Below are 40,920 nucleotides of genomic sequence, written 5' to 3'. Positions count from 1 at the left end.
TGCGCCGGATGTACATGCCCACACGCTAGCCCATGCGCTGCCGGCTGCCTAGTGGCAGGCCGAAATAATATGGCACTACTTTTCACGGCGAGGTTGCCGTGTACATATGAATCAATGGTATGGGCAGCCTGCGGACAGGAAATCGGACCCGACCGTGTTAAAGATGGGTTACGGGTGCATAGAGATGACCCAATCATTCTGGCAGCACCACGTTAAGCGTTGCCGTATCCACAATAGCAAGGCGACAGCAAGCCTCGTGCGGACGATCCGTGAATACCATGCGCTGGGTCGCTTTTCGCCGAACCTATGGCGGTTTCGGGCAGGTCGTCCCCTGCGCGGTTACTTGTTTCGCAAACGCCGGTCCCGGACACCCGCACCCAGGGGCCGCCGCTTAGATCAGGCATTCAAGTCGGCGGGTCCTTGACCAGACGCCGGTCCAGGACCAAGCTTTTCGGCTCGCCGATCACCACGGCCTCGGCGAAGCCGGGATGGGCGGGATTCAGGATCAGGTTGCGCTCGCCGGGCGTCACGGCGCTGGGCACCGTCAGCCCCACCGAGACGCCTGATGCGGCCCAGGCGTCGCCGATCGATCGCGTCGATGCCGAAGCCGGCCAGGTGGCGTAATCGGCGGGCAGCTCGGCCACGAACTCGCAAGCCAAGACGGCCTCGGGCACCACCTCGAGTTCAATGTATTGCCAGTGTCCCCGCAGGACGTCTTCAGCCTCCAGGTTGACGAGCAGCTCGAGCTGCGCAAGCGACAGCGACTGGGCCGCATACACCATCGAAACACCGGGTGAATTCCAACGCCCGCCGAAGAGCCTCGCACCTTCGCCGGTGAAGGCCGTTTCCAGATAGGCCTCGTCAAGCAAACGAAACCATCTCAAGAAAAAACCCCATGGCGTAATCGGCCGATCAGTTGCTCGACCTCACGCGCACCGATTTCCGTGTCGGCGTAGTCGAGCGGACGCAAACCCGCGAGCGCGGTCTTCGGCGACTTGAGCCAGTCCCGGGCGCGCTCGACGTCGCGCAGCATCTCGGTTGCCAGGGCCAAGAGTCGCTCGATACGCAGCACGCGCTCGGACTCGGCCGGGTCCAGACGACCGGCTTGACGGCGCCGCACCAGGGTGCGGCTCGGAATGCCGGCATAGGCGGCCAGCTCCTGCAGCGACAGGCCCAAGGGTTCGCGCAGGGCCTCCAGCTCGGTGAAGGGCAGGCCACGGCGCACCCGCTCGACCAGCTGGGGTGCCGGAGTCTGCAAGACCTTCAAGAGATCGGCTGCTTGGGGATGGTTTGGGATCGTGATCCCGGTCGCCGTGTTCGTCATGACCATCTACTCCATCAATATCGCCAGCTGGCGTCACTTTATGCGCCATTTGCCATAACGACAAGAGTGCGTTCTCGACGCAACACCAAGACTCAGCCACTGGAGAGACGCGCCGCAGTCGCCATGAGCATGGCGATCACCCGACCGACGTCCTTGGCTGGATCCTGTCCGAGGCGGCGCCGACATCGAAGAGCTTCCTGCACCGGTGATGCCTATTCGTCCATCGCGGGTTCTTGCTTTCCGATCGGTCTTGATGGCCCCGACGAAAGTGCGGGAGGTCGTCAAGGTAGGGGTCGGGAAATCGTGCAGAACGCACCATTAGGATTTGCACGTCCCATGAAACAAGCGCCGGCATGTTGCATTGACGTCCTTTGCGACTTGCGACCTTTGCGGCTTTAACCGACGGCGCCGTCCGACTTCAACGGCTCCATGGCCTGGAGCTGCCCCACCAACCGCTTGACGTCCTCCAGCGTCGTCTCCGGGTTCATGAAGACCAGCCGTAGCCAGCGCCGACCTTGGAATTCGGTGGAGGTGATGTAGAAGTCCCCGTGGTCGAGGATCCCGTCGCGCAGGGTGAGCTGGCGGGCGTCCGTTCCCGGCAGGCGCAGGCAGAGGATGTTCGACTCCGGCGTGACGGCGACCTCGATCCCGTCGATGCCGTTCAGATAGTCATGGACTTGCTCGGCGAGGCGATACTGGTGCTCGACGTAGCGCGCAAGACCCTGCTCGCCAAGCGCGGCGAGCACCATGAAGAACCGCAGCCCCATGGCGCTCTTGGTGCATTCGACGGACCGATGCAGAAAATCGAAACCCGGCTGCTCCTTGTCGTGGAAAAGGTAGCTCGCCTGCTGCGAGAAGGCGCTGTCGATGGTGCGATGATCACGTACCAGCAGCGCCGCGCAGACCGATGGGGTTCGCATCATCTTGTGTGCGTCCCAGGTCAGCGAGCTGGCCAGCTCCACGCCGTCCAGCCGATGGCGGTATTCGGTCGACAGCAACGCCGAGGCGCCGTGGGCGCCGTCGACGTGGAACCAGATGCCGAGCTCGCGACAGAGCTCGCCGATCGGCCGCAGCGGGTCATAGACGCCGACCGCGGTGCTGCAGGCATTGGCGACGAGGGCCAACGGCGTGCGAGCGTCGGCGCGGATGCGCGCCAGGATCTGCGGCAGGGTTTCCGGCCGCATGGCGCCGCGGGAATCGCAGGGGACCCGGTAGATATTGCGGGTGCCGATCCCGAGGATCCCGACGGCGCGGTCAATGCTGTAGTGGTTGCTCTCCGGGGCAATGACAGCGAGGTCGCCTTGGTCTCCCCGACACCAGGCATCGGGGCGAAGGGCGCTGCGCGCGGCGATCAGGGCCGTCAGATTTGCCAGCGAGCCGCCGTGGGTCAGTACACCGCCGCCAAAGGTTCTATCGGCACGTTGCCCTGACTCGGCGGGCGCCGGTGTCCAACCCACCTTTTCGAGCATCCAATTGATGACGAACCATTCGATGGCCGCGGCGCCGGGTCCCATCTCGTAGATGGCCATCGGGTTGTTCGTCAGTCCGTCGATCAGTGCGCCGAGTGATGCAGCGGGGTGAGGCACCGCCACCTGATGGCCCATGTAGCCGGGCTGGTGCAGATTGATGATGCTATCCAAGTAAGCGTCGGTGAACCGCTGCAGAGCCTCGCCCGTGAGCCCGCCCTCGCGGGCAAGACGGACGAGATGGAGGTCTTCGATCAGATCGAGCAGCGGGCGTTGCGCCAACACCGGCGTGCGACGCCCGCGCGCGGCCGCAACCTGACTCTCCAGCGCCGCGGCGACGATCTCGAGGTCTGCGCGGAAGGTCATGGTCTGCACTCAATCCGGTTCATCGAAGCGGAACCTGGTCGAAGCGTGTGGCCCGCCGGTGGGCCGCGGCCGGCCCCGCGAGTCCCTCGCGTACCATCCAGACCGTCTGCCACCCCGCCTCCCGGGCGGCGTCGAGCTCTTCGCGCACGTCCGACAGGAACAGGATGCGCCGGGGAGTCACGCCGATGGCCTCGGCGATGCGCCGGTAGGAGCCAACCTCGCGTTTGGGTCCCGTTCGGGTGTCGAAATAGCCGGACAACAGCGGCGTCAGGTCCCCGGCGTCGGTGTGGCCGTAGATCTGCTGCTGGGCCTGGACCGATCCCGATGAGTAGATGTAGAGCCGTAGCCCCAGCGCGTGCCAGTCCCGCAGTGCCGGGGCCACGTCCGGATAAAGCGGTGTCACCAGCTCGCCGTTGCGGTATCCCTCCTCCCAGATGAGCCCCTGCAGGGCCTTCAGCGGCGTGACCTTCTGGTCCCGCTCCATCCAGTGGCACATGCGCACCACCACCGCCTCGTCGTTCCACACGCCGCCCGCCTCCCGCGCCTCGTCCATGATCGCCGCAACCTCGGGCTCGTTGCGGTGCCGACGGACGTAGTTCGGCAGGCGTTCGCGGGCGTAGGGGTACAAGACGCCGGTCGCGAACGCGACCGACGTGGTTGTGCCCTCGATATCCAGCACTATGGCCTCGACCGGCATCATGTCTGCTTTCATCCTGTCGGTGGAGATTCAAGTCGAAGTCCGGAGTGTAACGCCGGGTCATGCGTTGCGGGAAACGACTTCAGATCGGGCCGACAGGCCCGCGCCGGGGCATCGGTATCGGCGATCTTCCGCGGCTCCAGGGCAGGGTGCAAGGCCGCCGGAACGGCTGCGCTGTCGTGCGGCTCGTCGGCGCCGGCGTCGCCAAATGTGCTGTGCTAACTCGGTTTTTTTACCCTCGCGCCAGACACGGCGGTGACGCCGCTCGTTCCGTCTCGCGTGATCGGGTTCCCCGGGCTAAAGTGGCGTGTGCGGATTCGGCCGATGCCTGTCGGATCGATCGGTGTCGCGGGTGCATCGAATCGCGGATGGAGAGCCTTACGGCTCGACAGGTACGTCAACCGTTGTCGCAGTGTCGTCAAACTCAATCGCTATCGAGGCCCAATGTCCGCTGATAATGTTTTTTTTGTTCCCGTCAGGGACCTGTGTCAACGCGATGTCGTGACCTGCGAGCAGGATGAGTCGTTGGTTGCTGCCGTCGAGATGATGAGCGAGCGGAATATCTCGAGCATCGTCGTGTGCTCGGATCAGGTGCCGGTCGGCATGGTGACGGACCGCGATCTGCGCAACAAGGTCGTGGCGCGGGGGCGGGATCCCGGCGAGTTGCGCGTGAGCGACATCATGAACAGCCCGTTGGTGACGATCGGCGAGAACGACTATCTCTTCGAGGCGCTCCATCTCATGAGTCGACGGCGTATCCACAGGCTGTGTGTCGTGGATGCGAGTGGTGCGCTTTGCGGGATCGTGACGGACTCCGACGCGTTGCGGCTGCAAAGTCGCTCGCCGCAGCAGTTGATGAAGGAGATCGAGGAGGCGGCTGACGTCGATGATCTGAAGGTTCTGCACGAGAAGTTGGAGAAGCTCGTCGTGCATTTGGCGGGCACGGGCGTGGCGACCAAGGATCTGGTGCAGACGGTGGCACATTTGAACGACCGCATCCTGGTGCGTTTGATCGAGCTGGTGCGCACCGCGCGCTACCCTGATCTCACCGACCGCTTTGCCTTCCTCGCGCTGGGGAGTGAAGGTCGGCAAGAGCAGACACTCTCCACGGATCAGGACAACGCGATCGTCTACGCAGACGATCTGACGGAGACAGAGCGCGAGCGCCTCGCCGCCTTCAGTGTCGACCTGATCGATCATCTCGTGGGGATCGGCGTCCCGCCTTGCCCGGGCGGCATTATGGCGAAGAACGAGGCGTGGCGGCGCAGTCTCTCCGACTGGAAGCGTGTCCTCGAGAGATGGCTGCGGACCCCGTCGCCCGAGAACATCCTCTCGGGCAGCATGTTTTTCGATCTTCGCACCCTTTACGGAGACGCGAGCTTCGAGGCCGACTTGAAGGCCCACATCACGGCGCAGTTGCGCGCCAATAACCTGTTTCTCGCGTACAGCGCCGCCAATGCGGTCGGGTTCAAGCCGCCGTTGGGTTTTTTCGGGGGGATTAAGCCGGAGCGGCACGGACCTCACCGCGGCAGCATCGAGTTGAAGAAGGCCGGCATCTTTCCGATCACGGAGGGTGTCAAGGCGATGGCCTTGCAGGCTGGCGTCGGCGACGGCGGTACCCGTGGTCGTGTGTTCGGGCTGGAGGGGGCAGGGATCCTGCGATCGGAGCAGGCGGAGAGCCTGATCGCGGCCCTGGACTTCCTGGTGACCCTGCGGCTTCGCGCACAGCTGCTCGCGCTCGAGGAGGACCGCGAGCCGAACAACTATCTACCGCTCGAGCGCCTGAATCGAATCGAAGAGGGGCGTCTGAAGCTCGCGCTCGAAGAGGTCGGACACTTCCAGGGGTTTTTGCGAAGCCGCTTTCATCTCAATCAGATGGGGCGCTGAGCCGGTCCTCCGAGCGCGCGTTCGTTGCCTTGGGGGATGGGCGGGGATTGCCGCGCTCGCGCATGGGCGCCGCATGAGGAGGCGACTCGAGTCGCGCCCCTACAATCCCCTTTGAGCCCCGACGGGCCGGAAGGGTCTCTTCCGGCGATCACCTTATGCCCTCGATCGTGATGTCGTCCGGCCGGGCTCAATCACAGTGCTGCCCGGGCGGCGCCTCCAGCTCCAGGATCTCCATCCGATAATTTCCGCAGGGGTTTTCAATGGTCGGGCCCTGGGTCAGCAAGACCAAGCCTTCGCGGATCCCGCGCTCGTAGAGCCAGTGCCGCACGAAGCTCGACCAGTCGGAGCGGTCGGACTCGACCTGAATCGGATGGATGCCGTAGGAGAACTGCAACGCCTGACAGGTGGCCGCATTCGGGCTGAAGGCGATGATCCAGACCGGGAGTCGGAAGCGCGCGACATTGCGTGGCGTGCTGCCGGTTTGAGTGGGGACGACGACCGCCTGCGGGGCGCTATCTTTGATGGTGTGGTAGACGCTGGCGGCGATGAGGTCCACAGCTCGCATCCGACCGGAGCCCTGGAATCCGTCCATGGCGCGCACGAAGGGCTGCTTGCTGCGCTCCGGCTCGACGTGAGTGGCGATGCTCGCCAGCATGGCGACGGACTCGATCGGGTAGCGCCCCATTGCCGACTCGGCGGAGAGCATGACGCAGTCGGTCCCGCCCAGGATCGCATTGGCGACATCGGTCGCCTCGGCGCGGGTCGGGCGGCGGAAGGTCACCATGGATTCGAGCATTTGGGTGGCCGTGATCACGGGTTTGCCGAAGCGATTGGCGAGCTCCGTGATCTGCTTCTGCACCACGGCGATCCGCTCGATGGGGATCTCCACGCCGAGATCGCCGCGCGCGACCATGATGCCGTCGGCGGCACGCAGGATGGCCTCGAGATTGTCGAGCGCATCGGCGCGCTCGATCTTGGCGATGATGAAGGGGGCATAGCCGATGGCGTCGGCCGCGCGGCGCACGGCAAGGATGTCGTCGTCCGTGGCCACGAAGGATTGACTCACCGCGTCCAGGCCGTGCTCGGCGGCGAAACGCAGCCAGCCGTGATCGTCCTCGGTGAAGGCACTGATGCCGAGATTGATGCCCGGAAAGTTCAATCCTTTGCGCGAGCGCAGCTCACCGCCGACGCGCACGCTGCAGCGGATCTCCGAGCCCTCGACCTCGAGGACCTTCAACAGGATGAATCCGTCGTTGAGAAAGAGTCTGTCACCCGGCTGCACCGCCGCCGGGAGGTCGAGAAAGCTCATGGAGACGCGCGACTTGTCGCCGACGATGTCCTCGGTCGTGAGGGTGAGGATATCGTCGCGCTGCAGCTCGACCGGCTCCTCGGCCAGATCGCCGATGCGCATCTTGGGGCCGGGTAGGTCGCCCATGATGGCGACGCGCCGCCCGGTGGCTGCCGCCGCCTCGCGGATGCGCCCGATCAGCGCCCCGTGATAGTGCGGATCACCGTGGGAGAAGTTCAATCGGGCTACGTTCATGCCGGCCTCGATCAAGGCCCGGAGCATCTCGGGCGAATCCGACGCCGGGCCGATCGTCGCGACGATCTTGGTCTTGTGGTTGGGAAGTTGCATGTTTGAGTCTCGTACTGCGGGAGGGTTTGGTGCTCGGGCGATTCGGTCGTGGTTTCGGGCGGAACCGAGCCGAGCGTGGCCGGTTGCCCGTCATCTAAGCATAACCCGCGCCAGATGTCAGATTTCGATCGGGCGCGAGTGCCTGCGGGGTCGCGGTTGCACGTCGGGTGTTTCCGATGGCACGCCCCACCGATCGCCCGGCGCCCGAAAACGCGCGGCGGCTGTCGTTATACCGACGCACTGTGATGTTTGTGTGTCGTCGAGTCGATGTGGGCCGGACTTCCGTCCGGCCGTGATGCAGCGGGAGGGCGTCGGACTGAAGTCCGACCCAGGGCGGAGCAGGTCGACTCTTGCGGCTTCACCTGACGGGGCCTGCTCGGAGCTGCTGCTGCATCGACATGCGGCGCAGGGCGCTGCAGGGTCGACGTGACCCCTCGGAGCGGGTGTTACGGCCGGCTTGAGGCTTGGGTGAGCAGCCGCATCGACGACGTCGCCTTACCCGTCATTACCAGATCGACGCCAGGCCAGGATCGCCGCTCGATCGGTCTCTTGATCTTTCGCGTAGAGGCGTTTCAGCTCGGCACGATCGGCCTCGGGTGCATCCCGCAGCAGAGCCGCGACCGTCAGGACCGGGCCGCGTCGCAACACCGCGCCTGCGGTCACCTCGGCCAGGTAGGTGGTGCGGTCGCCGATATCCATGCGCGCCTCGACCCGGCAGTCCATCCACGACATGGCCTCTTCGATCAAGGGCGAGCCCGCAGGTGTGTGGCGCCGGGGCCGGTCGGCAAACTTGTCGAGCTGGTGTCCCGAGGCGAGCCCGAAGCGCCGAACGCTGGCGATGTCGTCGGCTGCGATCAGATGCAGCGCGAAGGATCCGCTCGCCTCGATCAAGCCCCAGGTGTGATGGTGCTTGGCGACCGCGACGAGCATACGCGGGATCTCGTGGACGATGGATGCGCGCGTTGCGGCGGTCGCGATGAAGCCGCCGCGGCGCGCTCCGTCGCGCGCCGTGACGAGCCACAGCGGCGGGTCGTAGAGATGGAAGACGTCATTGATCGCGCCGATCGCCGCCGGGGTTTGGGCGTGCGTCCGGGATCTCATGTCACCTCGACCGGCCGCTCGGGGACGCGTGTCAGACCGAGGGGAGGCACGGAACCAGGCTGTCGAGCTTCTCGGTAATGCCCTGCTCGATCCGGTCTTTGAAGGGTCTGAGCAGGAATCCGAGCGAGACCTCGAGGATCAACAGGGTCTCGGTGACCTCGACACGTCCGCTTGCACCCGGCCGTGTGAAATCGAGCCGATTGCCGTTCCACGCACATCGGGCATCGAGCTCGTCGACGAGCAGACCCGCGAGGGTCGCGACCTGCTCGAGTGCTCGATCGAGTCCCAGTGTGTGCTCGCGTTCGATGAAGATATCGGCCATGCAGATATTGTTGGTCCGTGTCCGGGGGTCGGTCAAGCCACTTGCGACGCAGCGCGGGTCAGGTCGGCGGGTCGGGATCGATGTCCAGATAGGCCTCCGGTACGAAGCGCGGGGTACAGATGGCCAGGAAGACGAGGTCGCCGTCCCCCGTGTTGGCGATCCGTTGGCCCCGATCGGCGGGGATGTAGACCAGATCGCCCGGACCGACGGACTGCGGCGGAATGCCCTCCACCTCGACGCGGCCCGACCCCGAGAGGATCAGATAGCGCTCGGCGATCCCGGCCAGCTTATGCAAGCGGGTCGTGACGCCGCGCTCGACCCTCGCACGGGCAACGGACAGCGTCGGGTCGTCCGCGCGATTCCAGGTCTCGAGGATGAAGCAGCCTTCGTCCGTGAAGAACTCATCGGCCTCGCGGGGCGAGTGGATCAATCCGAGTGTCCGGCTCATGCGCGTCCCGCCGCGCGTCGATAGGCGGCGGAGCGTCGGTCCCCGCCGCGTTGCCGGGGCAGGGCGCGCCGGTTCAGTTTCGTCTCGATCGACTCGCAGAAGGTCTCGTCGCCGAGCACCCAGGCCTTGTTGGTGGCATCCCGAATCCGGGCCAGGAGCGTCTCCTCAAGCGGCTGCTCGGCCTGCGCGGCATACGCGGTGCGACGGGCCTTCGTGCTGCGTCCGAGTCGATCGTACTCCGCGTGCGGCGTCACCAAGGGGTCGTCCTCGCCGAGTGCGTTCGCGCCGTAGCTCGACCATCCGTAGTCGCCGACGCGCTTCACGAGTCCGGCCCGCACCGGATTGGCCTCCACGTAATGACTGACGGGGACCAAAAACTGTTTGGGGTCGAGCAGGGTCGCGCGATAGCGGCCTTCCCAGAGCGTGCCCGTGCGCTCGTAGCGGGCGTTGAAGTGCTGGACATAGTAGCGGCCGACATACTGCATCAGTTTGCCGACACCGTTCTCCAGGCGCGGCGTGAGCAGGAGATGGAAGTGATTCGGCATCAGCACGTAGGCATGCAGGTCGCATTGGAATTTCTCGGCGGCGGCGCCGATCTTCTCCCACATGAACCAGTAGTCTTCTTCCTCGTAGAGGATCCGCTCGTGATTGTTTCCGCGCTGGATGACATGCTGCGGATAGCCGGGCAGGACGAATCGGGGCAAGCGTGCCATGGTTAGGGTCGGAGCCGGTTGGTTGACCTATTCCTGAGTATAGAACCGATCGCGAAAGACGACAGGGGTCAGGTCGGGCAATGGCGTGCCCGGATCGACGCCGATTGCAACATCCGCACGCACTCGCTCCGGCGGCGTATACTTAACGATTTTTCCGGACGGATATCCCGATGCTCGACATCAACCCGATCGCCCACCAAATCAGTGACCTCAAGGGACGTGTCGAGTCCCTTAGGGGGTATCTTTGACTACCCCGAGCGCAAAGAGCGTTTGACCGAGGTCCTGCGCGAGCTGGAAGACCCGACGGTCTGGAACGATCCGGAACGTGCCCAGACCCTCGGGCGCGAGCGTGCCACGCTCGAAGCCATCGTGCTCACGATCGACGAGCTCACGACCGGGCTCGTCGATGCCGACGATCTGCTTGCGATGGCCGCCGAGGAGCAGGACGAGGAGACGCTCGACGCGGTTGCGAAGGACTTGGAGCAGCAAGAGTCCAAGGTCGCCGTGCTCGAGTTCCGCCGCATGTTCGCGGGCGAGATGGACGCGAAGAACGCCTATGTGGACATCCAAGCCGGCTCGGGCGGGACCGAGGCACAGGACTGGGCCGAGATGCTGTTGCGCATGTATCTGCGCTGGGGCGAGCGCCGCGGCTTCAAGACCGAGCTGCTCGAGGTCTCGCCCGGCGAGGTCGCGGGCATCAAGTCGGCGACCATCCAGTTCTCGGGCGACTACGCCTTCGGCTGGCTGCGCACCGAGACCGGCGTCCATCGCCTGGTGCGCAAGTCGCCGTTCGACTCGGGTAATCGCCGCCACACCTCGTTTGCCGCCGTCTTCGTCTCGCCCGAGGTCGACGACAGCGTCAACATCGAGATCAATCCCGCGGATCTGCGTATCGACGTCTACCGTGCGAGCGGCGCCGGCGGCCAGCACGTCAACCGGACCGAGTCCGCCGTGCGCATCACCCACAACCCGACCGGGATCGTGGTCCAGTGTCAGACCGATCGATCGCAGCACAAGAACAAAGACCACGCGATGAAGCAGCTCAAGGCCAAGCTCTACGAGCTCGAGATGCAGAACCGGCGCGCGAGTCAGCAAGCGATCGAAGACACCAAGTCGGACATTGGGTGGGGCAGCCAGATTCGCTCCTATGTCCTTGATCAATCAAGGATCAAGGATCTGCGGACAAACGTGGAGATCGCCAACACTCAGTCGGTGCTCGACGGGAATCTGGATCCCTTTATTGAGGCGAGTCTGAAGAGCGGTCTCTAAGATTGAACCGCGTCCGGGTGTGTTCCAAAGCCGGGGGTGCGGCTGCGGCGTCGCGGTCTCCAGGACGCTCCGAGCCGACGCGGTTCAAGATGTTAAACATTTCAATTCTTAAACCGCTTCTGCTCAGACGCACGTTGGCGTGCAGTTCACTCGACGAAGCGGCGACATGAGCGTGTTGCGACGGAAGCGGTTTAAGGGGGATCGATGAGCGAGCAAGACCAGAACACCAATACGACGGCCTCGCACGAGGACGCGGTCGACGAGCACAAGCTGATCGCGCAGCGGCGCGAGAAGCTGTCGCAGTTGCGCGCCCAAGGCCCTGCGTTTCCGAATGATTTTCGGCGTGACGTGGTCGCGGGAGAGCTGCTGGCCGAATACGGCGAGCGGGAGCCCGAGGCGATCGAGGCACTCGGGCTGCGCGTAAAGGTCGCCGGCCGGCTGATGAGCCGACGCGTCATGGGCAAGGCGAGCTTCGCGCATGTGCAGGACATGTCCGGGCGCATCCAGCTCTTCGTCCAGCGCGACCTGGTCGGCGAGGACGCCTATGCCGTCTTCAAGCGCGACTACGATTTGGGAGACATCCTCGGCGCCGAAGGTCTGCTGTTCAAGACCAAGACCGGCGAGCTGTCGATCAAGTGCGACAGCATTCGGCTGCTGACCAAGGCGTTACGGCCGCTTCCCGAGAAATTCCATGGTCTAACCGACATGGAGAGCCGCTACCGCCAGCGCTATCTCGATCTCATCATGAACGGCGGCACGCGCGACACCTTTCTCATCCGCACCCGCGTCATCCAGTTCATCCGCGACTATCTCAACGCCCGCGGTTATCTGGAGGTCGAGACCCCGATGATGCAGGTCATCCCGGGCGGTGCGGTCGCGCGCCCCTTCGTCACGCATCACAACGCATTGGACATGCAGCTTTTTCTGCGCATCGCGCCCGAGCTGTTTCTCAAGCGGTTGGTGGTCGGCGGTCTGGAGAAGGTCTACGAGATCAACCGCAACTTCCGCAACGAGGGGCTCTCCACGCGTCACAACCCCGAGTTCACCATGCTCGAGTTCTACGAGGCCTACGCGGACTATCGCGACCTGATGGACCTCACCGAGCAGATGCTGCGCGCCATGGCCGAGCAGGTCCTCGGCCGCACCCTGATCCACTATCAGGGCGAGGACTACGACTTCGGTCAACCGTTCGCGCGGATGACCGTCCGCGAGGCGATCCTGCACTTCAATCCGGATCTCGGACCGGGCGATGTCGACGACCTCGACGGCGCTCGCGCGGTCGCCGCCCGACTGGGGATCGCCCTCAAACCGGGCTGGGGTCTCGGCAAGGTCCAGATCGAGCTGTTCGAGCACACCGCCGAGCACCGTCTGATGGCCCCGACCTTCATTACCCAATACCCGACCGAGGTCTCTCCGCTGGCCCGTCGCAACGACGAGAACCCCTTCGTCACCGACCGTTTCGAGTTCTTCGTCGGCGGACGCGAGATCGCCAACGGCTTCTCGGAGCTCAACGACGCCGAAGACCAGGCGGAGCGCTTCCGCCAGCAGGTCGCCGAGAAGGACGCCGGCGATCTCGAGGCGATGTATTTCGATGCCGACTACATCCGCGCCCTTGAGCACGGCATGCCGCCGACGGCGGGCGAGGGCATCGGCATCGACCGCCTCGTGATGCTCTTCACCGACTCGCCGTCGATCCGCGACGTGCTGCTGTTTCCGCATATGCGCCCGGAGGCCGGCGGCTGAGCCGATCGGATAGATTCGGCTCGGCGCCTCCGACCCGGTCCGTCACAAGCTTGCCGGCGGGCCGGTTTCATCCGTTTCGGTCTACGCTGGCACGGACGCCGGCAGCGACGGTCAGGCTCTGGATTCGATCAAGCCGATGCCCCGCGCGGCATCGACAGGCGTCGCGCCCCTTTCGATCGATCAGGCCAGGGTGGATTGGAGGAACCCAATGAACAGGAAAGCAAGAACCGCTTGGCAGACGGCGCTGCCGATCGTCGCCGTCACATGGACGCCGCTCGCGAACGCCGACACCGAGATCTGGACGCCCATCCCCGGAACCGAGACACCGGACTACGGCGGTCCGCTCATGATCGAGCGCAACGGCATCGTCTACCCAGCGATCAAAGGCACCCGCACCCCGGCCTATGGCTCGAACGAGCGCCTGATCATCCGCGACGGCAAGCTCTACGACGCCATTCCCGGCACCAACACGCCCGACTACGGCTCGGAGCAACGCTTGCTCAGAACCCGCTGACCCGCGTCCGATCCGCACCTTCGCCATCGCATCCACAAGCGGAAAGCGGCCTTCCGATGAGGGGCGACCGAGGTTGCGCCCAGCAAGAGCTCCAGGCATGCGCAGCCTGGAGGCTTACGTCCGGAAATCGGCTAAGCGGACATGACCACGACACCCGAGACGACGCCGAGTATCTCGATGTCGCCGTCGTGCAGGATGAGCGGCTCGATGTCCGGATTGGCGGGCTGGAGGCGGATGCGGTCGTTCTCGGGGTAGAAGCGTTTGAGGGTGACACGCTCGCCGTCGATGCGTGCGACGACGGTCGTGCCGGTTTCGGCTGTCGGGCGGGGGTCGACGATGACGATGTCGCCGTTGTGTATGCCGTCTTCGACCATGGAGTCTCCGCGGACGCGCAAGGCGTAGGATCCGGCGCGCGTCATGTGCGTGGGGACGACGATGGTCTCGGGGTCTTCGAGATGCTCGATCGGGGACCCGGCGCTGACGGTGCCGAGCAGCGCGAGCTCGACGCCGGGGTCTTCGCTCGGGTTGCGCGGCTCGCACGCCGGGTTCCAGGTGCGGTGCCGGCGTTTGCGGTGTGGTGAGTCGGAATCATCCATCGAGGGTATCCCGGGGGCAGATCCTGTGGTTTGGCCGTCGTTCCGCCGTTTCAGACCCTTGCCTCGCGCGTTCCTCCGGCGAGGGCCTGGCGGATACGTTCGAAACGGCTGTCGAGGCCGCTGGAACGGGGCGCGGGACCGCAGAGATACCACTCTTTGAGGAGTCTGGCGCTGCCTTGCAGTGGATCCTCCTCGCCGTCGACCATGCGCTCGGTCAGGCGTGCGACCTGAAATTCCAGGCGCTGTTGGGCAAACTCGGGCGGGGTCTCGACGCCTGCGAGGATCTCGAGCTGCAGACAGAGCTGGATCAGGCGCGCGGCATTGGCATCGTAGCGACTGCGCAGCGCGGCGAGCTGCTCGGGTTCGCGGGCGGCGGCGAGTGCGGACGCGAAGCGCGCGGCGATGGCGTCTTGGATCTCGTTGTCTTGTTGCCGAGGTAGTTCCGCCCAGGCCTGCTCGGCCGCTTCCGGGGCGAGCGGCGGGTCGGTTTCTCCGAGGAGTCCGAGCTCGAGACGCTCGCAGAGCTCGGCTTGGCGTTGCAGCAGATCGAGTGCGCCTCGACGCTGTTGGTCCTCGCACTCGCGCTGGTGCTGCTTGAGCGCCTCGCGGGTCTCGCGCCAACGCTCGTTGAGCGGGCCGGCGCTCTGGCGCGGGACGGGCATGGACTGGGCGTCGTCCCAGCGGCGTTCGAGCTCGCGTAGCTCGGTGCGGAGCCGTTTCGGATCCTGCTCGGTTCGGGCGAGTGCGATGGCGTCGTTGCAGATGCTCTCGCGCGTGGCGAGATGCTCCTTCATCTCGTTGGCGTGTGCCTGGTGCAGCGCGGCGCGACGCTCGAAGATGGCGTCGCAGGCGCTGCGGAAGGTCTGCCAGAGCTTGTTCTCGTCCTTGTGGCGCGCCGGCACGGTGGTGTGCCATTCGCGCTGGAGTGCCTTGGTCTGCTCGATGGCGGCGTCCAGATCGGGCTCGTCCACCAAGGCTTCGATCTTGGCGATCAGCGCGTGTTTCATCGCCTGATTGTGTTTGCGCTCCGCATCCAGGCGGCGGTCGAGCTGCTTGAGTGCTTGGCGGAAGCGCCCTTCGAGCGGCTTGAAGTGGCGCGGGTCCACCGGTCCGATGGAGGCCCAGGTGTGGCGGGTTTCGCGCTCGGCGCGCAGGACGCGTTTCCAGTCGATGCGGTCCCAATCGACCTTGGAGAGGAAGTCTTCGATCTGGTCGCAGACGGACTCGCGCGCGGCGCGGTTGGCCTCGCGCTCCGCCGCTTGGGCCTCGAGGTAGGGGCGGCAGCGCTCTTGGACGGCCTCGCATGCCTTGTGGAAACGCTCGGCGACGGCGGGGTTGGCGCGCGGTCCGGCCTTCTCCAAACCTTTCCAATCCATGCGCATGGTCTGGAGTCGCTCGCTCAGGGCTTGCAGCGGCAGATCGGCGTCGATGAGCTGCTCCATCTCCTCGCAGAGACCGTCGCGATGCTGATCGGCACCCCAGCGGCGCCAGTGCTGAAGGTCGCGCAGACGCGGTGCGAGCACATGCAGGCGTGCAGCGATCTCCCGGGCGGCGTCCTTGGGCAGTGCGCTGGCCTCGACCAGATCCAGGCCGGCACGCAGGCTTTGGAAGAGCGGGTCGGCCTTCTTCAGCTCGCCGCCCTCGAGGTGTTTTTCCAGCTCGGCGAGTTTTTCGGGGAGCTGCTTGAGACGGTGCTCGGCGTTCTTGCGTTGGGTCTTGGTGCGCGATTCGAGGCGCTCGACGAGTGCGAGGAAGGCTTCGGTCTCGGCGGTTGCGGGGAGCTCGGCGGCGAGTGCGCGCGCCTGCTCGATGAAGGTCTTGGTCGCACGCAGATCGAGCGCCTTGGGCTCGTCGATGAGCTTTTGTGCCCGATTGCTCGACTTGTGCAGTTGGGAGAGGCGCTTGCGTTGATCGCCGAGCGCCGCACGTGCGGCGTCGACCGCGTCCATGAGCCTGCGGTAGCGTTGGTCGAGGGGCTGCTGGCGCTGCGGCGGAAGGGCGTCGAGGGCGTCCCAGGCGGTGGAGATCCGGTCGCACAGGGCGCGAATCTCTTGCTCCGTGGTCAGCGCCGGTGCCTCGGCGAGGGAGTCGAGCAAGGCGAGTCGTTCGGCCTGCAATGACTCGTGTGCCTCTTCGGCGGCGACCCGGGCGGCGGTCTCGCGCGCGTGGCCGCCGAAGGCCCGGATGAAGCGCTCCCGTGCGCTTTCGTAGCGCGTGCGCCAGTCCGGCTCGGCCTCGTCTCGGATCTCGGCCCATTGGCGGTCGAGCAGATCGAGGATGGCGCGATCCTGGTTCCACTGCTCGAGCCGCCCGAGACGCTCGGCCTTCTGGCAGAGCTCTTCGCAGAGTGCGCGCACGCGCAGCGGACGCTCTTCGCGCTCGGCGATCAGGCGAAGCTTCTCGCGCGCGCTGCGGTAGACGTTCTTGTCGCGTTTGCCGATCTGGCGCACGACCTGCTCGAGGGCGTCCTTGGTCGCGATGCGCTCCACCGCGGCGCCGCGGTTGGCCGCGAGGGGATCCTGAACCGCGCAGAGCGCAAGCACCTCGGCAGAGGCAAGTCGCTCGATCGCGGCGCGACGGACCTCGGGATCGAGGCCCTGGACGGCGACCTGCTCCAGGATGCGTGCATCCTCGACGTGCGACAGCTCCGCGACGCGCGCGGCAACGCCGATCGCCTCGGCGGCGAGCTCCGCCGGCTGGGTTCGGCACAGGAGATGGCGATAGCGGGCAGCGGCGATCTCGCGCACGCCGGCGTCGATGTCCTCGGCGAGGATCACCCGAAGATGGGGCAGGGCGACGAGCCGCCGCGTGGCCTCGCGCCGCACCGCAGGGTCTTCATGGTTGCGGGCGCGTTCGGCCAGAACCTCCTGGTCCTCGTCCTTGTGTGTCTCTTGTCGTTTTTTCTTGAGAAAGCGCTCGAATAGCATTTGATACCCGCCAACCGTTGCCCACGGACCGACCATTGTACTCAGAAACGCGGCCGAACGGCCCGACGACTGTAGACCTCGTCGAGCACGGCAGATGTGTCGAGCCCGTGCGTCGTCATTGTGGTTGTCGTCATCGTGGTCGTATCGATGGTTTAGGTCCGGCAATGCGCGGGCAGGATCTCGAGAAGCGGCGCGTCGGCGGCAGGCAGTGCGATCCCGGCGTCCTCGGCGATGAGTCGAAGGACCGGAATGAAGGGGTATCCCGCGCCGGTCTCGGCCTTGGTCTCGAAACAGGCCTCGTAGGCGTCCGCGACGCGCCGTACGAGGCGATGCGCCGTCTCTTCGATCGGATCCTCGGCCTGTGCGGCGGCCGCCGGTGCGGGCGTGGGGTCCGAGGAGGAGGCGGGCGGGGAGATGGACGACGCGGACGGCGTGTCGAGGGCCGCGGCGGCCTCGGCGATGCGCTCGACCTCGCGGCGGACCGCATCCAGATAGGCCTGGCCATGGGCACGGTCGAAAGGGTCGGAGTTGCGCAGGCGGTTGCCGATGGCCTCGCGGGACCGGTCGTCGAGCGCTCCGAGCCCTCGGACGAGCCGACGCGCGGTCTCTGCGAGCGCCGCGAGGGAGGCGCTTGGATTCGAGGTAGGCTCTGCGGCGGGGCTTGCCGACGGCCCGGCGGCCGGTTTCTCTGCCGGGCGGATCTTCTGCTCGGCCGCGATCGCAGGTTTCTCGTTGACGCGGGTCTTCGTCGAGGGCGCTCGACAGCTCGCGATGCCGTACTCGACGGCGGCGGCGAACAGCTCGCGACTCTCCGGATCACCGACCGCGTGATCGCCGAGGCACGCGAGCAGGGCCGCGCGAGCCGACTCGGAGAGTCGGTAGGGTTCGAGAAAGTGGGCCTTTTTGGTGCGTTTCAGTGCCGTTTGCGGCGGCGCGTCGGGCGACTCGGCTTGCGGGTTGCGCAATGGACGGTTGCGCGGCGGACTGCTCTTCCGGCCCGATGTCGGCGTGGAGATACCTGGTTTTCGCATGATGCCGCTCCTTCCGCGGGCCGCTGCCCGGTTGCGGACGTTGCTCGGCGAACGCGCCTATTCGCGAACGAAGGGGTTGGTGCGTCGTTCCTCGCCCAGGGTGGACATCGGGCCGTGTCCCGGGATGAAGCGCACATCGTCTCCGAGCGGAAACAGGCGCTCTCGGATCGAGTCCAGGAGCTGGCGATGGTTTCCGCGCGGAAAGTCCGTGCGTCCGATCGAGCCCTTGAAGAGGACGTCGCCGACCTGGGCCAGCCTGCTCTTTGCGTCGAAGAAGACCAGATGGCCCGGGGTATGACCGGGGCAATGCAGGACATCGAGGGCCTCATCGCCGAGGGTGATGCGATCGCCTGCTCGGAGCCAACGGTCGGGCTCGAAAGCGGTGACGGGCGGGAACCCGAACATCTCGCATTGCTCGGCCAGCGCATTGAGCCAGAAGGCGTCGTCGGGATGCGGGCCCCAGATCGGGATGCCGAGCGTGCGCGAGACCTCGGCGCTGGCGCCGACGTGGTCGAGGTGGCCGTGGGTGAGCAGGACGGATTCAGGCTCGAGCTCGAGCGCTGCCACTTGGGCGAGGATGCGCTCGGCCTCGCCGCCGGGGTCGACGATGACCGCCGCGCGAGTGCGTTCGCACCAGAGCAAGGTGGTGTTCTGCTGAAAGGGGGTCACGGGGATGATGCGAAATTGCACTGGGGTCTTGCTCACGCGGAAGGGTCTGGGTTTCCGCGCATGGTTTCATCTGGTGTCCGGGTTGTCCAGGACGCAATGAGGGGCCTGGACGGGATCCGATTCTCGCTGACCTGCACGATGGCCGGGGACAGCTGACGTGAGGGCGGAACGCCGTTCGTCCGATATCGAGGGCGCGTTACGGTCGGGTTGCCGGTGCCGGGCAGCCCGACTCGGGGACCGCGTTGTTCGGCAACCCGAATGCGCCGTCAGGAGCGCAGAATACCGTAGAGCGTGTCCTTCAGCACCAGGCGTTCCTTTTTGAGCTCCTCGATGGTCTCGTCGGCGACGGGCGTGCCGAGCTCTTCGAGGTCGCGTACCCGCGCGTCGAGTGCGTCGTAGTCATCCATGAGTCGCGCGAATTCGGCATTGTTGGAGCGCAGGGTCGCGATCTTCGTTTCGAGATCGGGGAACTCGTGAAGGAGGTCGTGTGATTCGCCAAGCATGATGTCCGTTCCTCAGAAGGGTGCAATAACCCGCGCAGTACTCGCGCCGGTGGTCGTGTGGTCGGGGCCGCTCCGGCCGCCGGATGCAAGCGCAGCGGCGATTTCGGCTGGGTGCCTGAAAATGATACCGCAGCGCAACGGGTCGGACATAGCCCGTTCATACCGAATGCTCCGGATGCCTGCCGATTTACTTGGTGTTCGCATCCAGGTGTTTGATGACCTCGGGGGTCAGGTCGAGCGTCTCGTCGATGTAGAGCAATCCGGTCATCCCGGGCTCGACGACCATGCCGATCTTCTTCTTCTTGGCGACGGCGGTGATGGAGTCCCGCGCCGGGCCGATGATCTCTCGGCTCTTGGTTTGCTGGACCTTCATGATCTCCTCCTGGATCGCGTTTGCCTTCTTCTGGAAGGTTTCGATGCGTTTTTGTACGTCGGCCTCCTGCTTACTGACCTGATCTGCGCTCATCAGCGGGGCATCGCGCTCGAGCGACTGTTGGAGCTTGCGAATTTCCTGCTCCTCGGCGGCCATCTCCTGGCCGCGCGGCTCGAACTTTTCACGCAATTGATCTTGCAGACGCTTGCCCAGCTTGCTCTCCTCGAGGACTTTCTGCATGTCGACGTATCCCAGCACGTCGGCGGCGAAGACATGGGTCGGCACGATGATCGACAGGGCAAGCGCGACAACGATTGAAAGACGGGGCATCAGCAGAACTCCGAGGGTCCATGAACGAGTGGGTGGGAGGATACGCGGTCCAAGAGCATACAGCGGCGAGGCCGATCGCGGAACGGTGCAACGGCGGCGCGCGGGATTCTAACCCCGGTGTTCGCCGGGGGGAACTTTCGGGCAGGCGCAAGGACGACGCATGCTTGCGTCGCGGGCGCGCCTGTCGGATCCTGTCGTCCGGCTCGGGCGTTCGGGTATCCGCCGCCGCCTCGCGGACGTGGGCGGACCGGGCGATCGTCGACATCTTTTTCGGAGATCCACACCGTGGGCAACTCGTTGCAGGACCAATTGCTCAAGGCCGGCTTGGTCGACGAGCAGAAGCTCAAGCAGGCCCGTTCCACCAAGCACAAGAAGACCAAGCAGCATGCCGGTCCGCGGAACGCGGCGGTCGACAACGAGGCCCGTCAGGCCGCCGAGCGTGCACGTCGCGAGAAGCTCGAGCGCGACCGCGAGCTCAATCTGCGTCGGCAGGAGGAGGCGGCGTTGCGTGCCGCCGAAAACGAGATTCGCCAACTCATTCACACCCACCGCGTGGTGCGCGATCGCAGCGATCTGGCCTTCAACTTTACCGACGGGACGAAGCTCAAACGCATCTACGTCGACAAGGAGCAGCACGCGAAGCTGGTCGCGGGAACCCTGGCCGTGGTGCGTCAGGATGCCTTCTACGAGGTGGTTCCCGCGGAGATCGCCGTTCGGGTGGCCGCGCGCGATGCAAGCCTGGTCCTGGTCCACAACAAGTCCGTCGAGGAGAAGGACGCGGACGATCCGTATGCCGACTACCAGGTCCCGGACGACTTGATCTGGTGACGACGGTCTGCGCCGCGTCTCGTCTACCCTCCTGACGAGCACGCTCCGAGTTGCTCGGAATCCACTGATTTCAAAGATCGATCGACAGGAAGACCGCGGATGTCGGATATCGCCAATCTCAAACTTGCCGTGCTCATCGATGCAGACAATGCACAAGCGAGCATCGTCGAGGGGCTTCTCGCCGAGGTCGCCAAATACGGCACGGCCCACGTCAAGCGTATCTACGGGGATTGGACCCTGCCCAATCTGGGGTCCTGGAAGGAGACGCTGCTGCGTCACTCGATCCAGCCCATGCAGCAGTTTCGCTATACCAAGGGCAAGAACGCCACGGACGGCGCCATGATGATCGACGCCATGGATCTGCTCTATTCGCGCAACTTCGACGGCTTCTGCATCGTTTCGAGCGACAGCGACTTTACCCGTCTGGCCTCGCGGCTGCGCGAATCGGGCATGACCGTCTACGGCTTCGGCGAGCAGAAGACACCCGAGCCCTTCGTCGCGGCCTGCGACAAGTTCGTCTACACCGAGGTGTTGCGCGAGGGCGCCGGCGGTGACTCGACCACGCGCAAGAGCGGCAAGGATCTGCAGCGCGATGCCAAGCTGGTCAACCTGCTGCGTGCGGCACTCGACAGCGCGGCGGACGACACCGGTTGGGCCGGGCTCGGGGCGGTCGGCTCGGCGATCGCCAAACGCAGCCCCGAGTTCGACTCGCGCAACTACGGCTATGCCAAGCTCAGCGGGCTGCTCAAGGCGATCCAGCTCTTCGAGATCGAGGAGCGGCAGGTCGGTCGCGGACCGCACAAGGCGTTGATGGTGCGCGATCAGCGCTCGGCGGCTTAAGCCGCGTCTGTCGCGGTATGGGCGGGTTTCGGGTGAATCCGGGTCGAGCGCATTCAGGGCGCCGGAGCGGACGCGGCTTAAGGTGATTTCGGGAAGAGGAGCGACCGGCCTGTAGGGTGAACGAGCGAGAGCGAAGGGCACCGAGCCCTGCGGCGGCGCTGATGGATTGCGCGTCGCTTGTTCAACCTACGCGCTTGCCCGCCCTGCGGCGCTTCTCGGTCCGGGAGGCGACTCATGATCGATACACACTGTCATCTGGATGTTGCCGAGTTCGATGCCGATCGGGATGCGGTGTTGGTCCGGGCGCGCTCGGCTGGCGTGGCCGCGATCGTGGTTCCGGCGATCCATGCGGCGGGTTGGGACGGTCTGCTCGCGCTCTGTGCCTCGGCGGACGATCTCTATCCGGCGCTGGGTCTGCATCCGCTCTTTCTCGACCGGCACCGTGACGCCGATCTCGATGCGCTGGAGCGTGCGATCGCCGAGCATCGGCTGCTCGCGCTCGGCGAGATCGGTCTGGACTATTTCCTGCCCGAGCTGGATCGGGCGGGTCAGCTGGCGCTGTTCGAGGCGCAGTTGTCGATTGCCAAATCCGCCGGTTTGCCGGTTCTCCTGCATGTGCGCAAGGCGCACGACGACGTCTTGACGGCCCTGAAGCGGATCGGTGTGCCGGGCGGTATCGCGCATGCCTTCAACGGCAGCATCCAGCAGGCACATCGGTATCTGGATCTGGGCTTCCGGCTCGGCTTCGGAGGGATGTTGACCTTCACCCGCTCCTCGCGTCTGCGCCGTCTGGCCGCCGAGCTGCCGGGCGAGTCGATCGTGCTCGAGACGGATGCGCCGGATATGACGGTGGCTGCGCACCGGGGGGAGCGCAACAGTCCCGAGTATTTACCCGATGTTTTGCAGGCACTGTCCGAGGTCAGGGGCGAGTCGCCCGATGTCTTGGCCGCCCTCACGACGGCCAATGCCCGCGCGGTCTTGCCGGGCCTCGGCGGGATCGAACCGTCCGGTTCGCGCCGGGTCAGCGCCCCGCCGCCTTGACGACCTCGTAGGCCGCCAGAGCCGCTTCCCGCGACGCCTTGAGATCCACGATCGGGGCCGGGTAATCGCGCCCGAGCCGGATGCCTGCGTGCTCGAGCAGTGCGCTCGGGGCGGTCCAGGGTTGATGGATGTACTTGTCCGGCAGCCGGGCCAGCTCCGGGCACCAGCGTCGGACGTAGGCTCCGCTCTTGTCGAAACGCTCGCCCTGCAGGACCGGATTGAAGATGCGGAAGTAGGGCGCGGCGTCCGCCCCGCAGCCGGCGCTCCATTGCCAGCCGAGGCTGTTGGCGGCGAGATCCGCGTCGACCAGCGTGTCCCAAAACCAGCGTGCGCCGGCCTGCCAGGGCAGGCGCAGGTTCTTGGTCAGGAAGGAGGCGACGACCATGCGCACCCGATTGTGCATCCAGCCGGTGTGCCAGAGCTGGCGCATGCCGGCATCGACCAGCGGGATGCCGGTCTCCCCGCGTTGCCAGGCCCGGAGCAACCGATCGGCATCCTCTTCGCGCCAAGGTAGAGCGGCGAAGCGGCGATCCAGCGGCTCGTCGGTGGTGTGCGGGTAGTGATAGATCAGATGGTGAGCGAATTCGCGCCAGCCGATCTCGCGCACGAAGGTCTCGACCGGATCCGCGGTCGGGTCGTCCCACTGCTCCCTGACCATGGCGAGGACCCGCCGCGGACCGATCTCGCCGAAGTGCAGGTGCGACGAGAGCGCGGATGTCCCGGCGAGGGCCGGCAGATCGCGCGCGCTCGCGTAGCCCTGGATTCGGCCCTGCACGAAGGCGCGGGCTTGCTCGAGCGCGGCGGTCTCGCCGGGCGTCCAGGTCTCGCGCAATCCAGTGTCCCAGGGGATGCGCGGCAGTAAGGCGAGGTTTTCGAGGGGGAGCGAATCGGGCGACTCGGGAGGCGGCGGCAAGGTCGTCGGGGCGGGCAGGGGGCCGACATCGGAAAGCCGAGCGCCGCAGCGGCGCCAGAAGGCGGTGAAGACCCGGTAGGGCTCGCCGGTGCCGGTGGCGATCTCCCAGGGCTCGAACAGAAGGGATGCGTTGTGGCTCTCCGCACGCAGGCCATCGGCCCGCAGGGCCTGTTTGATCCGCCCATCGCGATCACGCGTGGTCGGATCGTAGAGACGATTCCAGTGGATCCGGGTGGCGCCGGTCGCCGCGACGATGCGCCGCAGCTCGGCGAGGGCGTCCCCGCGTGCGATCAAGAGCCCAGTGCCGAACGTCTGCAGAGCCTGGTCCATGCTCGCCAGGCTGCCGTGCAGCCACCACCGGCTCGCCGCACCGGGCGCCCAAGGCGCCTCCGAGTCTGGATCGTGGACATAGACGGGTACGAGTCTGTCGCAGTCGATCAGGGCCGCTTGCAGCGCTGGATTGTCGTCGAGACGCAGATCGCGACGGAACCAGAGGATGACGGTGCTCGGCATTGAGGGATTCGGTCTCGGGTCGATTGGGATCGGGTTGTGGGGTGTTCGGGATCGAGCCGCCTGGTGTCACGCTTGCACTCGGAGCGACCGCCGGACGTGTCGGCCCCCGCCCTCGCGTTGCCCGGGCTTGCTCATACACCTGGCCAAGTCGCCAAGGGTGGACAAGCACAGCGCAGTCCACCAGCGCCGGCGCGAGACGCGGTGGACTTCGCTCTCGCTCGTCCACCCTACGCCGCTTGTCCACCCTACGGCCGGGATTTTGTAAGGGCGAGCATGTCCAGCCGAACGCGGTTCAGTCCGAGAAGACCTCGTCGAAGAATCCCTGCATCAATGTCCACGACCGCGCATCGGCCTTGGGATCGTAGGCGAGTGCGTCCATGCCGTAGGCGGCGGCGCCCGGGTTGGTGAAGCCGTGGCGTGCGCCCGAGTAGATGATCATCTGCCAATCGGCTCCGGCGGTGTCCAGTCCTTCCTTGAAAGCGGCGATACGCTCGGGCGGGACGAAGCTGTCGGCTTCGCCGTGGGCGATCAGGATGCTGGGCTTGATGGTGCCGGGCTCCAGGTTGCTTGCCGGGGGCAGGGATCCGTGAAAGCTCGCAACGCCGTCCAGATCGGCGCCGGCATAGGCCATCTGCATCACGGTGGCGCCGCCGAAGCAGTAGCCGATGGCGGCGAGCTTCTCGGTATCGACGCGCTCGCTGGCCTTGAGGGTGTCGAGTCCGGCCATGGCGCGTTGCTGCCAAGCCGACTGATTGGCGGTGATCTGCTCCATCCAGCCCTTGGCGTCCGGCGCATGGTCGGTCACCTTGTTGTCTCCGTACATGTCGGCGGCAAAGGCGACATAGCCGAGCTCGGCGAGCATCTCCGCGCGTTTCTTCGCGTAGTCGTTCAGGCCCCACCACTCATGGATGACGAGCACCCCGGGTCGTTTGCCCTCGATCGCATCGTCGTAGCTGAGGTACCCCGTCAGGACGGTGTCGCCGTCGCGATATTCGACGCGTTCGGTTTGGATGGCGGCGCCTGCAACGAGAGGTGCGCAGAGGAGCAACGCGGCCATGTGGGTCGATGTTCTTCTCATGAGTCTCTCCGATCCGGTGGTTGACTGAGCTTCGTGGCAGGTCGGGCTCCGCGGCGGGGCGCATCGAAAGGCGGCGCCCGTCGTGGTTTCGCAAAGGTCAGGCCGTTGGGTCCGGATGACAACCCCGGCGCCGTCTGTCCGGCGCGGGGCGCTGCAAGCATGATCGGCATCTGATGGATGCGTGATCGGCATTGCGGCACGGGCGGGACCTCTCTATCCTAATGCTGCAACGCAACAGGCTGTTGGGACGCCCCTCTCGACCCCGATCCGTATCGCCGCGATGGCATCATGCGTGCCCGATCAATTCATCGACATGGGCACTGACGCTGCGTCCGAGCGCGGACAGACTGTAGCCGCCTTCCAGGCAGGACACGACACGCTCTTGTGCATGCCGGCGTGCGAGCAGGTGGAGCTCGCGAGTGATCCAGGCATAATCGGGCTCGCGCAGATTGAAGTGCGCCATGTCGTCCTCGACATGCCCGTCGAACCCCGCCGAGATCATGATCAGCTCAGGCGCGAAGGCGTCGAGCTTGGGCAGCCATGCGGCCTCCACGGCGGCCCGGAAGGCGGCCCCGTCGGTCAGCTTGGGGAGTGGCAGGTTGAGGATGTTCGGCGCCTTGGTATCCGCGCCGCATCCGGGATAGAAGGGGTGCTGGAAGCTCGAGCAGAAGAGCACCCGCTCGTCGCCGCTGAAGATCTCCTCGGTTCCGTTGCCGTGATGGACGTCGAAATCGACGATGGCGATCCGCTTGATGCCGTGCTCGGCCATCGCATGTGCGGCGCCGACGGCGACGTTGTTGAAGAGACAGAATCCGCCCGCCGAGCGCCGTCCGGCATGATGGCCGGGCGGGCGCACGCAACAAAAGGCAGCGTGATGTTTTTCGCTCATCACCAGGTCGACCCCGAGGATGGCGCCGCCGGCCGAGCGCAGGGCAGCGGGCAGGGTGTGGCTGTTCATGGCGGTGTCGCCGTCGACCCAGACCAAGACGTCGTCGACCTCCGGGGCGGCGTCGATCAGTCCCTGGACATAGTCCGCATCGTGCACGCGGGTCAACTGCGCCACGCTCGCCTCGGGTGCGTCGTAGTGGGTGACCAACATCTCCATCCCCGAGGCGATCATGCGATCCTGGATGGCGTAGAGCCGCTCCGGACACTCGGGATGGTGCGCGCCCATCTTGTGCTGCTGACAGAATGGGTGAGAAACAAAGGCGAGGTTCATGCAAAGGTCCTCAAGGCATTGATCGCGCGCGGGACCCTAACGGCGCCCGGGCAATTCTCGTTGTCGTTCGGCGTGTCGAGGCGCCGGTGTCGAATCCCTGAATCCTATCGTTTCGTCTTCGAAACGCGTCGACGCCGATACCCGTGGATGCATCCGAGACCGAAGCCGATGCAGTACCTGCGCGTGTCGCGCCGGACGCGTTTCGAACGCGGTTTAGCTTAATCCTTTTTATTGCCCGGGAGGGCGATTCCATGCGCGTATCCGATATCGAACAACTCTTCACGCCGACCGCCGTGGCGGTCTTCGGCGCCAGCGACAGCGAGGGGTCCATCGGCGGCATGGTGTTTCGCAATCTGCTGGCCGGTGGATTCAAAGGCAATGCCTACGCGATCAATCCCAAGTACAAGGAGGTGGCCGGGGAGCCTTGCTATCGCGACCTCGCTCAGCTCGACAAACATGTGGACCTGGCGCTGATCGCCGCGCCCGCCGATCGCGTTCCGGCGATCCTCAATCAGTGCGGCGGCTACGGGGTCAAGGTGGCGGTGGTCCACTCGGCCGGTTTCGGCGAGTACGGCGAACGCGGGATCACGCTTCAGGAGCGGATGGTCGAAGCGGCCCGCAGCAACCGTATCCGCGTCCTCGGACCCAACTGCATCGGGGCGATGCGTCCGCAACACGGTTTGAACGCCAGCGTCGGACAAGATCTTCCACGCCGCGGCAATGTTGCCTTGGTGTCGCAATCCGGTGCGATCTGTACGGCGATGATCGATTGGTCGGAGCGCCGGCGTATCGGTTTTTCGGCGATGGTCTCGCTGGGTGCGGCGGCCGATGTCGACTTCGGCGACGTGCTCGACTATCTCGCCCTGGACAGCCAGACGCAATGCATCCTGCTTTACGTGGAGGGGATCCGCAACGCGCGCCATTTCATGAGCGGGCTGCGTGCGGCGGCGCGGTTGAAACCCGTCGTCGTGGTCAAGGCGGGGCGGCATCCGGCCGGGACCCGTGCGGTCAAGTCGCACACCGGTGCCTATGTGGGCTCCGCCGACGTCTTCCGCGCCGTCACCGAGCGCGCAGGCGTGGTGCAGGTCTCCAATCTGGATCAGCTGTTCGCGGCCGCACAGGTCTTCGGGACGCGTCGGCGTCTGGCGGGCGACCGCATCGCCGTGATCACCAACGGCGGCGGACCGGGTGTGCTGGCTGCCGATCGCATCATCGAGCTTGGGCTCTCGCTCGCCCAGATCAGCGATACGACGCGCCAGACGCTGGAGAAGGCGTTGCCGGACCATTGGTCGCACGGCAACCCGATCGATATCATCGGCGACGCCCCGCCGGAGCGCTATCGGCTTGCCTTGGACGCCTGTCTGGCGGACCCGGAGGTCGACGGTGTGCTCTGTATCCTGGCGCCCTTGGTGTTCGGAGACCCCGTTGCGACTGCCGAGCAGGTCATCGCGGCGACCAAGGACAGCCGCAAGCCGGTGCTCGCCTGTTGGATGGGTGGGAAGCGGGTCGCCGAGGCCCAGGAGCTCTTGGCCGAGCACGACGTGCCGCACTTCGACAGCCCGGAGGTGGCGATCGATGCCTTCTCCTTCCTCGCCACCCACCAGCGCAACCAGAAGCTACTGATGCAGTCGCCCGGCCCGCTCTCGCAGGAGGACGCGCCGGACGTGGAGGGCGCGCGCCTGATCATCGAGGGCGTGATGGCCGAGGGACGCAAGACCCTGGGCACGGTCGAGGCGAAGGCGATCCTCTCCGCGTTTCGCATCCCGACCATGCAGGCGGTGTTGACCCGCACGCCGAACGAGGCCCTGATGGCGGCACAAGCCCTGGGCTTTCCGGTGGTGATGAAGATCAACTCGCCGGATCTGGAGCACAAGTCCGATGTCGACGGCGTGCGTCTGAATATCGACGATGCCCAATCGGTGCGCCGGACCTTCACCGAGATCGTCGAGCGTGCCAAGCGGCTGCGTCCGGACGCCCGGATGGAAGGGATCACGGTCGAGCACATGGCCTCCACACGTGCGGCACGCGAGCTGATGATCGGCGTGACCCGGGACCGGATCTTCGGTCCCGTCATCAGTTTCGGTGCCGGCGGCACCAAGGTCGAGGTCCTCGAAGACCGCGCGCTCGGTCTGCCGCCGCTCAACGCCTTCATCATCCAGACCATGATCGACCACACCCGGATCGTGCGTCTTATGGGTGCCTTTCAGCATATGCCGCCGATGAATCGCGTGGCCTTGGCAAAGATTCTTCAACGGGTTTCTGAGATGGTCTGCGAGTTGCCCGAGATTATCTCGATGGACATCAACCCGCTGATCGGCAACGACAAGGATGTCGTCGCCGTGGATGCGCGCATCCAGGTCGATTATCGTCCGCCCCAGCAGACCACCTATGGGCACATGGCGATCCATCCCTATCCGAGTCACCTCATCGAGCGCGTCCAGCTGCCGGACGGCAAGGATCTGGTGATTCGACCGATTCGTCCGGAAGACGCCCAGATGGAGCAGGAGTTCGTTCGGGGGCTTTCCGAGCAGACCAAGTATTTCAGGTTCATGCAGGCGATCAAGGAGCTGACGCCCGAGATGCTGGTGCGCTTCACCCAGATCGACTACGACCGGGAGATGGCCCTGATCGGCGTGGTCGAGCACGACGGGGCCGATGTCCAGGTCGGTGTGGCCCGCTATATGGCACGACCGGGTGGGGAGGCCTGCGAGTTCGCGATCGTGGTCTCCGATACCTGGCGAAACCTCGGAATCGGCGCGAGATTGATGCGCTCTTTGATGCAGAACGCCCGCTCGCGCGGCTTTCGTGTCATGGACGGCGAGGTGCTCAGCGCCAACAGTCGGATGCTGGCCCTGGTCAAGTCGCTCGGGTTTCGCATCGAGAGCGACCCGCAGGACATGGCGGTCAAATGGGTGAGCAAGGTGCTTTAAACCGCGTCGGGCAGGGTATGCGTGGTTTTGAGAAGACAGCCCGTTGGTCTTTAATCTGCGAAGTCGGCGTCGACGTGGTTTAAGGTGATTTCCGGGAAAGAATCTCTCGACACGCCCCGGGATAGACGACTTGCAGTCGTCTTCTTCAGCCGATCCGACTGCCCGAGAGCGTCCGGTGGAGCGGGACCCCGCCGGCACCCGGGACGCTTCAAAGAGGACGACTACAACCGGAAAGCTACCCGGGCGGACTCTGCGGCCTTTCGCGGAGCTTGTGCCACAGAACGATGGAGGCGAGCGCCAAGGTGATGACGTTCGCGGTGATCACGGGCCAGGAGCCGATCATGAGACCGTAAAGTCCCCAGAGCGCGACGCCTGCGCTGAAGAGCGCATACATCCAAAGCGAGATGGCCCGCGTGTCGCGGGTGCGCAGGGTGTGCACCACCTGCGGCACGAAGGAGACTGTGGTGAGCGCCGCCGCAGCAAAGCCAATGCTCTCGACCCATAGCGTCACTGCGACGGACGCCCCGAAACAACAACACGCGGCCGGTAGCTGCTGGGTCCGCAAGCGGAAAGTCGAGCCCCATAGAGCCGACGAACTGCCGTAGGCTTGTTTTCCGGATCTTTGTTTTTAAACTTCATTTAAACCGCGTCGCGCCGACCGTCGTTGGTTCGCACCACGCCGGACTCGCTCAAATTCCGTTAATGTCCCTCTGAACGCGGTTTAAATGCTGACCTTGAGCTTCTGTCCCGGACGGATCTTGTTGTCGTCGGGCCGCATCTTATTGAGCTTGCGCAGCTCGGCGACCGTGATGCCGTTCTGAACCGCGACGCGATAGAGCGTCTCCTGCGGCTTCACGACATGGTAGCGCGCCGCGCTGGTCGATTTTTTCGACGTTTGAGCGGCGGATGACTTGGCGATCTGCTTGGCGGGCGCTTTCGCCGCGGGCTTCGCCGAGGCCGTCGACTTGGTTGTCGGTTTGGCGACGGGCCGATCGACCTTGGCAATGGCCTGACGAGCCACCGGCGATGCCTTGGGCTCGGCACGGGCGACCATCGTATTGGAGACCGGCGGCGGATGGCTGGCGACGCGCCGTTTGGTTCCGGCCGGGAGCCACACCGTGCTGCCGGGGGGCAGATACGCACGCCCGTCGCGTGCGGGGTCGCGCCAATGCATGTTTAGGTCGGCGAGGCGATACGGGGACACGCCGTAGTGTCCGGCGAGGTGCTCCACCGGCATGGCGTGTTGAAGGACCAGTCGCTCGTGGGGCCAAGGCTCCTCCGGGCGGACGCCCTCCGGGAAATACCGATCGGCGTTGCGCGTGACCTCGCGAGCGGCGATGAATTCGGCGTAGAAGTTTCGCGATGCGAAGCCGAAGTACTGACCTCGGTAGTTCTTCACGATGGCGCCGATGTCGTTGCCGTGTTGCGCCTTGGCGTTCGCCATACCGCCCTGGCCGTGGTTGTAGGAGGTGATGGCGAGCGGCCAGCTCCCGAGGCGGCGATGGGCCTGGGACAGATACTGCGCCGCGCCGTCCGCCGCAGTGATGGGATCGAGTCGCTCGTCGACGGTGCCGTCGACATTCATGTACATCCGCCCGGTTGCCGGCATGAACTGCCACACGCCCGCGGCGCCGACGCCGGATCGGGCATTGGTCTGAAACGAGGATTCGACGTGCGGGAGATAGGCGAGATCCTCCGGGACACCGTGACTGCGCATGATCTCCCGGAAGGCGGTGTCGTAGCGCCCGCTGATCTCCACGCCGCGGTGGAAACGTTCGCGCAGACCACGTTGGCTGCGCACGCGATCCGCAGACCCGTAGATCGCGCTCCGGCCTCCGCCGGACTGCTCGAATTTTGCCAGGAGCGCCTTGTCGCCGCTGCCGAGGCTCTGTCCGGTTCGCATGCGCTCTTCGAGCAGCCGGAGCTGGCCCTTGTAGGCGTCCGTCCGGGAGCGCACCAGCTCGCGCTGCGAGTCCGTGTAGCCTTCCTTGATGGGCGAGGGCAGTTTGACGACCTCGTAGATGACGTCCATGTACCGGTCGTCGTGTATCGCGACATCGCTGCGCCCCCAAATCCCGTAGACGTGACGCCAGAAGTCGACGTTGGGCTGGATCTCGGCCGGCACGGGGAAGGTCTCCGAGCCTGCAACCACCTCGCCTCGGGTCCAGCCCTCCACCCCGGCATCGCGCTGACCGCCGTCGCCGCCGCAGCCCCCCAAGGCAAGCAGAGCAATCGACAAGAGCAGGAATGACAGGCCTCTGTAACTGATCTGATAGGTCGGCATGGTCCGCATGTCCTCTCGAGCGTGATCCCGGCGCGCCTTGAACCCCGCGACGGCGGATGCTCCGAATGGGTGTGCCGGCTCGTTCGGGGCAGGTGCAATGCCATGCGAATGGGCAGCGGCACCGACGACTCGGTCAAGGCGTTCGATACAGTCTGTTCGGTGACGGTTTGATATTGGCTCACGATAGCCGTCTTTGCAATGGACGATTGCACGGCGAGCGCCTTCTTTCTTGATGCTGCTCGGCAGTCTCTTATTCTTGAAAACGCTTGAGCTTTCTCTATCGAATCTCATATATTTCAGTGTGATAGGCTAATTGATCACCGCGATTGCGCGCGAATGCGATGCGTGTGCAAAACGTTTGAATTCGACCCGGATCTGCGTCCTTGGCTAGGCGCTCAGCGGATGTATGCCTTTTGATTCGAGTAATGAGATCAAACGAATGAGCGGCAAGCCGATCAAGGTATTGGGGTCATCTCCTTCAAGGCGCTCGAACAACGCGATTCCCAATCCCTCCGACTTGAAGCTGCCGGCGCAATCGAAGGGTTGCTCACGATCGAGGTAGGCTTCGATCTGCCGCCGATCAAGCCGTCTGAAATGGACCCGATAGGGTTCGACGAGGGTTTGCGCGTGCCCGCTTGACGTGTCGAGCAGACATAAACCGGTCTGGAAGACGACCGTCCGCCCCGAGGCTCGCTCCAGTTGACCAACGGCAATGGCGCGGTCGCCCGGCTTTCCCAAGACGTCGTCCTCGATACAGGCGACTTGATCGGAGCCGATCACGAGCGCGTTCGGATGCGTCGGCGCGATCGCCCTCGCCTTGGCCTCGGCCAGGCGCAGGACCAGGACCTGCGGGGATTCGCCGGGACGACGTCGTTCGTCGATATCGGGAGCGGCGCTCGTAAACGGCAGGCCCAAACGCTCCAGGAGTTGGCGCCGATAGGGCGAAGTCGAGGCAAGGACGAGCGCGGGCGCAGGCACGTTGTCGGGATCCTGATGGGGTTTCCGGAGGGTGCCCCGAGGCCTTGTTGTCAAGGCCGGGGCGCTCGATCGATCGGGCTGAAGTATAAAACAAAAAAGCCCTCGCAATCGATTGCGAGGGCTTGATTTCGTGCGCCCGTCCGATGGGCGGGAGTGGGCCGTCGAGGGCCTTGATCAGACCCCGCCGACGGCACCGCCGACGACGGGCGGCTCTTTGCGCGGTGCACCTCCCTTCGGCAGGTCTCCGCCGGAGGTCGGTTTGGCGCTGTCGGCATCGTCGTCGGGCTCGCGCATCGGCCGGCCGGACATGATGTCGTCGATCTGATCCTTGCCGATCGTCTCGAACTTCAGCAGCGCGTCGGCCATCGTGTGCAGTTTTTCGAGGTTGTCCTCGAGCATCTGCTTGGCGCGCTTGTAGTTGCGATCGATGATCTGCCGTACCTCTTTGTCGATCGCCTGCGCGGTCTCCGGGGAGACCTGGCGCTGCTGCGTCACCGAGCGACCGAGGAAGACCTCGCCCTCGTCCTCGGCATAGGCCAGCGGACCGAGGTTGTCGGACAATCCGAAGCGCGTCACCATGTTGCGCGCGATATCGGTGGCGCGTTCGATATCGTTGGAGGCGCCGGTCGTCACATGCTCGGGCCCGAAGATCATCTCCTCGGCCAGGCGTCCGCCGAACAGGGTCGAGAGCTGGCTCTCGAGTTGGCGTTTGCTCATGCTGTAGCGATCGCGCTCGGGCAGGAACAGGGTGACGCCGAGCGCCCGTCCGCGCGGGATGATGCTGACCTTGTGGACAGGGTCGTGCTCGGGCACCAGACGGCCGACGATGGCGTGTCCGGCCTCGTGATAGGCGGTCAGCTTGCGCTCGGACTCGGACATCACGATGCTTCGGCGCTCCGCACCCATCATGATCTTGTCCTTGGCGCGCTCGAACATTTGCATCGAGACCTCGGTGTGGCCGGCGCGCGCCGCGAAGAGGGCAGCCTCGTTGACCAGGTTGGCCAGATCGGCACCCGAGAAGCCGGGCGTGCCGCGCGCGATGGTGCGCGCCTCCACGTCGTCCGCGATCGGCACCTTCCGCATGTGCACCTCGAGGATGGCCGCGCGGCCGGCGAGGTCGGGCAGCCCGACGACCACCTGGCGATCGAAGCGGCCCGGACGCAGGAGCGCCGGATCGAGCACGTCGGCTCGGTTGGTCGCCGCGATGACGATGATGCCCTCGTTCCCCGCGAAGCCGTCCATTTCCACCAGCAGCTGGTTCAAGGTCTGCTCGCGCTCGTCGTGGCCACCGCCGAGCCCGGCACCGCGCTTGCGCCCGACCGCGTCGATCTCGTCGATGAAGATGATGCAGGGCGCGGCCTTTTTGGCTTGCTCGAACAGGTCCCGAACGCGCGAGGCGCCGACGCCGACGAACATCTCCACGAAGTCCGAGCCGGAGATGCTGTAGAAGGGTACCTTCGCCTCGCCGGCGATCGCACGCGCCAGCAGCGTTTTGCCGGTGCCGGGAGGGCCGACCATCAGCACGCCGCGCGGGATGCGGCCGCCGAGGTTCGAAAATTTCTGCGGGTTACGCAGAAAATCCACCAGCTCGCCGACCTCTTCCTTGGCCTCTTCGACGCCGGCGACGTCGCGCAGGGTAACCTTGACCTCGCCCTCGGCGTGTTGGCGAGCACGGCTCTTGCCGAAATTGAAGATCCCGCCGCCGCCACCGCCGCCGCCCATGTTGCGGCGCATGAACCAGAACCAGACCCCGATCAGGAGCAGGAAGGGCAGCCAGGCGATCAGGATCTGAGCCAGCACGCTCGGGCGCTCGGGCGGCTCGGCGCGGATGCTCACGCCGTTCTCCAGAAGATCGCCGACGAGCGCGGGATCGCCCGGATCGAAGGTCTCGAAACGGGACCCGTCGGTCCTCAGACCCTTGATCTTTTCGTCCTGGATGGTGACCTCGCGGATCGAGCCGTCGGACAATTCCTGGAGGAACTGGCTGTAGCTGAGGTTTCGGGACTCGATCTGGTCGGAGGTCGTCATGCTGTTGAACATCATCACCAGCCAAATGGTGACGGCGACCCACAGCAGCAGATTCAAATTTTTGGCATTCATTCTCAGGCTGTCCTCGTTGACCATCGCTCGGCTGGAGCGCCACGCTCTGCCTTACGCCATTGGCGGGTACATCGGGGCATGGGTCCGAAAACCAACGGAAACGCTGCCGCGGTCGATGACCGACACGAGCTTACCAGTTTTGACGGTTCGATGATCAAGCGTACGCCCTTGTTCGGCGGCTCGATCCTCTCGGGAACGCGGCGGATCGGTTGCGGTCGCAGGCTCACGTCCAGACACCGGAGATCGATGCAATGCAATCAGCCGCTCGTCTTCTATCCGCCGGCTTCGCGTTCGGCGCTTTCTTCGGCGCCGTTGCCGTCGCCGGCTACATCGCCCTGAACGAACCCGCGCCGTCGGCGCGATCCGAGACCGACGCTTTCGTCGAGGAGCAGACGGACGAGCACATCCCGACCGCGCTCGGTGTGACCGAAGGCGCCGCCGCGCCCGCGGAGATGCCGCCGGACGTGCCGACGGTCTCCGCGGGCGATACGCCGACGCCGCAGGCGCTCAGGAGCCTGGAGTCGCAGATCACCGATCTGCGCGTTCGCCTGTCGAGCGTGGAGCAGAGCTTGACTCGCGTCCTGAGTGCCTCGGAGACGGCGGCGAAGGCCGCCGACGAGACACGGCCGCCGGCACCGCGGACCGCCGAGGAGCGGCGCGGTGCACTCGTGGCCGCGGGCGTGGATCCGGGCTTGGCCGAGGATCTGGTTCTGCGCGAGGCGCAGCGCTCGCTGGAACGACTCTCGTTGCGCGATCAGGCGATTCGGGAAGGTTGGCTCGGGAGCGCGGAGTATCGCGAGGAGCTGTCTCGGATCAACGCCGATGCGCGATCGCTTCGTGAAGAGATCGGCGACGAGATCTACGATCGCTACCTCTTTGCCACGGGGGAGGAGAACCGGGTGAAGATCGATTCCGTGATCCCCGGATCCGCCGCCGAGATCGCGGGTCTGCAACCGGGCGACCTGATCGAGGCTTACGCCGAGGAGCGGTTGTTCGACTTCTCGGAGCTGCGCAGGAAAACCACCGAGGGCGAGTACGGCGAGCAGGTTGCGGTGCGGGTCCGCCGCGGGGGGCGGGTCGTGGAGACCTGGATCCCCCGTGGGCCGCTCGGCGTGACCCTGAATTCCGCCCGGGTCGAGCCCGACCGTTGAGCCCGGGCAAGCCGAGCTTGCGGTTGCGTCGAGTCGTTCCGTAGTGGCGTCTCGGGAACGAGCGGTTCGCGAAACGTCCCGGCCCCTGCGCTAGCGAAGATCCTTCGCCACGTCCTGCATCAACACGCCCAAGGGGCCCGCGACGGCGGGTTGGCCCGGCGATACCCTGCAGTTGCTGCAAGAGGCAGTATAGACACGGTCCAGGCGTACACGGCCGGTGACGGTGTCGCTGGCGCGGATCCGCATGGCGATGGTCCCGCTGCGCTGATCCGGACGGGTCCAGGTCAATCCGGTCAGGGCCGGTTGGACGAGCACACCTCCCTCGTGGGCCTCGGAGGCATGCTCGAGCGCGATGACGCCGGCGAACATGTCGGTGCGGTCCAGGTCCTCCGCCATGATTTTCTGAATCCACCAGCGCGAGACCTCGGGAGAGGCCGCGGCGCGACCGTCGACGACCGGAGCGATCGCGAGCGCAGGGGGGCCGTCGTAGATCTCGCCGTCTGCCGTCGCACGGACTCTGGACGGCGCTCGTGCCGGGGCCGCTGCCGGCGCTCGCGCCCCGGAGGTGCCGATCCCGGTTGCGGTCTCGACAGGCGCGGAGGTTGGATTGGAGCCGCAGCTCGCCGTGAAGAGTGCATAGAGGACGACGAGCAGGTGCGGAAGGCGGCGGTACGACATAGACGAAGACCTCTACTGGGTTGGACGTCGGCTGGATTGGATAGGGGATGCGCGCGCAGTGGCCGGCAGGCGCCTGATGAACACCTGCCTCGAGGCCCTGCCGGCGCGTGGGGACGCTCGCTGGCGGGCACTATGATAGCGGTCCGGGGCCGGGCCGCGCAGCTCCGGCGCAATCGCCCTAGGAGCGAGGCTGTTGCTGTGTTACAACGGCCCCCGGTCGCGATGCCGGTATTGTCCGGGAACGGAGGTCTAGTCGATGTCTTTGGGTCCCGTCATGCTCGATGTCGGGGGAACGGCGCTCGATGCCGAGGACCGCGAGCTGTTGCGCCATCCCGCGGTCGGGGGGCTCATCCTCTTCGCGCGCAATTTCGTCTCGCCCGCGCAGCTCGCCGAGCTGACCGCCGAGATACACGGCCTGCGCGAGCCGCATCTCTTGGTTGCCGTCGATCAAGAAGGCGGGCGGGTGCAGCGCTTTCGCGAGGGGTTTACGCGGCTGCCGCCGGCGGGCCACTTTGCGGAGCTCTACGGTCGCCATCCCAGAGAGGCCCGCGCCAGTTGCGAGTCGGTGGCCTGGCTGATGGCCGCGGAGTTGCGCTCGGTCGGCGTGGACTTCAGCTTCGCGCCCGTGCTCGATTTGGATCGGGGGTTGAATCCGGTGGTCGGCGATCGCGCCTTCGGGAGCCGGGCGCGTGCGGTCGGCGATCTCGCGCTCGCCTGGCTCGACGGGGTGCGTCGCGCCGGCATGGCCGGCGTGGGCAAGCATTTTCCGGGGCACGGCGGTGTGAGCGTGGATTCGCACCTTGATCTCCCGGTCGATCCAAGGCCGTATACCGATTTGTTGATGAATGACTTGATCCCGTTCGAGCGTCTCATCGCGCACGCGCTCGAAGGGATCATGCCCGCGCACGTCCTGTACCCGGCCGTCGACGGTCGTCCGGCCGGCTTCTCGCCGATCTGGCTGCGCGACATCCTGCGCGGCCGGCTTGGTTTTCAGGGGGTCATCTTCAGCGACGACCTCAGCATGGGTGCTGCGGCGTCCGAGGGTGGCCCGGTCGAGCGCGCTCGCGCCGCCTCGCTTGCCGGTTGCGATATGCTGCTGGTCTGCAACAATCGCCCGGCGGCGCTCGAGGTCCTCGACGCGTTCGCCGATCACCACGACCCCGCGGCGGAGCTGCGTCTTCTCAGGATGCACGGCCGCGGTCAGCATGAGCGCGCGCGCCTGCACGAGCAGCCCGAGTGGCAGCGCGCAGTGCGGTGTGTGGCTCTTCTCGAGGGGCTCGAGACGCTCGATCTGGGGCTCCTTGACCCGACCGACCCGGAGGCAACTGGATGAAGCTCGACCCGAACGACTACGACGCCGTCGCTGCGCGCGCGCAACAACTGGTCACGCCGGAGGAGATCGATGCGGCGCTCGACCGGATGGCCGCGGCAATCACCGAGCGTCTCGCCGGAAAGGATCCGCTGGTGCTTTGCGTCATGACGGGAGCGGTCTTTGTCGCCGGTCTCTTGCTTCCTCGGCTGCGGTTTCAATTGCGCGTCGACTATGTCCACGCCAGTCGCTATCAAGGCCGAACCAGCGGCGGGGAGATCGTCTGGCGCTACCGTCCGTCGGATGCCATCCGCGGCGAGCATGTTCTGGTGCTCGACGACATCCTCGACGAGGGTATCACGCTGCATCGAATCGTCGAGGCATGCCATGAAGACGGGGCTGCGAGCGTGCATACCGCGGTGCTGGTGTCCAAGGAGCGCGAGCACGCCTGCGAGGCCGATGTCGTCGGTGTGCAGGTGGCGGACCGTTATCTCTACGGTTACGGGCTCGACTACAAGGACTACTTTCGAAACGCCGCCGGGATCTATGCGGTGGCGGACGAGGACGTCTAAACCGCGCCCCGCGCGATATGCGGTGTCTTTGGATGGGATCAGCCCCGGGAGATTTGACGACGTGTGGAGCTGGCGCGGTTTTAAAGTATTAAAAAATATTAAATTTTAAACCACGTCACCGCAACGCTCGGAAAAATCCTTGAGCCCGACACAAATTGAAAACGCCGCGTTTCACTCTGGACGCGGTTTATGCGCAGCGGCTTTATGGGTATTTGTTGAAACGGGAATATAAGTGCCCGCTTTTTGACACCTTTTGAGCTTTGGTATACATCCTGATCCGAGTGTTGCTTCAGCGTGATGCAGTCCTCCCCGGGGCGGCGGCGGTTTCGTCGTCCTGCGGGCCGCGACGACCGCACAACCCATAACAATCGGAGGATGCCGTATGCCGACCCTGGAAGACTACCGCCACACCCATGGCGAGCTGCGTCAGATGATCGAGGATCTCAGATCGCTTCTCACGCCCGAGCAGCTGCGCATTCGCCCGAATGCAAAAACCGCTTACGAGCTGTTGTGCGATTTGGGCACCAAGGTGCGCAGCCACCTCGCCGACGAGGATCGTAGCCTCTACCCGACCCTCCTCATCCATGAAGACCCTAAGGTCAAGTCGATCGCCTGGGGCTTCATCAGCGGGGAGAAGCCATTACGCAAGACCTTCGACGATTACCACAAGCACTGGCTGAAGAACTGCGATTTCAACTTCACGGAGGATTTTCTTGCCGAAACGCACGAGATCTTCGATATGGTCGACAAGCGCATCGATCGCGAAGAGCAGGTCCTCTTTCCGAAATTGATCGAGATCGGCATCTTCACCGATCGATCCCGAAAAGGTGACACGGGCTCGCTCAATCCGTCGGTCTAAGCCACCCGTCAGTCCGAGAGTCGGGCGTCAACGCGCTCGACGATCCCCGAAAAGGCGCCTTGCGGCGCCTTTTTTTGGCTTCTACGCCACCCTCCGCTAGACTGCGCGGCCATTTCGAGTCAACTCCTGACCTGGTAAACGCATGAGCCTTCTCGCCATCATCGGTGGATCCGGTTTTTCTGATTTTCCCGCCTTGGAGATCGAGGCGTCGCGGCGCGTCGAAACCCCTTTCGGGGAGACCTCCGCGCCGGTCGCGATCGGGCGCCTCGACGGCGCCGAGATCCTTTTTCTGCCGCGTCACGGCGCAGGCCATCGGCTGCCGCCTCATCGGATCAATTACCGCGCGAATCTATGGGCGCTGCGCGCCTTGGGCGCGGATCGCGTCGTCGGGCTGGCGGCGGTCGGCGGGATCGGTGCGCGCTTCGCTCCGCTGGCGCTTGCGGTCCCGCACGACCTCATCGATTACACCTACGGGCGCGAGCACAGCATCTACGACGGCGAGCAAGACGCGTTGGATCATGTCGACATGACCTCGCCCTACTGCGAAGAGCTTCGCGGAGTCTTGATTCGGGCCTGTGCCGAATCCGGACACCCGGCGATCGAGGACGGCGTTTACGCCGCGACCCAGGGGCCGCGTCTGGAGACGACTGCCGAGATCGCCCGACTCGAGCGCGACGGCTGCGATCTGGTGGGGATGACCGGAATGCCGGAGGCCGGAATCGCGCGGGAGCTCGGGCTGTGCTACGCGAGCCTCGCGTTCGTCGTGAACTGGGCGGCGGGTAAGGGCGAGGGGGCGATCACGATGGCCGAGATCGAGTCCCATCTGCGCACCTGTGTCGGGCATGTGCGCAAGGTGCTCGGGATCGTCGCAACGGCGGGGTAACCGGTCGGTTCAGGCGCTCGGCCGGGTCTCGGCCGCGGGGCGCCGGATTGCTCCCGGCCGACGGTCGGATGCGCAAGGTGTTTAAGTACATCAGGAAACTCTGATACCATAGCGGTCCCTTAACTTATCGCTTTCTCAGGAGAATCCGAAATGGCCACCGAGGAAACTGCACCCAAACGCTCCGGTCTCGGCTGGATCCCCAAGTTGTCCCTTTGGGCCGTCGTGATTGCCTTCGGTTACCTGTATCTGAGCTCGGCCGAGCGTGACTCCACCGCCGATACGACACAGGCCGCGGTGACCGACGAGAGCAGCATGGAAGCCGACGGCTTCCAGAAGATCAAAGACAAGATCGGCGACTTGACGTCCTCCGCGGAGACCGTGATCGCGGACGTCACCGCCGCCGGGACCGACGGCTTCAACCAGGTCGTTGCAAAGGTCAAGGAGTTGACGGGCACAGCCGAGCCGCAGAGCGCCGACGAGCTTGCGTCCGAGACGGTGCCTGCCGAGGTCGCCGAGGCCGAGCCGGTTGCCGGCGCTTCCGCCGATGCACCGCCGGCCGTCGTCGAGATGAGCGCCGCCCCGCAGGACGCCGTCGCCAGCCCGGCGACCACACAGGTCACGGAAGAGCGTCCGGCAGCCTCCGCGTTCAACCGTCATTCGGCCCCGTTGCCCGCGACGTCAGCCGCTCGGGCGCTCCCCCCGGAGTCTGATCCGCAGGCGCAGGCCGTGGAATCCGCTTCCGCCGAGACGACGGATGCCCCGCCGCTGAAAGATGCCGAGGCGACCGTTTTCGCCGAGTCTTTGCTGGGAGGCGAGTCAACGGCCGAAA

At 65.3% G+C, this 40,920-nt stretch carries 37 protein-coding genes (1 of these 37 cut by a window edge); 14 read left to right on the top strand and 23 right to left on the bottom strand.

All coding sequences use genetic code 11. From position 1 onward, the window contains the following. Positions 1-404: 404 nt before the first annotated feature. The 4 genes from THIMADRAFT_RS19685 to mtnC all read right to left on the bottom strand — a co-directional run bounded on the left by THIMADRAFT_RS19685 (position 405) and on the right by mtnC (position 3,868). On the bottom strand, positions 405-884 hold the full coding sequence (locus THIMADRAFT_RS19685; protein ID WP_040732685.1) for an RES family NAD+ phosphorylase: 480 nt from the start codon (positions 882-884) through the stop codon (positions 405-407). After that, on the bottom strand, positions 881-1,324 hold the full coding sequence (parS, locus tag THIMADRAFT_RS19680; protein WP_007194855.1) for a type II RES/Xre toxin-antitoxin system antitoxin: 444 nt from the start codon (positions 1,322-1,324) through the stop codon (positions 881-883). The genes THIMADRAFT_RS19685 and parS overlap by 4 nt, the downstream gene beginning before the upstream one ends. Positions 1,325-1,719: 395 nt before the next feature. Further along, positions 1,720-3,156, bottom strand: coding sequence for a pyridoxal phosphate-dependent decarboxylase family protein (locus tag THIMADRAFT_RS19675; RefSeq protein WP_007194854.1), 1,437 nt, complete (start codon positions 3,154-3,156; stop codon positions 1,720-1,722). A 19-nt stretch (positions 3,157-3,175) separates the two neighbouring features. Further along, a complete protein-coding gene (gene mtnC / locus THIMADRAFT_RS19670) occupies positions 3,176-3,868 on the bottom strand; it encodes an acireductone synthase (RefSeq protein WP_233490303.1) in 693 nt (230 codons plus the stop codon). Positions 3,869-4,297: 429 nt separating this feature from the next. Between mtnC and THIMADRAFT_RS19665 the strand changes: the two genes are divergently transcribed. Further along, positions 4,298-5,740 carry a DUF294 nucleotidyltransferase-like domain-containing protein gene (locus tag THIMADRAFT_RS19665; protein WP_007194852.1) on the top strand — a complete coding sequence of 481 codons (1,443 nt, stop codon included), beginning with the start codon at positions 4,298-4,300 and terminating at the stop codon, positions 5,738-5,740. A 187-nt stretch (positions 5,741-5,927) separates the two neighbouring features. On the opposite strand, the gene pyk is transcribed toward THIMADRAFT_RS19665, so the two are convergent. From pyk to THIMADRAFT_RS19640, 5 genes are all read right to left on the bottom strand, one after another. Next, positions 5,928-7,376 carry a pyruvate kinase gene (pyk, locus tag THIMADRAFT_RS19660; protein WP_007194851.1) on the bottom strand — a complete coding sequence of 483 codons (1,449 nt, stop codon included), beginning with the start codon at positions 7,374-7,376 and terminating at the stop codon, positions 5,928-5,930. Between the two features lie 495 nt (positions 7,377-7,871). Then, positions 7,872-8,477 carry a flavin reductase family protein gene (locus THIMADRAFT_RS19655; RefSeq protein WP_007194850.1) on the bottom strand — a complete coding sequence of 202 codons (606 nt, stop codon included), beginning with the start codon at positions 8,475-8,477 and terminating at the stop codon, positions 7,872-7,874. Between the two features lie 31 nt (positions 8,478-8,508). After that, the gene (locus THIMADRAFT_RS19650) at positions 8,509-8,799 is read right to left on the bottom strand and encodes a polyhydroxyalkanoic acid system family protein (RefSeq protein ID WP_007194849.1); all 291 of its coding nucleotides are present in this window, start codon (positions 8,797-8,799) and stop codon (positions 8,509-8,511) included. Between the two features lie 58 nt (positions 8,800-8,857). Continuing rightward, positions 8,858-9,247, bottom strand: a complete 390-nt coding sequence (locus THIMADRAFT_RS19645) for a cupin domain-containing protein (protein WP_007194848.1) — start codon at positions 9,245-9,247, stop codon at positions 8,858-8,860. Next, the gene (locus THIMADRAFT_RS19640) at positions 9,244-9,960 is read right to left on the bottom strand and encodes a transposase (RefSeq protein WP_007194847.1); all 717 of its coding nucleotides are present in this window, start codon (positions 9,958-9,960) and stop codon (positions 9,244-9,246) included. The genes THIMADRAFT_RS19645 and THIMADRAFT_RS19640 overlap by 4 nt, the downstream gene beginning before the upstream one ends. A gap of 170 nt (positions 9,961-10,130) precedes the next feature. On the opposite strand from THIMADRAFT_RS19640, the gene prfB reads away from it, so the two are divergent. The 3 genes from prfB to THIMADRAFT_RS19625 all read left to right on the top strand — a co-directional run bounded on the left by prfB (position 10,131) and on the right by THIMADRAFT_RS19625 (position 13,486). Then, positions 10,131-11,229 (top strand): peptide chain release factor 2 gene (prfB, locus tag THIMADRAFT_RS19635; RefSeq protein ID WP_007194846.1). Its coding sequence is split into 2 segments (ribosomal slippage): positions 10,131-10,205 and positions 10,207-11,229, totalling 1,098 coding nucleotides; the frame shifts between segments, so codons are not numbered across the junction. A gap of 204 nt (positions 11,230-11,433) precedes the next feature. Continuing rightward, positions 11,434-12,972: a lysine--tRNA ligase gene (gene lysS / locus THIMADRAFT_RS19630; RefSeq protein WP_007194845.1), complete on the top strand. Its 1,539-nt coding sequence runs from the start codon at positions 11,434-11,436 to the stop codon at positions 12,970-12,972. 208 nt (positions 12,973-13,180) lie between these two features. Then, positions 13,181-13,486 (top strand): hypothetical protein, encoded by a 306-nt coding sequence (locus tag THIMADRAFT_RS19625; RefSeq protein ID WP_007194844.1) that lies wholly within the window; start codon positions 13,181-13,183, stop codon positions 13,484-13,486. Between the two features lie 131 nt (positions 13,487-13,617). Here the strand turns inward: THIMADRAFT_RS19625 and THIMADRAFT_RS19620 are convergent, their stop codons facing one another. The 6 genes from THIMADRAFT_RS19620 to THIMADRAFT_RS19595 all read right to left on the bottom strand — a co-directional run bounded on the left by THIMADRAFT_RS19620 (position 13,618) and on the right by THIMADRAFT_RS19595 (position 19,915). Further along, the gene (locus tag THIMADRAFT_RS19620) at positions 13,618-14,082 is read right to left on the bottom strand and encodes a LexA family protein (protein WP_007194843.1); all 465 of its coding nucleotides are present in this window, start codon (positions 14,080-14,082) and stop codon (positions 13,618-13,620) included. A gap of 50 nt (positions 14,083-14,132) precedes the next feature. Further along, positions 14,133-17,009: a DUF349 domain-containing protein gene (locus THIMADRAFT_RS19615; RefSeq protein ID WP_007194842.1), complete on the bottom strand. Its 2,877-nt coding sequence runs from the start codon at positions 17,007-17,009 to the stop codon at positions 14,133-14,135. Positions 17,010-17,161: 152 nt separating this feature from the next. Beyond that, positions 17,162-18,040: a hypothetical protein gene (locus tag THIMADRAFT_RS19610; RefSeq protein WP_007194841.1), complete on the bottom strand. Its 879-nt coding sequence runs from the start codon at positions 18,038-18,040 to the stop codon at positions 17,162-17,164. Positions 18,041-18,097: 57 nt separating this feature from the next. Beyond that, positions 18,098-18,730 (bottom strand): MBL fold metallo-hydrolase, encoded by a 633-nt coding sequence (locus THIMADRAFT_RS19605; RefSeq protein WP_007194840.1) that lies wholly within the window; start codon positions 18,728-18,730, stop codon positions 18,098-18,100. A gap of 245 nt (positions 18,731-18,975) precedes the next feature. Next, complete coding sequence (locus tag THIMADRAFT_RS19600) at positions 18,976-19,212, bottom strand: YdcH family protein (RefSeq protein ID WP_007194839.1); 237 nt, start codon at positions 19,210-19,212, stop codon at positions 18,976-18,978. A 187-nt stretch (positions 19,213-19,399) separates the two neighbouring features. Then, complete coding sequence (locus tag THIMADRAFT_RS19595) at positions 19,400-19,915, bottom strand: OmpH family outer membrane protein (protein WP_007194838.1); 516 nt, start codon at positions 19,913-19,915, stop codon at positions 19,400-19,402. A gap of 285 nt (positions 19,916-20,200) precedes the next feature. Between THIMADRAFT_RS19595 and THIMADRAFT_RS19590 the strand changes: the two genes are divergently transcribed. From THIMADRAFT_RS19590 to THIMADRAFT_RS19580, 3 genes are all read left to right on the top strand, one after another. Beyond that, a complete protein-coding gene (locus tag THIMADRAFT_RS19590; protein ID WP_007194837.1) occupies positions 20,201-20,743 on the top strand; it encodes a DUF2058 domain-containing protein in 543 nt (180 codons plus the stop codon). A 99-nt stretch (positions 20,744-20,842) separates the two neighbouring features. Further along, positions 20,843-21,583 (top strand): NYN domain-containing protein, encoded by a 741-nt coding sequence (locus THIMADRAFT_RS19585; protein WP_007194836.1) that lies wholly within the window; start codon positions 20,843-20,845, stop codon positions 21,581-21,583. 234 nt (positions 21,584-21,817) lie between these two features. Continuing rightward, positions 21,818-22,624, top strand: a complete 807-nt coding sequence (locus tag THIMADRAFT_RS19580; RefSeq protein WP_007194835.1) for a TatD family hydrolase — start codon at positions 21,818-21,820, stop codon at positions 22,622-22,624. On the opposite strand, the gene THIMADRAFT_RS19575 is transcribed toward THIMADRAFT_RS19580, so the two are convergent. From THIMADRAFT_RS19575 to THIMADRAFT_RS19565, 3 genes are all read right to left on the bottom strand, one after another. Next, positions 22,605-24,050 (bottom strand): cryptochrome/photolyase family protein, encoded by a 1,446-nt coding sequence (locus THIMADRAFT_RS19575; protein WP_007194834.1) that lies wholly within the window; start codon positions 24,048-24,050, stop codon positions 22,605-22,607. The genes THIMADRAFT_RS19580 and THIMADRAFT_RS19575 overlap by 20 nt on opposite strands. A 292-nt stretch (positions 24,051-24,342) precedes the next feature. Beyond that, positions 24,343-25,128, bottom strand: a complete 786-nt coding sequence (locus tag THIMADRAFT_RS19570; RefSeq protein ID WP_007194833.1) for a dienelactone hydrolase family protein — start codon at positions 25,126-25,128, stop codon at positions 24,343-24,345. Positions 25,129-25,414: 286 nt separating this feature from the next. Further along, positions 25,415-26,347 (bottom strand): histone deacetylase family protein, encoded by a 933-nt coding sequence (locus THIMADRAFT_RS19565; protein ID WP_007194832.1) that lies wholly within the window; start codon positions 26,345-26,347, stop codon positions 25,415-25,417. Positions 26,348-26,598: 251 nt separating this feature from the next. Here THIMADRAFT_RS19565 and THIMADRAFT_RS19560 point away from each other — a divergent pair, with 251 nt between their 5' ends. Further along, positions 26,599-29,277, top strand: coding sequence for a bifunctional acetate--CoA ligase family protein/GNAT family N-acetyltransferase (locus THIMADRAFT_RS19560; protein ID WP_007194831.1), 2,679 nt, complete (start codon positions 26,599-26,601; stop codon positions 29,275-29,277). 235 nt (positions 29,278-29,512) lie between these two features. On the opposite strand, the gene THIMADRAFT_RS19555 is transcribed toward THIMADRAFT_RS19560, so the two are convergent. The 4 genes from THIMADRAFT_RS19555 to ftsH form a co-directional block, all read right to left on the bottom strand. Then, entirely contained in the window at positions 29,513-29,788 is a 276-nt protein-coding gene (locus THIMADRAFT_RS19555; RefSeq protein WP_007194830.1) for a SemiSWEET family sugar transporter, read from the bottom strand. Positions 29,789-29,998: 210 nt separating this feature from the next. Continuing rightward, positions 29,999-31,561: a lytic transglycosylase domain-containing protein gene (locus THIMADRAFT_RS19550; RefSeq protein WP_007194829.1), complete on the bottom strand. Its 1,563-nt coding sequence runs from the start codon at positions 31,559-31,561 to the stop codon at positions 29,999-30,001. A gap of 387 nt (positions 31,562-31,948) precedes the next feature. Beyond that, positions 31,949-32,539, bottom strand: coding sequence for a Maf family protein (locus THIMADRAFT_RS19545; RefSeq protein WP_007194828.1), 591 nt, complete (start codon positions 32,537-32,539; stop codon positions 31,949-31,951). Positions 32,540-32,713: 174 nt separating this feature from the next. Then, a complete protein-coding gene (ftsH, locus tag THIMADRAFT_RS19540) occupies positions 32,714-34,639 on the bottom strand; it encodes an ATP-dependent zinc metalloprotease FtsH (protein ID WP_040732795.1) in 1,926 nt (641 codons plus the stop codon). A 251-nt stretch (positions 34,640-34,890) separates the two neighbouring features. On the opposite strand from ftsH, the gene THIMADRAFT_RS19535 reads away from it, so the two are divergent. Continuing rightward, on the top strand, positions 34,891-35,790 hold the full coding sequence (locus THIMADRAFT_RS19535) for a PDZ domain-containing protein (protein ID WP_007194826.1): 900 nt from the start codon (positions 34,891-34,893) through the stop codon (positions 35,788-35,790). A 90-nt stretch (positions 35,791-35,880) separates the two neighbouring features. On the opposite strand, the gene THIMADRAFT_RS19530 is transcribed toward THIMADRAFT_RS19535, so the two are convergent. Beyond that, positions 35,881-36,468: a hypothetical protein gene (locus tag THIMADRAFT_RS19530; RefSeq protein WP_007194825.1), complete on the bottom strand. Its 588-nt coding sequence runs from the start codon at positions 36,466-36,468 to the stop codon at positions 35,881-35,883. A gap of 256 nt (positions 36,469-36,724) precedes the next feature. On the opposite strand from THIMADRAFT_RS19530, the gene nagZ reads away from it, so the two are divergent. The 5 genes from nagZ to THIMADRAFT_RS19505 form a co-directional block, all read left to right on the top strand. Further along, positions 36,725-37,801: a beta-N-acetylhexosaminidase gene (nagZ, locus tag THIMADRAFT_RS19525; protein ID WP_007194824.1), complete on the top strand. Its 1,077-nt coding sequence runs from the start codon at positions 36,725-36,727 to the stop codon at positions 37,799-37,801. After that, positions 37,798-38,349 carry a hypoxanthine-guanine phosphoribosyltransferase gene (locus THIMADRAFT_RS19520; RefSeq protein WP_007194823.1) on the top strand — a complete coding sequence of 184 codons (552 nt, stop codon included), beginning with the start codon at positions 37,798-37,800 and terminating at the stop codon, positions 38,347-38,349. The genes nagZ and THIMADRAFT_RS19520 overlap by 4 nt, the downstream gene beginning before the upstream one ends. Positions 38,350-38,731: 382 nt before the next feature. Continuing rightward, positions 38,732-39,208, top strand: coding sequence for a hemerythrin domain-containing protein (locus THIMADRAFT_RS19515; RefSeq protein WP_007194822.1), 477 nt, complete (start codon positions 38,732-38,734; stop codon positions 39,206-39,208). Between the two features lie 142 nt (positions 39,209-39,350). Continuing rightward, entirely contained in the window at positions 39,351-40,091 is a 741-nt protein-coding gene (locus THIMADRAFT_RS19510; protein ID WP_007194821.1) for an S-methyl-5'-thioinosine phosphorylase, read from the top strand. Between the two features lie 150 nt (positions 40,092-40,241). Then, a protein-coding gene (locus THIMADRAFT_RS19505; RefSeq protein ID WP_007194820.1) for a hypothetical protein crosses the window boundary here: on the top strand, positions 40,242-40,920 show its 5' portion. It continues 344 nt past the right edge of the window; 679 of the gene's 1,023 nt are visible here — the first part of the coding sequence; its start codon is at positions 40,242-40,244; the stop codon falls past the right edge of the window.

The sequence above is a fragment of the Thiocapsa marina 5811 genome, from assembly GCF_000223985.1.
GTDB lineage: Bacteria > Pseudomonadota > Gammaproteobacteria > Chromatiales > Chromatiaceae > Thiocapsa > Thiocapsa marina.
This window is presented reverse-complemented; position numbering and strand designations above follow the sequence as displayed.

Excerpts from the sequence above, each read along its gene's own strand:
- parS (WP_007194855.1), bottom strand. The coding sequence starts at position 1,324 with ATGACGAACACGGCGACCGGGATCACGATCCCAAACCATCCCCAAGCA.
- THIMADRAFT_RS19675 (WP_007194854.1), bottom strand. The coding sequence starts at position 3,156 with ATGACCTTCCGCGCAGACCTCGAGATCGTCGCCGCGGCGCTGGAGAGT.
- mtnC (WP_233490303.1), bottom strand. The coding sequence starts at position 3,868 with ATGAAAGCAGACATGATGCCGGTCGAGGCCATAGTGCTGGATATCGAG.
- THIMADRAFT_RS19665 (WP_007194852.1), top strand. The coding sequence starts at position 4,298 with ATGTCCGCTGATAATGTTTTTTTTGTTCCCGTCAGGGACCTGTGTCAA.
- pyk (WP_007194851.1), bottom strand. The coding sequence starts at position 7,376 with ATGCAACTTCCCAACCACAAGACCAAGATCGTCGCGACGATCGGCCCG.
- THIMADRAFT_RS19655 (WP_007194850.1), bottom strand. The coding sequence starts at position 8,477 with ATGAGATCCCGGACGCACGCCCAAACCCCGGCGGCGATCGGCGCGATC.
- THIMADRAFT_RS19650 (WP_007194849.1), bottom strand. The coding sequence starts at position 8,799 with ATGGCCGATATCTTCATCGAACGCGAGCACACACTGGGACTCGATCGA.
- THIMADRAFT_RS19645 (WP_007194848.1), bottom strand. The coding sequence starts at position 9,247 with ATGAGCCGGACACTCGGATTGATCCACTCGCCCCGCGAGGCCGATGAG.
- THIMADRAFT_RS19640 (WP_007194847.1), bottom strand. The coding sequence starts at position 9,960 with ATGGCACGCTTGCCCCGATTCGTCCTGCCCGGCTATCCGCAGCATGTC.
- lysS (WP_007194845.1), top strand. The coding sequence starts at position 11,434 with ATGAGCGAGCAAGACCAGAACACCAATACGACGGCCTCGCACGAGGAC.
- THIMADRAFT_RS19625 (WP_007194844.1), top strand. The coding sequence starts at position 13,181 with ATGAACAGGAAAGCAAGAACCGCTTGGCAGACGGCGCTGCCGATCGTC.
- THIMADRAFT_RS19620 (WP_007194843.1), bottom strand. The coding sequence starts at position 14,082 with ATGGATGATTCCGACTCACCACACCGCAAACGCCGGCACCGCACCTGG.
- THIMADRAFT_RS19615 (WP_007194842.1), bottom strand. The coding sequence starts at position 17,009 with ATGCTATTCGAGCGCTTTCTCAAGAAAAAACGACAAGAGACACACAAG.
- THIMADRAFT_RS19610 (WP_007194841.1), bottom strand. The coding sequence starts at position 18,040 with ATGCGAAAACCAGGTATCTCCACGCCGACATCGGGCCGGAAGAGCAGT.
- THIMADRAFT_RS19600 (WP_007194839.1), bottom strand. The coding sequence starts at position 19,212 with ATGCTTGGCGAATCACACGACCTCCTTCACGAGTTCCCCGATCTCGAA.
- THIMADRAFT_RS19595 (WP_007194838.1), bottom strand. The coding sequence starts at position 19,915 with ATGCCCCGTCTTTCAATCGTTGTCGCGCTTGCCCTGTCGATCATCGTG.
- THIMADRAFT_RS19585 (WP_007194836.1), top strand. The coding sequence starts at position 20,843 with ATGTCGGATATCGCCAATCTCAAACTTGCCGTGCTCATCGATGCAGAC.
- THIMADRAFT_RS19580 (WP_007194835.1), top strand. The coding sequence starts at position 21,818 with ATGATCGATACACACTGTCATCTGGATGTTGCCGAGTTCGATGCCGAT.
- THIMADRAFT_RS19575 (WP_007194834.1), bottom strand. The coding sequence starts at position 24,050 with ATGCCGAGCACCGTCATCCTCTGGTTCCGTCGCGATCTGCGTCTCGAC.
- THIMADRAFT_RS19570 (WP_007194833.1), bottom strand. The coding sequence starts at position 25,128 with ATGAGAAGAACATCGACCCACATGGCCGCGTTGCTCCTCTGCGCACCT.
- THIMADRAFT_RS19565 (WP_007194832.1), bottom strand. The coding sequence starts at position 26,347 with ATGAACCTCGCCTTTGTTTCTCACCCATTCTGTCAGCAGCACAAGATG.
- THIMADRAFT_RS19560 (WP_007194831.1), top strand. The coding sequence starts at position 26,599 with ATGCGCGTATCCGATATCGAACAACTCTTCACGCCGACCGCCGTGGCG.
- THIMADRAFT_RS19550 (WP_007194829.1), bottom strand. The coding sequence starts at position 31,561 with ATGCCGACCTATCAGATCAGTTACAGAGGCCTGTCATTCCTGCTCTTG.
- ftsH (WP_040732795.1), bottom strand. The coding sequence starts at position 34,639 with ATGAATGCCAAAAATTTGAATCTGCTGCTGTGGGTCGCCGTCACCATT.
- THIMADRAFT_RS19535 (WP_007194826.1), top strand. The coding sequence starts at position 34,891 with ATGCAATCAGCCGCTCGTCTTCTATCCGCCGGCTTCGCGTTCGGCGCT.
- THIMADRAFT_RS19530 (WP_007194825.1), bottom strand. The coding sequence starts at position 36,468 with ATGTCGTACCGCCGCCTTCCGCACCTGCTCGTCGTCCTCTATGCACTC.
- nagZ (WP_007194824.1), top strand. The coding sequence starts at position 36,725 with ATGTCTTTGGGTCCCGTCATGCTCGATGTCGGGGGAACGGCGCTCGAT.
- THIMADRAFT_RS19520 (WP_007194823.1), top strand. The coding sequence starts at position 37,798 with ATGAAGCTCGACCCGAACGACTACGACGCCGTCGCTGCGCGCGCGCAA.
- THIMADRAFT_RS19515 (WP_007194822.1), top strand. The coding sequence starts at position 38,732 with ATGCCGACCCTGGAAGACTACCGCCACACCCATGGCGAGCTGCGTCAG.
- THIMADRAFT_RS19510 (WP_007194821.1), top strand. The coding sequence starts at position 39,351 with ATGAGCCTTCTCGCCATCATCGGTGGATCCGGTTTTTCTGATTTTCCC.